The following is a 57,671-nucleotide window of genomic DNA, read 5'->3' as shown; positions in this document are numbered from 1 at the left end:
AAGCGCTTATTGATGAACAGATCGGCGGAAATGGTGCAGAGCCAGGCCATGGCAATGATCGAGAAGATCCCGAGGGTGGCTTCCAACAGCCGGTAGATGCCAAGCTCCATCAACAGCAGCGCTATGCCGACATTGAACACCAGCCAGACCACCCGGCCCGGATGGCTGTGGGTGAGGCGGGAGAAGAAATTCGACCAGGCCAGCGAGCCTGCATAGGCATTCATCACGTTGATCTTCAACTGTGACACCACCACGAAGGCGACCATCAGCAGCATGGCCAGCGTTTCATTGGGCAGGATATAGCCGAAGGCGGCCAGATACATGTGGGCGGGATCAGCGGCCTCGCTCAGACTGACACCGGTCGATAGCGTCAGCACCGCCAGGAAGGACCCGGCCAGCAACTTCGGCACGCCCAGTACCACCCAGCCGGCACCGGCCAGAAACACCATGAAACGGTGGTGCAGCTTGCGCCCGCCTTCCGGCGGCAGGAAGCGCAGGAAATCCACCTGCTCACCAATCTGTGGCATCAACGCCAGGATGACGGCGGAGGCGGCGCCAAAATCGGCGAGGCGAAACGGCGCGATACTTTGCGTTCCGGCATTAGACTGGTGGATGCCTGCAAAGGCCCGCCAAAGGTCGAATTTCTCCCAGTCCTGAAAGGCGATGAACACGAAGGGCGCGATATTCAGCACGATCCAGATCGGCTGGGTCAGAAGCTGGAATTTCGAAATCAGCTGAATGCCGTAGGTGACCAGCGGAATGACCACAACAGCCGAAATAATGTAGCCGATCGACGGTGGAATGCCGAAGGCCAGCGCCAAGGCCCCGGTCATGATCGAGGCCTCGATGGCAAACAGCATGAAGGTGAAGCTGGCATAGATCAGCGAGGTCAGCGTCGAGCCGATATAGCCGAAACCAGCCCCTCTTGTCAGAAGATCGATATCGACGCCTTCGCGGATCGCATAACGGCTGATTGGCAAGCCGACCAGCAGCATCAGCACAGCGGCGACCAGAATGGCGAAAAACGCATTGGTGGTGCCGTAGGACAGCGTGATGGTGCCGCCGATCGCTTCCAAGGCCAGAAAGGAAATCGCGCCGATAGCAGTCTGGGAAATCCGGCTGGAGGAAAACCGGCGCGCACTTTTGGCAGTAAAGCGCAGTGCATAATCTTCCAGCGTCTGGTCGGCCACCCAGCGATTATATTGGCGTCGGACGGGAATGATGCGTTGGCGTGCGGCCATGCCGGTATTCTGGCGCTTTCTGATTGGAAACAGGATGGATGGATACTGTCACGGCAAGCCGGGGGTTTTGCAAGAGTGGTTGGCGATGTTCGCGCCGCTTCCTGCTGTTTTTCCATTGCGTAAGAAACGCAAATTGTGACAGTGATTTCACAAGATGCGGGGTGACAGGGCTTTGGCGGCTGGACGAAATCCGGTTTGCCTCTATTTTTCCATTTTTCGGGCGTTTGGGTTTTTCAACCCCTGCGCTGGTGTGATCGGCACCGCTGTACGGAATTGTTGCATCAGAAAGTGATACCGATGGATATGCCAGCCTCTCAGACTTCGACCGGTGCGGACAAGGAACAAGCCTTCGGCACATCAGGCATTCAGCCTATGGACCGGCCAAGCCGCATTACCCGGTTTTTCATGGGCATCGTCGCCTGGGCGGAAAAGCTGAATTACAAATATGCCAAGCTTGGTAATCCACCGGTCTATGACAATGCCACTTTTCCCTGGGTGGCGGAGGTGGAAAAGGCCTATCCGGCCATTCGCGCCGAGCTGGACCAGATCCTGCTTCGTCAGAGCGAGCTGCCGAGCTTTCAGGATATTTCCACCGATGTGAAGACGATTTCGACGGACAATCGCTGGAAGACCTTCTTCCTGCTTGGCTTCGGGGTGAAGTCCGAGGCCAATATCAAGGCCTGCCCGGAAACCTGGAAGGCCATGCAGGCCATTCCCGGCCTGACCACGGTGATGTTCTCGATTTTCGAACCCGGCAAGCATCTGCCCGCCCATCGCGGTCCCTATAACGGAGTGCTGCGCCTGCATCTGGGCATGATCGTACCGGAGCCGCGCGACCAGATCGCCATTCGCGTCAAGGACCAGATCTGCCACTGGGAAGAGGGCAAGGTTCTGATCTTCGACGACGCCTACGAGCATGAAGCCTGGAACCACACCGACAAGACCCGCGTCGTGCTGTTCGTCGATTTCGCCAAACCGCTGAAATTCCCGGCCCGTCTGGTCAATTGGGCGCTGATGAACATGGCGATCTTCACGCCCTTCATCCGCGAAGGACTCGACAACCACAATGAGTGGGAAAAGAAATTCTACGCCGAGGCGGAAAAGCTGCGCAACAGCACAGCTAACTGACACGTATCGTTTCGACGCGTACGAAAGCCTGTCAGGCTCTGGTTGAACCAGACAGGCCGTCATTTCTCTCTATTTTTAGCCAGTGGTGGCGTCCGGCTGGCGCAACAGGCTCATCACCGCATCTGCCAGTGCTTCGCCATCGTAGGGCTTGTTGATGATCGTGACGTCGCCGAAGGCTTCTGGAATGATCGAGCGCTCCGCATAGCCGGTGGCAAACAGAAAGGGAATGCCGCGCTGGTGCAGTTCTTGAGCCACCGGCACGGAGGTATGATTGCCAAGGTTGATGTCGAGCACGGCCACGGCAGGCGCTGTCACTTTGATTTGCGCCAGGGCTTCCGGCACGGAGCCTGCTGTCATGACGGTGGTAAAGCCAGCATCGCCCAACATCATTTCGGCGTCCATCGCAATCAGCATCTGGTCTTCAACCAGCAGGATCGGCAGGGTTTTGTCGATAATGGCCATGGATCTGGTCTCTGTCTCGGGGGGCGGGGCGTGTGTGGTTTCCGGCTCATGTCCGGAACCGGACAGGAAACGGGCAGGAAGCAAAAGATACGCATTCAGGCCGTGTGGGCTATAATTTACGGTACTCTTACCACCGAGATCATAGGGAATGCTACGGTCTATCAAGGCGGAGCCAAAGCCCCGGCGTGTCGGCGCAGTCACCGTTGGTCCGCCGCTTTCCGTCCACAGAATTTCACAATCTCCCTCTCCCGTCCAGCGCCAAGTCAAGTCAAGCGTACCACCGATGCGCGAAAGCGCTCCGTATTTGGCTGCATTGGTGGCAAGCTCATGGACAACCAGGGCCGTGACGGCATAAGCGCGACTATCGAGCACGACCATCGGGCCACCAAGTGAGATTGTGGTGCCCTCAGTGCGGTAAGGACCAAGCTCGGCCTGTAGCAACTCGCTCAGATGGCCGCTGCCGCTGCCGCGGATCACCTGGTCATGGGCATGGGACAGGGCGTGAACGCGGCCCTTCAGCGAGGTGACATAATCCCTCAACTGGTGCTCCGGCCGGGTCGGAACACCGATTAGCGACTTGATCACCGCCAGGATATTCTTGACCCGGTGGTTCAATTCCTCATTCAACACGCGCTGACGGATGTCGGCCTTGTTGCGCTCTTCCTGCATCAACTCGTTATGCCGGAGCACCACTTTGACGGTGACGGCGCGAATGGCTTCCGCAATTTCCCTGTCGTTTTCGCTCCAATGGTCCGATTGCTTTGTGACGGCTTCCTTCCAGATGGCGAAGCTCTTGCGTGGTGTCAGCCGGTCGCCCAGCGGCCCGATTTCATAGGATTTATCGGGATTGCCGGCCCAATTGAGGGTTTGCAGCCGTTCCTTGCGGAAAAACAACAGGTAGTCGCGGGGAATTTCCGAGAGTGGCACGACCATGGCGCCGGACACCGTCTCATAATAGCTTTCGGCTCTGGGCAGAAATTGGGACAAGGCGTGACTGGCCCAGGTCTGTCCATCGGCAATGCCGTTGACGAAGCGTATCAGCGGTTCGATTTCGGTAGGTGGCGGACAGGTGCCAAGCGCCGTCCAGGTCCCGTTCATCCAAAGGCCAGCACCATCGCAAGGCACGAGGCTGCTGAATTCCGGCAGGCATTCGCCAAACAGTGCCTCGAGATTTTCGTGGTGGGAGGCAAGGTGCAGAAAGCGGTCCAGCGATTGGCGTGTGCCAGTAGCGAGATCAAGCTTGTGCTTCTGCCTCAAGGCAAGCAGTGTCAGGGAGAAAAATTCGCCAAACAATTCAGCGGCGACCCGTTGCGCCATCGACAGGGTCTTTTCGCGGTAATGATGGCAGGCGATCAGGCCCCAAAGCTCGCCATTCAACAGGATTGAGATCGACATCGACGCGCCGACCCCCATATTGCGCAGATATTCCAGGTGGATGGGCGAAACGCTGCGCAAATGCGCAAAGGACAGGTCTAGCGGCTCACCGGAGGCATCCAGCTCCGGCTCGATCGCCACCTTGTGGCCGCTTGCACCCGAAATCACCCGGATGGAATTTTGCACATAGAGCTTGCGGGCCTGCTGGGGAATGTCGGACGCCGGGAAATATTGGCCAAGGAAGCTTTCCAGCTCCATCGACTTGGCCTCGCTTACCACCTTGCCGGAGCCGTCATTGTCGAAGCGGTAGATCATCACCCGGTCATAGCCGAGCACCGCCCGCACCAGCCTTGCGGAGGTGCGGATCAGCTTGTCTATGTCGTCGACATCCTTGATGCGTCCGATCATTTCCCGCGCCAGCTGCAAGGGGTCGCGCCCGTCCTGGGCCGGTTCGAACTCGATGATCACAGTGGCGCGCTGCCGATGCACGCTGACATCGAAAAGCTGGTCTTTTGCAAGACGTAAATTGGGAATGAGGGCCGGCCGCGAGGCCGAAGGCGCCGTCGCCAACGCATTGCGCAGGTCGTGGGTGGCGGCATCGCCCAGAAGCGTGTGAACCTCCAGGCCGTTCAGCGGCCCCTCAAGCCCCAACATGTCACCGACATTGGTGGAATGGCGCAGAACCTTGGCCATTTCCGCATCGCAGGCCAGCAGACAGCCATGCGGCTGGATACTGCCGGGAATATGGATAGGTTCGCGGTCGCAATTGGTAAGATCAACGGTCTGCGGAGGCATTCATAGGGCTTTCGAAGGCAGCGTAGGCATAAGCAAAGGTTGCATTGGCAAAGGCCACGAGCTTCCCTTCATCGAGATCCCGCAGTTCCTCCATAAGATCTAAAAACGCTGGCCAGCTCGAAAAGTTCCCGGCCTGGGCAAAAAGATGCGCCCCGCCATGGGTGGGGCCGTACCCGAGCAAGGCGGCCCGCTTTGCCAGAAGCTTTGCGCCAAGCGCCGAGCCTTCCAGCACATAGAACAGGCCGAGCCAGTCTTCAGCCGCTTCCGGCTGGGGAACCGTTGACTGCCAGCGCTCGTCCTCCAGCTCAAGCGTCTGCAGGTCGGCACGCAGTCCGTGGCCGATCATGACCGGCTTCCAGGTACCCTGCCAACTAATAAAGGGTGCCTGCGGGTCCTGTTGGGCAATCATCTCTTCCAACGGCAGCCGGAAACGGGCCATGCCGAGCAAATAGGCGCGGTAGGCGGCAGGAGAGGAAAAATCGCCGATCACTGCATCGAGTTCGGCGTGAGCGTCGGCGGTCGCTTCCTTCAGAAGCCGCCGCCGGGGTGAAAAAGGCATGGATGACTTTCGAAACAGATTGCCGCCGCTCTATTCTACATCAGCTATATGAGCGGTTTATGAGAATGCTCTCCATGAGAGCCTTATCAGGTAATAAGGTTCGAATTCAGCGGAAATCAAGCACAATAAACCTATGACCGCAGTTTAAGACAATAAATCCCCTATTTTTGTGGGGAGCAACGTTGCCTTGCCCGGCACCTACGTCAATTGACGTATACGATTTTGCAGCGCAGCAGCCGATAGTCCCCTCACTCCAGAATTCAAAAAGAGGGGAACCTGAAATGAACTTCAAGTCCAAACTGGCGAGCGCACTTGTCGGCGCCATGCTGTCCACCACCGCCTTCCACGGTGCGTTTGCCGCTGAAGACACGATCAAGGTCGGCATTCTGCACTCACTCTCCGGCACGATGGCGATTTCGGAAACGACGCTGAAGGACGCCATGCTGATGCTCATCGACGAGCAGAACAAGAAGGGTGGCGTTCTCGGCAAGAAGCTGGAGCCTGTCGTGGTCGATCCGGCCTCCAACTGGCCGCTGTTTGCCGAAAAGGCCCGCGAGCTGATTTCCAAGGACAAGGTTTCGGCGGTATTCGGCTGCTGGACCTCGGTGTCGCGCAAATCGGTTCTGCCGGTCTTCAAGGAACTGGATTCGGTGCTGTTCTACCCCGTGCAGTTCGAGGGTGAAGAAAGCGAGCGCAATGTGTTTTACACCGGTGCTGCTCCCAACCAGCAGGCCATTCCCGCTGTCGATTACCTGATGGAGAACGAAGGCGTGCAGCGCTGGGTGCTTGAGGGCACCGACTATGTCTATCCGCGCACCACCAACAAGATCCTCGAAGCCTATCTTCTGTCCAAGGGCGTGAAGAAGGAAGACATCATGGTCAACTACACGCCCTTCGGCTTCTCCGATTGGCAGACCGAAGTTGCCGCCATCAAGAAATTCGGCTCGGCCGGCAAGAAGGCCGCCGTTATCTCCACCGTCAATGGCGATGCCAACGTGCCGTTCTACAAGGAACTCGGCAACCAGGGCGTCAAGGCTGAAGACATTCCAGTCATGGCCTTCTCTGTTGGCGAAGAAGAGCTGGCCGGTATCGACACCAAGCCGCTGGTTGGCCATCTCGCCGCCTGGAACTACTTCGAATCCGTCGATACGCCCATCAATGCCGAATTCATCAAGACCTGGCATGCCTTTACCAAGAACGACAAGCGTGTGACCAACGACCCGATGGAAGCCGCCTATATCGGCTTCAACATGTGGGTGAAGGCCGTCGAAAAGGCAGGCTCTGCTGAACCCGACAAGGTCATCGACGCGCTGGTCGGTGTTTCCGTGCCGAACCTCACCGGCGGCTACGCCACGATGATGCCAAGCCACTACATCACCAAGCCGGTACTGATTGGCGAAGTCCAGGAAAATGGCCAGTTCGACATCGTCTCCCAGACGCCGGAAGTGGTCGGCGACGAATGGTCGGACTTCCTCCCAGACAGCAAGGACCTGATCGCCGATTGGCGCCTGCCGATGAACTGCGGCAATTTCAACGTCAAGTCCGGCAAATGCGGTGGCAAGGGCTCTTAATCTTCCCAGCCTGAAACTTGCTGCGGGTGCATAAAGCATCCGCAGCTTTTTCTCCCTTGTCGGGAGCAATCGCAAGAGGGGCCGGTATGATACGATCCTGTTTGAACCATCTGTCGCATGTGCTGGCTGCCGGGCTGATGCTGATGGCGGCCTTGACCCTTTCGGCGCGCGCCGAGGAAGACCCCGCCACCCTGATCAAAGCGCTGGGCACGGCTAATTTCTCCGATGCCGAAAAGATCGTCGGCGATCTCGGACGCACCGGTGATCTCAAAGTGGTTCCGGCCCTGGAAGCCCTGAGCGGTGGCGATCTCTATCTGCGCAAGGCCGATGGCAATGTGTTCATCGCCAAGTCCGCCGGCAGCCAATTGACTCTAGTCGATCCCTTGAGCGGTGCCGAGGTCGGCAAGGAAGCCAAGGGCGGATTGGTGAAGATCAAGATCAACAACGGCTTGCGCCGCGCTATCCGCGCTGCACAAGGCGGGCTGACCTTGCTCAGCCCTGATCGCACGGTGCGGCTTGCCGCTGCCGATGCGCTGTTGAAGGCGCCCTCCGAAGACAATCTCGAATTGCTCGATACCGCCCTTGCCAAGGAGCAGGATGGCGCTGTGAAAACCCTGCTGGCTGAGGCCCGCGCCGTCTCGGTCATCACCTCCAATCATACGCTGGAGGAAAAACGTGCCGCCATTGCGCTTATTCGCGCGGTGGGCGGCCAGGATGCGATTTCCATTCTCGGCAATGCCGCTGCGACCGTCGATCCGGCGCTGAAGGGCGATATCGATGCGGCCATCGCCAAGATCCAGAGCGATGTGGCGCTGTGGAATACCGCGCAGAACATCACCTATGGTATCTCGCTCGGCTCGGTGTTGCTGCTGGCGGCCATTGGCCTGGCCATCACCTTCGGCGTCATGGGCATTATCAACATGGCGCATGGCGAAATGGTCATGCTCGGCGCCTATTCCACCTTCATCGTCCAGCAGGCGATAAGGGCGAACGCGCCGGAGCTGTTTGACTGGTCGCTGGCCATTGCCCTGCCGGTCGCCTTCGCCGTCACCGGCATCTTCGGTCTGGTGATCGAGCGCTGCGTTATCCGCTTTCTCTATGGCCGACCGCTGGAAACACTGCTGGCCACCTGGGGCATTTCATTGATGTTGCAGCAATTGGTGCGCACGCTGTTTGGCCCGACCAATCAGGAGGTCGCCAATCCGTCGTGGATGTCCGGGTCGTTCGGGCTTGGCGGCTTGACCATCACCTGGAACCGGCTGTGGATATTGGTGTTTTCGCTCTCGGTGTTCTTCGCGCTGCTGATGCTGTTGAAGCGCTCCGCCTTTGGCTTGCAGATGCGTGCCGTGACGCAAAACCGGCGGATGGCCTCTTCGATGGGCATTCGCACGCCTTGGGTCGATGCCTTCACATTTGCCTTGGGCTCAGGCATTGCCGGAATGGCGGGCGTGGCGCTGTCCCAGATCGACAATGTCTCGCCCAATCTCGGCCAGACCTATATTATCGACAGTTTCATGGTCGTGGTGTTCGGCGGCGTCGGCAATCTCTGGGGTACGCTGGTCGGGGCCTTCTCGCTTGGCATTCTCAATAAATTCCTTGAACCCTATGCCGGTGCGGTATTGGGCAAGATCCTGGTTCTGGTTCTCATCATCCTGTTCATCCAGAAGCGGCCGCGCGGTCTCTTCGCACTCAAGGGAAGGGCGGTGGAAGCATGATCACGGCATTTCTTCTGCGCTCGCTGGACGCCAAGATCCTCGTCGCCATCGCCATTCTCATCGCGCTCGCCATTCTGGTGCCGATCCTCAGCCTTGCCACGTCGCCTGACAGCGCGCTGCACATGCCGACCTATCTGGTGGCGCTGTTCGGCAAATACCTGACCTATGCCATGCTGGCCTTGGCGCTCGATCTGGTCTGGGGATTTTGCGGTATTCTTTCGCTCGGCCACGGGGCGTTCTTCGCGCTCGGCGGCTATGCGATGGGCATGTATCTGATGCGCCAGATCGGCCCACGCGGCACCTATGGCGATCCCATCCTGCCCGACTTCATGGTGTTTTTGAACTGGAAGGAACTCCCCTGGTTCTGGCACGGCTTCGACATGTTCTGGTTTGCAGCCCTGATGGTGCTCGTGGCACCCGGCTTACTCGCCTTCGTATTTGGCTGGTTTGCGTTTCGCTCGCGGGTCAACGGCGTCTATCTGTCGATCATAACCCAGGCGATGACCTATGCGCTGCTGCTGGCGTTTTTCCGCAACGACATGGGCTTTGGCGGTAATAACGGCCTCACCGATTTCAAGGACATCCTCGGTTGCAACATCCAGGCGGATGGCACCCGTGCGGCGTTGTTTTCGCTCTCAGCGCTGTTCTTGGCGGGCTCGCTGCTGCTGGTCTCGGCCATCGTTCGCTCCAAATACGGTAAGGTGTTGGTTGGCATCCGCGATGCCGAAAGCCGCACCCGCTTTCTCGGCTACCGGGTGGAAAACATGAAGCTGTTTGCCTTTGTCGTCTCGGCAATGATGGCGGGCGTGGCAGGTGCGCTCTATGTGCCGCAGGTCGGCATCATCAATCCAGGCGAGTTTTCACCAGCCAATTCCATCGAGGTGGTGATCTGGACCGCCGTCGGCGGGCGCGCCACGCTGATCGGTCCGATCATTGGGGCGGTGCTGGTCAATGGCGGTAAGACGATCTTCACCGGCCTGTTCCCGAATGCCTGGTTGTTCGCGCTGGGTGGCTTGTTTGTGGCCGTCACGCTGTTCCTGCCCAAGGGCATTGTCGGCACAGTCACGCAAAGCCTTCTCCGTCGCAGGCAGGACAAGGCGGTGACGGAGGCCGAGGCATTGAACCGCAAACCTCAGGCGGCGGAGTAACACCATGGCTGATAAAACCACCAATTCGCTTCTCTATCTCAACGGGGTCAGCGTCTCCTTCGACGGATTCCGGGCCTTGAACTCCCTGTCCTTCGTGGTCGAGCCGGGAGAGCTGCGCGCCATTATCGGCCCAAACGGTGCCGGCAAGACGACGATGATGGATATCATCACCGGCAAGACACGGCCTGACAGCGGCGAGGTGTTTTTCGACGGCGGCAAGGTGGACCTCACCAAGCGCGACGAGGCCGAAATCGCCCAGCTCGGCATTGGCCGCAAGTTCCAGAAACCGACGGTGTTTGAAAGCCATACGGTCTGGGACAATCTGGAACTGGCGCTGAACAAGCCGCGCGGCGTGTTTTCCACGCTGTTCTACCGGCTGACGCCCAAGGACCGCGAACGGATCGACACCATTCTCGAAACCGTCCGGCTCACCGCCCGCAAAAACGACCTCGCCGCCAACCTGTCCCACGGCCAGAAGCAATGGCTGGAAATCGGCATGTTGCTGGCGCAGGAGCCCAAACTGCTGTTGGTCGATGAGCCGGTGGCGGGCATGACCGATGCCGAGACCGCCGAGACCGCCATCCTGCTGCGGGAAATTTCCAAGACCCGATCGGTCGTGGTGGTCGAGCACGACATGGGCTTCATCCGCGATCTCGGCGTCAAGGTGACATGCCTGGCCGAAGGCTCGGTGCTGGCCGAAGGGTCGATCGATTTCGTCTCCAACGATCCGCGGGTGATCGAGAATTATCTGGGGCGGTGAAGGACAAAAAGATGCTGACAGTTGAAAATCTCAATCTTCACTATGGTGCTGCGCAGGCTTTGCGTGGGGTCAACATCACCGCGCCGATGGGCAAGATCACCTGCGTGCTGGGTCGAAACGGGGTGGGTAAAAGCTCGCTTTTGCGTGCCGTGACCGGTCAGCATCCGGTATCAGGCGGGACGATTGCGTTTGAAGGCACTGTGTTGAATGGCATGGCGCCGTTCAACCGGGCGCGGCACGGTGTCGGCTATGTGCCGCAGGGGCGTGAGATCTTTCCGCTGCTGTCGGTCAAGGAAAATCTGGAGACCGGTTTTGCGCCGCTGAAGCGAAAGGACCGGACGATCCCGGACGATATTTTCGCGCTGTTTCCGATTTTGCAGACCATGCTGTCGCGGCGCGGCGGCGACCTGTCCGGCGGCCAGCAGCAGCAATTGGCGATTGGCCGGGCCATGGTGACGCGCCCGAAAATCCTGGTGCTGGACGAGCCGACCGAGGGCATCCAGCCATCGATCATCAAGGATATTGGTCGCGCGATCCGCTACTTGCGGGATTCAACCGGCATGGCGATCCTGCTGGTCGAGCAATATCTCGACTTCTGCCGGGAGCTTGCCGACCATGTCTACATCATGGATCGCGGCGAAATCGTCCATGAAGGCGGTGCAGAAACGCTGGATACGGTCGAGGCTCGCCGCCACCTTACGGTATAATGTCGCATTCAGGCATGGGATGCCGTGTCCGGGTTTGAAGCTTAGTCTTCTGTTTTTACTGTGAAATTTCCGTGAATATTCATAGTATATTCACGCTTTGTGTTTGACGCATGTCAGCCTTGATCATTTGCGATCAGGTTTCAGTTGAAGCCTGCGGAACATGTGGTATTTTCCGCCAAGTGCTAATAACAAGGCGACCTCATGACATTCGATGAACTGACTGGCCTGCGGCGGCCGGGTTTTTTCGCGCGCACATCTGCTCAGACTTTGTTGTGCCTGTTCACACTCGGCGTTTCCATGATGGTGCCGGGTGGTCTTGCTTACGCGGCTGGCGGCTGCGGCGTGACCGTCCGGGCCGGTTTGCAGGACCTGACATTCACGTCCGGTGGCATTGAGCGTACGGCGGTGGCCTACATTCCCCAAGGCTATACCGGCAAGGCCAAAGTGCCTGTGGTGTTCGATCTGCACGGGTCCAACAGCTTTCCCCGCGATCAGTTGGGTCGTAGCCAATGGTCCGACGTGGCGCGGGAAAACGGCTTCATCGTCATTGCTCCGCAGGGCGGGCTGAATGGCAAGGCGGAAGGCACCCATGCCTGGAACGTGCCGGGCGTGGTCCCCGTGCCTGGTGTGACCGTACCGAATGCCACAGTTTCGAATGGGACCGTAACAAACGCGAGCCTTGCAAGCTCGGCCGCGCCCAGTACGGTCGCTTCGCCCAATACGGCTGTTTTGCCAAGTGCATCTGTTTCTAATGTAACCGAAGCCAAAGGGCCGGATGATGCCGCTTATCTCAGCGACACCGTGGCGCTGGTCAAGGCCAAGTTCTGCGTCGATCCCGACCGTATCTATGCATCCGGTTATTCGGGTGGCGGGCGGATGCTGTCGCAATATATCTGCAACGGCAATACGGATTTTTCTGCTGCCGGTTTCGTCATGAGCCTGCGGGCTGGCACACCGCGCCAGGGCGTTGGTCCTGATCAGGGCAAATGGCTGCCCGATCCGCAAAGCTGCCGTCCGGGCCGTCCGGTGTCGATCATCGCGTTCTGGGGGCTGAAGGACAATACCAATCCCTATGCAGGCGGCGGTAGGCCCTATTGGCAATATGGCGGCGAAGCGGCACTTAATCGCTGGGCCGAGCTGGATGGCTGCCAGGGCGAACGCAAGATCGTCAAAGGGACGAAAATTTCCTCGGCGGAATTCGAGCGCTGCAAGGGCGGTGCCCGCATCCTGTCCTATACGATTGCCGACCAGACCCATGATTGGCCCGCTCAGACCGTTGGCTTCTCACTGGCTGCCGCAAACTCCAAGGCAAAGGTAGCTGATGGCAAGAGCCAGGAAGATATGTATGCGGCCAAGCGGATGTGGGCTTTCTTCGACAGCGGCGATGGCCGTCTGATCGCCGACAATATCGCCAAAAACGCCTGTGCAGATGGCGCAAAACCGGCTGCTGGCGCAACGGCCTCTGCAAACCCTGCCTGCTCGGTGACGATGAAGGCCAAGGTCAAGCCGCAGGCGGTGGAAAGCCCGATGTCGGCGGACGCGCTTTAGCACATCTATCCAAACAGATGCTCGTCTCCACGTCCTGCACGTGGCAGATTTTTTCGTTTTGCATCCTATCGGTCTTTTGCTACCGTGGCCCCGCTGCGGAGGACTATATGCAAAATATTGAAACTAAATGCGAAAAGCCTGTTCTGCGAAGAATTCGCGCGCTGTCCGTTGTGGCGATTGCGTCATTCGTTTCTCTTCTGTCGCTCTCGACCGGTTCCGCATCGGCTGCCGGTTGCGGTCAGCCCAGGGATGTCGGTCGTTATGATATGACACTCACCTCTGGCGGACATGAGCGGGTGTTTTCCTATTTCATTCCCTCCAGCTATAGCGGTCAGGACAAGGTGCCTGTCGTGTTCGATTTTCACGGGTCCGACAGCAATGCCAATGAGCAACTGGACCGGAGCGAATGGGAGCGGGTGGCTGAGCGCGAAGGCTTTATCGCGGTCGCCCCGCAAGGGTCGATGCCCACCAAGCGGGCGGGCTATTTCGCCTGGAATGTGCCGGGTGTCGCCAAAGGCGAGGCCGATGAAGGGGCCTATATCCGCGATGTGATCAAGGCAGTCGACGATAATTTCTGCGTCGATCCGGCGTCTTTCTATGCCACCGGCTATTCCGGCGGTGGGCGGATGGTGTCGCAATATCTGTGCGATGGAAACACTGATTTTGCCGCTGCCGGTCTGGTGGTCGGCCTGCGGGCCGGAACACCGAAGCGTGAGGGTGATGGTTTCGTGCCGGATGCCGCGACCTGCAAACCGGCAAAACCGATGTCGCTGATCGCCTTTGCCGGGCTGGACGACAAGATCAACCCGATTGCCGGGCCGGGTCTGCCCTATTGGGGTTACGGCGCCGATGCCGCGCTGCATCGCTGGGCGGAGCTGGATGGGTGCAAATCTCCCACCGTCAAAACGGAAGGCCGGGTCGAGACCACCGATTATGCCCAATGCACGGACGGCGTGCGCATCGCCTCCTACCGTTTGGCGGGGGCGGGGCATACATGGCCGGGCAGCACCGCATCGCTGAAGATCCAGAAGGTGATCGGCAAGGTTTCCTTCGACCTGAATGCCACTGATATGATGTGGGATTTCTTCTCGAAATCAAAGCGTTGAAGGCATGACCATACAGCCTGCCATACTGATAAAGCCGCAACGCGCTAAAGGGAGCGGTCGGCTGGACACCAAGCTGTTTCAAGGGCGCAGCCGGCTGGACACCTTCTTCCAAGAGGGCTGCGCCAAGATCCGTATCCCCGAAAGTTTCGATGGCCGGATGGAGGCGGTGCTGATCAATTCCTCCGGCGGGCTGACCGGCGGCGACCAACTTGATTGGCAATTTACCGCCGGTGATGGCACGCATCTGACCCTGACCACACAGGCCTGCGAGAAAATCTACAAGGCTGCCGCCGATACGGCGTCGATCAGCAGTCGCATCACGGTCGGCGAGGGGGCAGCGGTCCATTGGCTGCCGCAGGAATCGATTCTGTTCGATCAGGCCTCCCTGACCCGCAGGCTGGAGGTCGACCTGCATGAAACGGCGGAATTTCTCAGTGTCGAGGCCATTCTGCTGGGCCGCAAGGCGATGGGCGAGGCGATGCGCCAGGGCCTGGTGCGCGACCGCTGGCGCATCCGCCGCTCAGGCCGTGTCATTCATGCCGAAGATCTGGCACTATCTGGCGATATTGCCGATCTCACCGCCGAAAAGGCAGTGCTGGGCGGCAGGGTCGCTTTTGCCACATTGCTGTATGCGGGACGAAACGCGGAGGCGTATATGGCGGCGCTGCAACGGTTGACGGACCGCCCGTCGGGGCTTGGTGACGTCGGCATAAGCCGGTGGAATGACAAGCTGGTTGCCCGTTTTATCAGCAGCGATGGATTTTCCCTTAGAAAATTATTGGTTCCGGTGATTTCGGCCTTGCGCGACGGCGCATCTGTGCCGAAAGTCTGGACCTTGTAACCGGCATCATTTTCGGAGCACCCATGAATCTCAGCCCAAGAGAAAAAGACAAGCTTCTGATTTCCATGGCGGCCATGGTCGCCCGGCGCAGGCTGGAGCGCGGCGTCAAGCTGAACTATCCCGAGGCGATTGCGCTGATTTCCGATTTCGTCGTCGAAGGCGCCCGCGATGGCCGTGCCGTGTCCGAACTGATGGAGGCGGGCGCCCATGTGATCACCCGCGATCAGGTGATGGACGGCATTGCCGAAATGATCCATGACGTGCAGGTCGAAGCGACCTTTCCCGATGGCACCAAGCTGGTGACCGTCCACGAACCGATCCGCTGACGCCATGCTGGAGCTTCGCCCCAACTGTGAATGCTGCGACCGCGACCTGCCGCCTGAAAGCCGCGAGGCGATGATGTGCAGCTTTGAATGCACCTATTGCGCGGACTGTGCTGAGGGCGTGCTGGCCGGCATCTGCCCCAATTGCGGCGGCGAATTGGTGCGCAGGCCGATCCGCCCGGCGAGCAAGCTCGTCAACAACCCGCCATCCACCACGCGAGTTTTGAAGGCGGAAGGCTGCAAGCCCGGCCGAGCGGCTTGATCGGTGATCCATCCGGTCGTTGCGGATGTATTATTTCATGCATGGACAATGTGGTCTTCCGGCCTGCCGGGAACCGATGACGGGAGAGACAGTGATGAAACCGGGTGAAATCATTGCCGCAAGCGGCGAGATCGAGCTGAATGCCGGTCAGCCGACCGTGACGCTTGAAGTGTCCAATACCGGCGACCGTCCGGTGCAGGTGGGCAGTCATTATCATTTCTTCGAGACCAATGCCGGGCTGTCCTTCGACCGGGACAAGGTGCGCGGCATGCGGCTGGACATTCCAGCGGGGACTGCGGTGCGCTTTGAGCCGGGCCAGACCCGGGAAGTGACGCTGATCCCGCTGGCCGGTAAGCGCGAGGTCTATGGCTTTCGCCAGAAGGTGATGGGCAAGCTGTGACCTGTTTTGCAAGGCTGACGGTGCTGGCCGGCTTGGCGCTGCTTTCCCTGAGCGGTAGCGTTCTGGCGCAGGCGCGTGATTGCCGGGACCCTCAGACTCAGAGCGATATGACGGCCTGCGCGGTGCAGGATTTTGACGCGGCGGACAAGGCCATGAATGCCCAGTGGAAAATCACCCGCAAGGTCTTCGTTGAGCAGGATGCAACGCTGGACGATGATCTCAAGGGGGCTGAAAAGGCCTTGCTGAAAGCTCAGCGTGCCTGGATCGATTACCGCGACGGTCAATGTGAGGCCCAGGGGTTTTATGTTCGCGGTGGCACGATGGAGCCCATGGAGGTTGCCGCCTGCAAGGCGGAGATGACGAAGACGCGGACCAAGGAATTGAAATCCTTGGCCGAGTCCCAATAACTGGATCGGACAGGCATGAATCGCAAGATCATGATCATTGGCAATGGTGAGGTTCCCCAGGAGGTTGCGGACGCCATTGATGCTGCCGATATGGTCATTCGCTTTAATGGTGCGCGCAATTTCGGCCTGGCCGGACACCGAACCGACGTGATGGCGGTGTGCAATACCGGCCGTCCCGCCAAGGCCATGCTGGCCGATTGCGCCTGGCGCAACAGCCCGCCGGTTGATACCAGCGGTGCGATCTGGTCGGTGCGTGATCCCGCCAAGTTCGAGGCGATGAAGCCGGAGATTCTGGTGAATTTTCCCGAACTTGACGATCTGTTTGAGGATCAAACCGACAATTTTGCCGAATTTGCCCGCAGCAACGGCAAGGATCACGTCGTTCTGCCCGCCTTGGCACATGAGGCCGCAGTGGCGGCGTTGGACCCCTACGAACCCGGTCTCTATGTCACGCCGAGCAGCGGCCTGGTGGTGATGAGCCATGTTCTTCGCGATCCGGCTTTTGCCGGAGATCGGATTTTCGTTGCGGGCTTTTCGCACACGGGTTGGGACGGCCATCCTTTCGCTGCGGAACGGCAAGTGATCGACGCACATATCGAGGCCGGGCGGCTGACGCGCCTTGGGCCTTCACCCCAATCTGTCCTGTCCCAAGGAGCCTGACCATGCCTTTTAAAATGTCCCGCGCCGCCTATGCCAGCATGTTCGGCCCCACGACAGGGGATAAAGTGCGGTTGGCCGATACCGAACTGTTCATCGAGGTGGAGAAGGATTTCACCCATTACGGCGACGAAGTGAAGTTCGGCGGTGGCAAGGTGATCCGCGACGGCATGGGGCAAAGCCAGGCGACGCGCGTGGACGGCGCGGTCGATACCGTCATCACCAATGCGCTGATCATCGATCACTGGGGCATCGTCAAGGCCGATATTGGCTTGAAGGACGGCAGGATTGTTGCAATCGGCAAGGCGGGCAATCCCGATACCCAGCCGGGCGTCAATATCATTGTCGGCCCCGGCACGGAAGCGATTGCCGGTGAGGGCAAGATCGTCACGGCGGGCGGCATGGACAGCCATATCCACTTCATCTGCCCGCAGCAGATCGAGGAAGCGTTGATGAGTGGGCTGACCTGCATGTTGGGCGGCGGCACCGGACCAGCGCATGGCACGCTGGCCACCACCTGCACGCCCGGCCCCTGGCATATTGCCCGGATGATCGAGGCGGCGGATGCTTTCCCGATGAACCTGGCTTTTGCGGGCAAGGGCAATGCCTCGTTGCCCGGCGCGCTGGAAGAAATGGTGCTGGGCGGTGCCTGTGCCCTGAAACTGCATGAGGACTGGGGTACGACGCCCGCTGCCGTCGATTGCTGCCTGTCGGTGGCCGACGACTACGACGTGCAGGTGATGATCCATACCGATACGCTGAACGAAAGTGGTTTCGTCGAGGATTCCATCGGCGCCATCAAGGGCCGTACCATCCATGCCTTCCATACCGAAGGGGCGGGCGGTGGCCATGCGCCTGATATCATCAAGATCTGCGGCCAGCCAAACGTAATCCCGTCTTCCACCAATCCGACGCGGCCCTATACGATCAATACGCTGGCCGAGCATTTGGACATGCTGATGGTCTGCCACCATCTCAGCCCGTCGATCCCGGAAGACATCGCCTTTGCCGAAAGCCGGATCCGCAAGGAAACCATCGCGGCGGAAGACATTCTGCACGATATCGGCGCGTTTTCGATCATTTCGTCGGACAGCCAGGCCATGGGCCGGGTCGGCGAAGTGGCGATCCGCACCTGGCAGACGGCAGACAAGATGAAGCGCCAGCGCGGGCGGTTGCCATCGGAAACCGGCGAGAACGACAATATGCGCGTCAAGCGCTACATCGCCAAATACACCATCAACCCGGCCATTGCCCATGGTCTCTCCCATGAAATCGGCTCGATTGAAGTCGGCAAGCGCGCCGATCTGGTGATCTGGAACCCGGCCTTTTTCGGCGTCAAACCGGATATGGTCCTGCTCGGCGGCTCGATTGCCGCAGCCCCGATGGGTGATCCCAATGCCTCGATCCCGACGCCGCAGCCTGTGCATTACCGGCATATGTTCGGTGCCTATGGCAAGGCCCGCACCAATTCCTCCGTCACCTTCGTGTCTCAGGCCTCGCTGGATGTGGGGCTTGCGGCGCGGCTCGGCGTTTCCAAGCAATTGCTGGCGGTAAAAAACACCCGCGGTGGCATTTCCAAGGCATCGATGATCCACAACAGCCTGACACCGCAGATCGAAGTCGATCCGGAAACCTATGAAGTGCGCGCTGATGGCGAATTGCTGACCTGCGAACCGGCCACTGTTCTGCCGATGGCTCAGCGGTATTTCTTGTTTTGAGGGGTGCTATACGAAGAGTCATTAAAAATGACTCATCGTATTCCTTTTGCAAATATCTTAAGCCGTGCAAGCATTTGAGATATGTGCAATCTCTCCAAGGCGAGGATGCATGAGCATGTCAGAGCCTTGGTATTATTGCGGCCTGTGATGATGTCTGAACGTGACAATCAAGCCTTCTTGCAGGAAAGTCTGCAAGTTCTTGTCGGTCTGCCTTTAAGCATTGCCCGCAATGCGGCAGATACGAAAGTTTTCCATTTTGGCTCCATTCGCCCCCATTATTCAACAGGGGGAAGAACAGGGACGATGGGATCACATGCGCTCCACATTCAATGTTCCTGGCGGATTGTCACTGAGAATGGGATTTTGACGGGGTCCTCAGATCGTTTCATGGAGCCTGAGGAGGGTGCTCCTGTAAACGTCGAGGATCCTCAATTCGGTACGTTACAATTCGTGCGGATTGCGGCCTTGCTGCAAGGTTACGACGCCGCCACAAAGTCCTTTGTAAACGCCACGGATCATCTCATCGTCCAGTCCGTAACATGCGACAGATATTGTGGAGCAGATTTTCAATTGTCAGGTGGTTACCGCCTGCAAATTTTCCCGGATGGTTCGCAGGCAGAGGACTGGCGTTTTATGGAGAATGAAGGACGGCACTTCGTTATCGAAGGCGGAAAAGTGAATGTGGTGGGCTGAAAGCCCCTATCCACTTTCCTTAAATTTATTGGGATTTCAAAAGGCGGCGATGCTTTGAATGTCCATTCCCGCCGCCTTCTTTCAAAGGCAGGTAGCATCGCCACTGACAATGGGCATCACCCCGAAAACGGTTTTTGCATCAGCTCGGATGAATTGCGTCCGGCCCGGTACTCATTCAGGGCCTCAACGTAAAAATCGTCCCAGAATTCATTGGCATCCTTCGCCGAAAACATCGTCTTTGCGGTGCGATAGGCGGCCTGGCGCATGGCTTTGTAAGCATTCTGGTCCGCCATGGCAGCAACGACTTCGTTCAGGCTTTCCTCTGCCAGTCGTTCGATCTCGCGAGCATGAATCTCGGCAAATTCCGGCGTGCTGCGGTCGTCGGCAATGTGTTTCCACTCACCGATGTCAGTGGTTTCCATGTCGAGCAGAATGCCGTTTTGCCGGTGTTTGATGAATTCCGGCAGGGCACCCTGTTTGGTGGCGATCACCGGCACATAATTGGCTTCGGATTCAATCGCGCTGAAGCCGAATGTGTCGCAAAATGTGGTCAGCAGCGAAAAATGCGCGTTGCGCAGGATTTTCAGCACTTCGCTATTGGGAATGTTCTGGACATGGCGAACATTCGGCAGGCTCAGCAACTTTCGATACCGGTCGAAGTAACCGGGTGCCAAAGGATCGGTCCAGGACATCGGTCCGACTTCCACGGTGGAGATGATATCGACTTCCAGCGGAATGCCGCGCTCCATGGCGAGTTCGGCCATGCGCACGCCAACGCAACCGCCCTTGCGGGCAAAATGATTTCCGACGAAGACGACGCGGATCGGCCCCTGGTTTTCATCGTTGAACGTATCCGGTCGCTCTTCGATTTCCATGTTTGGATAGCGCATGAACAGTTTGCGGTTCAGGGTCTCGTAGCCAGGATTGTTTCTATGGGTCTTTTGAAAGATCCGGCGCGCATGTTCGGAAATCGCGCCGATGCCAAGACAGCGGTCGGACATCAGACGCCGGGTCATGAAGGAATACAGCGTGGATGTCTCAATGCCAAAGCCACGCGGCAAATGGGATTCAAAAGAGATCATGAAGGGAGTCGCGCTCATCGGTATCCGGTTGAACGCATGGATGAGGTCAAACCGGCGCGGCGGAAATGGCGACAGCACCGTGATGCCTTCCAGCTTCGGCGATACATAGTTCATCGGCACGAAATTGCGATTTTCGATCATGTGCCGGCTGTGGCGCGGTGAATTGAAGCGCCAGGGGTAACGGGTCGGTGCCAGCACCGACAAACGGGTATTTCTGATGGAGGGGTCCCGGTCACTGGCTCTGCCCACCGGACCATTTGTGTCTTCTGTGACCGGCAAGACGTGCCGGGTCATAGGCTGCTTTTTCGCATTCAACATCGTTTCCGTCTCCAACCCCTACCCAGTACCAAAAAAGATCTTCTGTCGGCGATTGGCATTCGAAAGCCTGTTTCGATGCCTGAATTTTCTGCAAATTCTTAACAAATCGTTAAGGTCGAATATTTCCGGATTAAAATACGCAGCAAAGTTTTTTGCAATGCTTCAAGATCTGTTTTGTCTGTTTTTTTATGTGATAATCGCCCTCTGTATCGACCATTAAAGGTATAGATCTTAAAATAGGGCAATAATGTGCTATTATGAAGCTTTGTTAAAGTTGTTATCGGTTGCATACGTTGCTGTCGAGGCGATGGCCCATGCATCGCGGTTGGCCTTCGACACAGAGCTCTCAATAGCTCGGCTTGCCAGATTTGAGCTTTTGTTGCGTTAAAAGCGAAACTGGCCGTCGTTACGCAATGTCGGGTTACGCAATGCCGGATGGGTCCGCCATGCACTATGCGCATGTCAGGCATGCTACGGCGGCCAGCATGCTGATTTATGCTGCGCCGCACATCGTTATGCGGTAATCCAAGGCTGATCCCGGTGGCCCGGTAAAAGGCTGCTTTTCATCATTTGTATCCTTCCGCATGTCTATCCAAGGAGATCAACGATGCTTATTGGCAGAAAAGTGCCCAGCGTCACGTTTCGTACCCGCGTTCGCGACGAAGAAGTCGGTGGCCCAAACCCCTTCCGGTGGCAAGATATGACCTCGGATGATTACTTCAAGGGCAAGAAAGTCGTGCTTTTTTCGCTTCCAGGCGCCTTTACCCCCACTTGCTCGACCTTCCAGCTGCCGGATTTCGAAAAGCTTTATAGCGAGTTCCAGGCTGTCGGCATTGATGAGATCTACTGCATTTCGGTCAATGACGCCTTTGTGATGAATGCCTGGGGCAAGCAGCAGGGCCTGGCCAATGTCAAACTCATTCCCGATGGCTCCGGTGAATTCACCCGCAAGATGGGCATGCTGGTATCCAAGGACAATCTCGGCTTCGGTATGCGCTCCTGGCGTTATGCGGCTATCATCAACGATGGCGTGGTGGAGCAGTGGTTCGAGGAAGAGGGCTATTCCGACAATTGCGATAGCGACCCTTACGGTGTGTCTTCGCCGCAGAATATCCTGGAAAAATTGAAGGAAAAGCAGGCGGCGTAAGACGAAGGCTCATTTTCAAAGAACCTCCTTACGCGTGGTTAAACACCTCTGTGAGACCAAAAAAACCCGGCTTCGTGCCGGGTTTTTTCATTTCGGTGATGCACAGACGGCTGGTATTTCCAAGACAGCACGCCCACCCGACATGGTGCAAAACGCTTGGCTGTATCGCTTTATGCAGGCGCGCCCCTGTCTTTGCCCGGATGATCTGTTTTGGCTGTTCGTGTATTGAAATGATGCGATGGCCCATACAATCAATCGTTAAAATTCTAGGTAATGATTTAGGAAACGACACACAAAACAGGCCTATCCCAGAGAAAAGCAGAGAAGGGGGCGGCAATTGATTCGAATATTGAACTGGCTTTCGCTGCGCCGAGGATTTGAAGATCTTTCGCAACGGGGAAATGTTTTCAGCTTCGTCATGCACTTGATGTTTTCCTCCGTTTCGCTTGCTCTGGGCTTTCAAATCGTCGCCCTGCCGTTCTGTTGGGTATTGGGTCTGATGCCGATGCCGCTCATCGACGCGGTCAAACTCAGCGTGGCGATGAGCTGGCTGTTGGGCAGTTTCGTGGCGACGTTTACAGGTGTCTTCGTGGCGCGTGAAATCCGCAGTCTTGCCATCGCCAAGGCCAAATACGAGCATTTGAGCCGGATTGACGGTCTGTCCGGCCTGCTGAACCGGCGCGCCTTTTCGGAAGCGCTGGACCAGACGGATGGGAACGCTTCGCTGGCCATCGCCGATCTCGATTGGTTCAAGTCGATCAATGATGCCTACGGCCACAGCGCCGGCGATTTCGTCATTCGGGCCGTGGCAGATATTCTGTGCCATTTCGCCCATGATCCGCATGTCACGGCCCGGCTTGGCGGCGAGGAATTCGGTTTGATCATCCAAGGCGAGACGATCCAGCAGCGGTTTGAGCGGATCGACATGATCCGCCGCAGTATTTCCGACCTTCGGCTGCACTTCGACGGTCGGCTGATTTCGACCTCGATCTCGATCGGGGTTGCGGAAATTTCGCCTGAAAGGCGGCCGGAAGTGGTCTACGCGGCCGCCGACCGCGCGCTTTACCGTGCCAAGGCCAATGGACGCAACTGTATCGTGCATGAAATGACCCATGGCCCGCAACCGTTGAAGCAGTCTATCCAGGCCGTCTCCTGAACGGCCCGATCATTGATTTGATATTTGCGATAACAGGTGACGTAGATCCATTTGCCTGTTGCGCCCGGCCTTATTTTGCGCAAACTTGGCGCTTGCCAAGGACGGAGCCTCGCTAAAAGGCTGTCGGCCAAATCCGGTTTAGGAAATTGATATCTGCGTTGCGGAGCCACTGGCGATCCGCAGGGCCATGGAGTGCCGATGCTGCGTGTTATCTCTTATCTTCCGGCCTCAGATGCCCTCGATCCGGCGGCATCAACGGTTGTTCTGGCCCATGACATGCGCCATTTGCGTCGTAAGCTGCTGCATCTGGCCGATGGCGAGATGGTGATGCTGGACCTGAAAGAAGCGGTGCTGTTTGCCGATGGCGACCGCCTGGTGCTTGAAAACGGCGACCAGATCGCGGTGAAGGCCGCCGATGAGCGGCTCTACGCGATTGAACCGCGCGATGGGCAGCATCTGCTGGAACTGGCCTGGCATCTTGGCAACCGCCATCTCCCTGCTCAGATCGAGCTGGATCGCATCCTGATCGGTCGTGATCCGGTGATCCGCGCCATGCTGGAGGGCTTGGGTGCTGCGGTCAGCGAGGTGGTGGAGCCGTTTCAGCCGGTGCGTGGCGCTTATCATAGCCATGGGTCACATGCCCATCACGCCCATTCCTGATCGACAATGACCATTGTTCTCGACACGCTCGGCCTGATCCGGCTGATGACATGGCTCTCGCCAGCCTTTCCCGTGGGTGGTTTTGCCTATTCCGGCGGGCTGGAGAGGGCGGTCGAGGATGGGTTGATCGATGGTGACGGCACCGCCACCGGACGGCAAGAGGCGTTGCTGGCCTGGCTGACGTCGCTGCTGGATCATGGCGCAGTTTGGAATGATGCTGTGCTTCTGGCTGAGGCCTGGCGGGTTTGGAATGTGCCGCAGTCCCTAACCGAGGTGTCGGATTTGGCGTTGGCGCTGGCCGGCTCTCGGGAGCGCTATCAGGAAACCACGGCACTTGGCGCGGCGTTTCGCGATGCGGCCCGCGCCTGGGCCGACCCGTTCTCGGTCCTGTCGTCCGGTCCGGTTGCCTATCCGGTGGCGGTGGGGGCGGTGGGCGCCTGCCAGGGGATAGGTTGCGAAGCCGTGCTTGCCGCCTATTTGCATGCAGCCCTGTCGCAGCAGGTGTCGGCGGGTATTCGCCTCAGCCTGATCGGCCAGACCGGCGGCCTCGCCATTCTGTCGCGGCTGGAGGCGCCTGTGGAAAGGATGGCTGTCCGGGCCGTTCAGTCGGAGTTGGACGATCTTGGAAGCGCCACGATTGCCGCGGACATCGTTTCGGCGCGCCATGAAGGTCAATCTGTGCGACTGTTCCGGTCGTGATATCGCCAGCTTAAGAAGCTTGGATAATAACAAGGGGAAAAGCATGAAATCGGCAAATGGTCCGTTGCGGGTTGGAATTGGTGGCCCGGTCGGCTCAGGCAAGACGGCGCTGACGGAAAAGCTGTGCAAGGCGATGCGCGACCGCTATTCGGTGGCCGTCGTCACCAATGATATCTATACCCGCGAGGATGCCGACGCTTTGATCCGTATGCAAGCGCTGTCTTCCGACCGGGTGGTGGGGGTGGAGACCGGCGGCTGTCCGCATACGGCGATCCGGGAGGATGCGTCGATCAATCTCCAGGCGATTGCCGGACTGAACGAGCGCATTCCCGATCTCGACGTGATTTTCATCGAATCCGGCGGCGACAATCTGGCCGCGACCTTTTCACCCGATCTGGCCGATGTGACGATCTACGTGATCTCGGTCTGTCAGGGCGAGGAAATTCCCCGCAAGGGTGGACCGGGCATCACCCGCTCGGATTTGCTGGTCATCAACAAGAAAGACTTGGCGCCTTATGTCGAGGTCGATCTCGATGTAATGGATCGAGATGCAGCCCGTATGCGCGAGAGCAAGCCATTTGTTTTCACCGATCTGAAACGCGGAGAGGGTGTCGATCACATCGTTCGCTTCCTTGAAAGCCATGGGGGCCTTTGACATGACGGATATACGTCGTTTCGGACGCTATGATGTAACGATCATGGTCGATGGCGTGTTTCGGGCGCCGATTGAACATCTGGATCACGCCAGCAGTGACGTGGTGCGAAATGCGGCGGTTGCGGCGTGGCCAGCACCTACCATCGACATGGACGTCAATTTCTTCGTGCTGTCGGGCGCTGACGGCATTACGCTGGTCGATGCAGGAACCGGCCCTTATTGGGGGCCTGAACTGGGGCTTGGAAGGGCAGCGCTCGAAGGGGCTGGAATTAGCCGCGCTGATGTGCGCCGGGTTCTCCTCACCCATTTGCATGGCGACCATGCGCTGGGCCTTTTTGACCAGGCCGGACAATATTTCCCGGAGGCGGAAATTGTCGTTCCGGAAGCGGATCTGGCCTATTTTACGAAAGTTGAACTGAAGGAGACTGTCCCCATCTATCGGCGTGGTGGCTTCGACATCGCTGCCCGCCTGCTGGAAACCTACCCGGATCGCGTGCGACCTGTTCTGGAAGGGCCAGTGATTCCCGGGATAGAAATGGTATCCATGCCCGGCCACACCCCTGGTCATTCCGGTTATCTCATTGGCGAGGGCACGGAAAAGCTCGTTCTTTGGGGCGATCTGGTCCACGCTCCCGCGCTTCAGCTTGAAGATCCCGATTTCTGCTTCATCTATGACGCGGATGCACGGCAGGGCGCCGACAGCCGCCGCACCATCTTCTCACAGGCGATCGAAAAGGGCTGGATTGCCTCAGGCGGCCATGTTTCCGGTTTCGTGCGGGTAGAGAGTGCGGACACTGGTTGGCGCTTCGTTACGGCCTGATGTCAGGGGAATGGCTCGTCACGCGACACCTTTGGGTGATGCGATGCCTGTCAAATCTGTCGGAGTGTGTTGACATCGTTGATCTGGACCATCCGACCGCGCACAGTGACGCCGCTATGCCGCAGGGTGGAAAAGGCGCGTGACAGGGCTTCGGGTGCAAGGCCCAGCTTGCCAGCCAGCAGGCTTTTCTGGAAGGGCAGGCGGATCGACACGGCACCGCCGCTATTGGGGCAATTGTCGATCAGATATTGTGCCACGCGTTGCGGAGCGGTTTGCAGTCGGTCATTGGCGATGCAATCCATGGTGCTGCGCAGATAATTGGACAGGCAGCGGATCACTGAACGGGCAATGTCGTTTTCCTGCTCTGCAAGCTGGCGTACTTTGGCAAGGTCAAATCGCGCCACCGTCACATGTTCAGCCGCCTGGGCGTTATAGTGATAGGCATCACCCATGGCCAAAAGGCTTTCGGCAAAAGTGTCGCCACTGCCGCTGATGCGGATATCGGCTTCGCGTCCGTCCTTGTTCAGGCGGTAAAGGCGGACATAGCCGGTCAGCACGCAATAGAAATAATCGGCAGGGTCACCCTCGCGAAACAGAATATCGCGCGCCTCGAAGCTCAACACTGTCGCCAGTTCCAGCATCCGGTTGAGAGAGCCCGGGCCGAGCGTGGCCATCAGGGGTGATTTTACCAGAATATTGCGATCGCGACTGTTCAAATTCAAAACCTTGTTCACGGCCAGACCGTCCTTTTCCTTCAGCCCTTGCGCAGCAGCGCCCGCCTGATAGCGGTATGGTTCATAAGGGGAATGGGTGGTCGCGACGGCTCGGTCTTGCGCGGGACATCATAGCTGTTCCCATTGGTGCAAGACGGCGCCCTCTTTTCCACCATCGGCCCCCCGCCACTGGTCGATGGGGGTAATCTAATGGGAAAATCGGGCCAATGGTTTGATTTCGATCAATAGCCAATTTCAATCACAGGTTTGCGTGATTGCAGCTCCGTTCAACGGATTCAGCAGAGAGCGTCGGGTGGAAAACTGAACACGGCACAAGGCGATACGCTATGGCTGCTGTATCGCCTTGTGGGATCTGTCATTTTCAGTGGATTTTCGTCTCAATCCCGTCCGAACGGTCCCGCTGAGAGGCGTCTTGGTGGATGGGCAGCACCGGCTTCCAGGCCATCCATGCGGGCTTCGAGCGTGGAGATCTGGGCCGAGGTCTGGTCGTGCAAATCGGTGAGTGTGGCGGTATCGAGCGGCTCTCGTTCCTGTTCCTTGGCACCGACCAGTCTGCCGAAGATTGCGCTCAGCAGGCGCGACAGATCGTCCATGACAAGGAAGAAGGAGGGGACGACGACAAGGCTCATCACCGTCGAGACGATGATGCCGCCGATCACGGCGATGGCCATGGGCGAGCGGAAAGAGCCGCCTTCGCCAACGCCCAGCGCCGAAGGCAGCATGCCCGCCGACATGGCAATCGAGGTCATGATGATCGGTCTGGCGCGCTTGCGGCCTGCCTCGACCATCGCTTCGACACGTTCCATGCCATGGCGGCGCATTTCGATGGCAAAATCGATCAGCAGGATGGCGTTCTTGGTGACGATCCCCATCAGCATCAGGATACCGATCAGCACGGGCATTGACAGTGCATTATGGGTGATGATCAGCGCCACGGCCACGCCGCCGACGGCCAGCGGCAGCGACAGCAGAATAGTGAAGGGCTGGATGATGTCCTTGAACAGCAGGATCAGCACGATCAACACCAGCAGCAGGCCAAGGATCATCGCATTGACGAAGCTCGCCAGCATTTCCTTCTGGACCTTGGTGTCGCCAGTTTCCTTCAGATAGACGCTGGCGGGAATCTTGGCGGCGGCAACCGCCTGCTTGAACGCCGCCGTCGCCGTATCGAGAGCCACGCCTTGCGGTAGGTCGGCCCCAATCGAGACGACACGGTCGCGGTGATTGCGTTTGATCGAACTGATGCCTTGGGTGTAATCGATATCAACCACGGTGGAGAGCGGCACCATGGAACCGGACGCACTCTTGATTTTCAACGCCCTTATGGCGCCCAGATCGCGACGCTGGCCAAGCGCCGCCTGAACCCGGATCGGGATCAGCCGGCCATCCAGCGAGATTTTCGGCAATTGCGCATCGATATCGCCGATGGTTGCGACGCGAAGGGTTTCGGAAACCTGCTGGGCGGTAATGCCCAGTCTTGCCATTTCATCGGTTTTCGGACGGATCTGTAATTCCGGGCGCGGCAGTGAGCCATCGGCGCTGACATTGGCCAGCACCGGCACGGTGCGCAATTTCGCCTCCAAGATGCTGACTGCCTCGGTCAGATCCTCTTCGTTCTTGGAGAGGAAGTAGAATGCCATGTCGCGGGCACCGCGATCGTTCATCTTCTGGACGCGAATATCGGGAATGTCACGCAGCTTGGCAAAGACCAGTTTTTCGATCTGCCATTGCGGGATCGTGCGTCCATCAACGGCCATTTTCGGCAGGTACGGGCCGATCAGCGGCAGGCCACCGATCAGTTTGTTGACCACGGTTTTGACCAGCGAATGTTCGATGCGGAACAATTGCAGGGTCACCGACGCTCGCCGCAATTCCAGATCTCCACTGGGCGAGGTGCCGCCCTGGACAAAGACCGATTGCACGCCGGCAAGCGGTTTCAAGGTCTCGGTGATCTGCCGGACGCGGTTTTCGGTCTCATTCAGTGTGGCATTGGGCGGTAATTCCACCGAAAGCGTAATGCGCCCGGCATCTTCTGGAGGCATGAAGCTGGTTGGAACCTGCATCAGCAGGCCGACCGATACCACTAGGAACACCAGCGCTGCCGCCAGCGTCAGATAGCGGCGCTGCCAGGTGCGGGTGGTGGCACTGACAAGCCTTGTGTAGCGCCGCATGAAGCGGCCTTCCTGCCCTTCGTCCTCATCATGGCCGTCTTCCGGCCGCATCAGGTAGGCGGCCATCATCGGAGTGATCAGCCGTGCGACCAGCAGCGAAAACAGCACGGAAAAGGCGACCGTCAGGCCGAACTGGATGAAATACTGACCGGGAATGCCGCCCATGAAGGACACGGGCACGAAGACGGCTACGATGGTGAAGGTCGTAGCGATGACGGCAAGGCCGATTTCGTCGGCTGCCTCGATAGCGGCTCGATAGGGCGTCTTGCCCATCTTGATATGGCGGGCGATGTTTTCGATTTCGACGATGGCGTCGTCCACCAGAATGCCGGTCGCCAGTGTCAGGGCGAGGAAGCTGACGAGATTGAGCGAAAAGCCCATCATCTCGAGAATCCAGAAGGTCGGTATGGCGGAAAGCGGTAGGGCAATGGCCGAAATAAGCGTTGCCCGCCAGTTTTTCAGGAACAGGAACACCACGATGACCGCCAGAATTGCCCCTTCCAGCAGGGTATCGATGGCGGCGGTGTAATTGCCATAGGTGAAGTAGACGAAATCGCTGATCAGGTTGATGCCAACATCAGGATTTTTGGCTCGCACCTCATCGAGGCTCTTGGCCACCAGTTCGGCGACGGCGACGTCGGAGGCGCCTTTGGAGCGGAAGATCGAGAAGGACACCACCGGCTGGTTGTCCAGCAGGGCAAAACTTTTCGGCTCCGTATAGGTGTCGATGATCCGGCCAAGATCGGCAAGCTTGACGAACCGGTCCGAGGAAATGGCAATGGTGGTGTTGGCGAGCGCCGGGACATTACGGGTATCGCCCAGCACGCGGATCGCCTGTTCGGCACCAGCCACCTGACCCCGGCCCGAGCCGATATCGACATTGGTGCCGCGCAATTGCTTGTTGACGTCGGCGGCGGTAATGCCCAGCGCGTTCAGCCGGTCCGGGTCCAGCTCGATCCTGATCTCGCGGTCGGCACCACCGATACGGTCGATGCGGCCAATGCCTTTCTGGCCCTGGAGCGCGCGTTTGATCGTGTCATCGACGAACCACGACAATTCCTCGAGTGTCATGTTCGGGGCGGAGACGGCAAAGGTCTGGATTGCCTGGCCTTCGACATCGACTTTGTTGACGATCGGCTCATCGACGCCGGCGGGCAGATCGTTACGGATCCGATCCACCGCATCTTTGACATCCTGAACGGCCTGCTGGGTGGGAATTTCGATGCGGAACACCACAGAGGTGACCGACACGCCGTCATTGACCTTGGAGGAAATCTCGTCGACGCCGTTGATCGAGGCGACGGCATCCTCGATTTCCTTGGTCACCTGCATTTCCAGTTCCGACGGCGACGCCCCGCTCTGGGTGACGCTGATCGACACGACGGCGACATCGATATTCGGAAAGCGGGTAATGGGCAGGCTGTTGAAGGACTGGATGCCCAGCACCATCAGCAGGAAGAAGCCCAGCAGGGGTGCTATCGGATTGCGGATTGACCAGGCGGAGAAATTCATCGTCTTGCCTCGTCAGTTGGATATTGCGCCGGTCTGGCTCACGGTTTCGAGCACCGGCCTGACCTTGTCGCCATCGCGCACGAAAGCCCCTGCTTTCAGCACCACCAGATCGCCCGGCTTGACGCCTGATGTCACCAGGATAAAGCCGTTTTCGATAATGCCGGTCTCGATTTTCACCTGCCGGACCACGCCATTATCAACGACGCGGGTAAAGCTTCCGGCCTTGCCGCTATCGATTGCGGACAAGGGCAGGGCAATGCCTGAGGCGGAGGTGATGGTGATCAAGGCACTGGCATACATGCCCTGACGGGCGGCATCGCTATCATCGAGCAGAATATGCACCTCGCCGAGCCTGGTGGTCGGGCTGACGGCGGGAGAGATCAGCCGCACATGGCCGCTGATCGGCGTTGCCTGTCCGGCAATGGCGATTTCGGCCGGTTGGCCGATCCGCATTTTTTGCATATCGCTTTCGGACACTTCGGCCACCAACTCGATCTTGCTATCGCGGATAATGGTGAACAGCGGCTGGCCGGAGCCGGCAGCTATGGCGCCGATGCGGGCATTGCGGGCGGTGATCAACCCGCCGAACGGCGCCTTGATATCGGTGCGGGCCAGTTTCAGGTTGAGATCCGCGACCTGGCTGATCACCACTTTCAACTCTGCCTCGGCAATGGCGATGGACTGGCGGGCGCTGTCCACCTTGTTGCGGGCATTGATGGCGGAGGTCTCATATTGCTGGACCTGAGCGGTGGAAATCGTGCCACCCGAGACCAGCGACTGGCCGCGCGCCAATTGCCGTTCCGATTCTGCGGCACTGGCCTGAGCATCAATCAACTGGATCTTGTATTGCGCAAGCGAGGCCTCGGCCTTGGCCTGATTGGCGGCATACTGCGCCTTTTGCAGGATCAGGCTGTCTCCGTCCAGCGTCGCCAGGACCTGACCCGCCTTCACCTTGTCGCCGACATCGGCCAGGAGATTGCGAATGGCTATTCCATCCACTTCAGGCTGGATGTAAATTTCCTCCACCGCCTTGATGCTTCCGGTGCCGATCACCTTGTCGGTCAGGCTCTGGGTGCTGGCTTTGGCAACGACGATGGCCGGGAGCTGGGCATCGGTGCTGGCTGCGGGTGCGGGAGATTGCGCGTTCGCGGCAGATATAAAACCGCCCTGGCTGACCGATAGCAGCAGCGCCAGAACGAGGATGATCGGTCTCACGTGCAAAGTTCCAACCCTGCTGTCCGTCACCTCAGGTATCCTCCCAGTGTCCGATCGATTACGGCGCGACCTGTCACGCTGGCTCGAGGCCTTGCGGACAAAGGCTAGGTGGGCGCGAGCCTTTTTCCCGGGGCGTGTTGCGACCGACGATACGATTTCAAACATGTCTATTCAAATCCCTTGGGATCTATTTGGGATCTATGGAAAACCCACAATACGCTAATATTATCGAAATGGCTTTAAATACAATGTCAGGTTTGCCGATCAACGGAAAACCCGGGTTTTTAATAGGGTTACGTTACGACACGGGCGGTTGCAGCGCAATCCCGCCGCAGATAGAGCCGGTGCAGCAAGAGGGTTGCATTGCAATAATAGTTAAAGGGAAACGAGCGGCTTCGACCTGATTGCGGATCGGCTTGTGTGGTAAACCCGGTTTTGCCCGCACGCGGTGGTCGGGCCTGTGCCAATATGAAAATCCCATGAAATAAGAGGGTTAGAGCAGGCTCAGCTGGGTGGCCCGGTCAGCCTCTGGCAAACCCGCCGCCAGGGAGCGGGATGAGAATCCTGGCGGCGAATACACGATAAAATTGAAAGTTGGATCTGCCTATTTCAGTGCGGCATCGGTGATTTCATGGGTATAAGCACCCACGGGTTCCTTGGATATGACAGGATCGGAACCGCCGCCGAGCAGGGTGGCCACGGTGCGCTTGTAATCGGCCTCATCCAACGCGCCCTTGGAGCCTTCCGTCAGCTTGGCCACTTCACTCATCATCCGCTTCTGATGCTTTTCGGTCTGGGCACCGGAGGCGTCGTTGTCCAGCACGATACCAGCTGCGTCGTCCGGGTTCTTTTCAGCCCATTTCCAGCCCTTCATGGAGGCGCGGACGAACTTGACCATCTTTTCCTTGAAGGCCGGGTCTTTCAGCTTCGGCTCCAGCACGTAGAGACCGTCTTCCAGCGTGGCAACGCCTTCCTTCTCATAGGGGAAGGTGATCAGCTGATCGGGCTTGATGCCGGCATCAATCACCTGCCAATATTCATTATAGGTCATGGTGGAAATGCAGGCGGCCTGCTTTTGCAACAGCGGATCAACGTTGAAGCCCTGTTTCAGCACCTTCACGCCATCGGCGCTGCCATCGGTCTTGATGCCCAGATGCGCCATCCATGACAGGAACGGATATTCATTGCCGAAGAACCACACGCCCAGTGTCTTGCCTTTGAAATCGGCAGGTGTCTTGACGCCGCTTTCCTTCAGACAGGTCAGCATCATGCCCGAATGCTTGAACGGCTGGGCGATATTGACCAGTGGAACGCCCTTTTCGCGGGTGGCCAAGGCGGATGGCAGCCAATCGACGATCACATCCGCACCGCCGCCAGCCAGCACTTGCGCAGGCGCAATGTCCGGGCCGCCGGGCTTGATGTCCACATCAAGGCCTTCTTCTTTGTAATAGCCCTTGTCTTTGGCGACGTAATACCCAGCAAACTGCGCCTGTGTGACCCATTTCAATTGCAGGGTCAGCTTATCTGCGGCATGGGCCTGCATAGCCAGCATGGAAATGCTGGCGGCCATGAGGAGTGTGGTGATTTTGCTTTTCATGATCGTTCCCTCTCTTGTGTTATCAACGATTTATCTTACCTGCCCACCACGGACAGACGGATGCCAGAAGGTGACGGCTTTTTCAGCCAGCGCCACCAAACCATAGAAAACCGAACCCGCCAGCGCCGCTACCGCAATTTCGGCCCAGACCATATCCACATTGCTGCGGCCAACCTCGGTGGAAATGCGAAAGCCCATGCCAACGATGGGTGTGCCGAAAAACTCCGCCACAATCGCGCCGATCAGTGCCAGTGTCGAATTGATTTTCAAGGCGTTGAAAATAAACGGCCACGCGGCGGGAAGCCGGAGCTTGATCAACGTCTGCCACCAACTGGCGGCATAGGTGCGCATCAAGTCGCGCTCCATGGCACTGGCCGCAGACAGGCCCTGCACGGTGTTCACCAGCATGGGGAAGAAGGTCATGATCACCACGACCGCGACTTTGGACGGCCAATCAAACCCGAACCACATCACCATGATCGGGGCCACGCCCACCACGGGAAGGGCGGAGACGAAATTGCCAATCGGCAGCAGGCCCTGTTTCAGGAAGGGGGAGCGATCAATCAGCACGGCCACGATAAAGCCAAGGCCGCAGCCTGCGACATAGCCTGTGATCACTGATTTCAAAAAGGTCTGTTGGAAATCGGCCCAGAGGATGGGCAGGGAGTGGATCAGCCGGGTCCAGATCATGCTGGGGGCGGGCAGCAGAATGGAGGGGATATCAAAGCCGCGCACCATGCATTCCCAAATCACCAGCAGCGTGATGCCAAACAGCAGCGGCACGGCAATATTGGCGGCGCGCTGGGCAGGCAGGGCGGCGAAATGCTGGCGCACCAGCCATTCATTCACGCCCCAGGCGGTGAGCCAGAAGATCAGCGCAAACAGCAGATAGCCACTCATGCCCGCTCTCCCATGCGTTTTAACACTGCCGTGTGGGCAAGCCCGACGATGGCCACCAACAAAGCCGCCAACCCTGCCGCCATAAACAGCGCTGCCCAGATTTGCACCGTCTGACCATAGTAAGAGCCAGAAAGCAGCCGGGCACCAAGGCCCGCGACAGCGCCGGTTGGCAATTCCCCCACAATGGCTCCCACCAGCGAGATGGCAATGGCCACTTTCAGCGAAGTGAACAGATAGGGCATGGCGGCGGGCATGCGCAGTTTCCAAAATGTCTGGGTGTTGCTGGCGTAATAGGTGCGCATCAGATCAATCAAAATAGCATCCGGGCTACGCAGACCTTTGACCATGCCCACCACCACTGGAAAGAAGGAGAGATAGGTGGAAATCAGCGCCTTTGGCATCAGGCCTGAAATGCCAATGGCGTTCAGCACCACAATAATCATCGGGGCCACGGCAATGATGGGAATAGTCTGGCTGGCAATCACCCACGGCATCAGCGATTTATCGACGGCGCGATTATGCACAATGGCAATGGCCAGCAAAATGCCAAGCGCTGTGCCCATGCCAAAGCCCATTAGGGTGGCGGAAAGGGTGATCCATGCGTGGTAGACAAGGCTGCGCTTGGAGGTAATTGGCTTATCAATCACCGTATCCCACAGCTCGGCAATAATCTGGTGCGGAGCAGGTAGCACCGGGCGTTCCTGATTGAAGGTCTGCTCGATCACTTGCGCGGTGGTGATGGTTTCCCCCGCCCGCGCTGCCTGATCGCGCACGAAGGGCGCGTTGAGAATGACCACAAAGACATGCCAGATGATCAGGATGGCAAGGATGACGGTGAGAATGGGGAGAAGTCTATTCCTCATAACTATGCCCCGCCCGCAGACCTTCGCGCACCCGATGGGCAATGGCCAGAAACTCCGGGCTTTCACGAATATCCAGCGGCCGCTCCCGTGGCAGGGTCGATTCGATCACATCGGTGACGCGACCGGGCCGGGGGCTCATCACCACGATTTTGGTGGAGAGATATACTGCCTCTGGAATCGAGTGGGTGACAAAACAGATGGTCTTGTTGGTGCGATCCCAGAGTTTTAGCAATTGCTCGTTCAAGTGGTCGCGGACAATTTCATCCAGCGCCCCAAAGGGTTCATCCATCAACAACAGATCAGCATCAAACGCCAGCGCGCGGGCAATCGAAGCGCGCTGCTGCATGCCGCCGGAGAGCTGCCAGGGGAATTTTTTGCCAAAGCCGGAGAGATTGACCAGCTCTAGCGTCTGCTCAATCCGCTTTTTCTTCTCATCAGGGCTATAGGCCATGATTTCGAGCGGCAGGGCAATGTTCTGCTCAACCGTGCGCCACGGATAGAGCGCTGCCGCCTGAAACACATAACCGTAGGAGCGCTCTTTGCGGGCGTTTTCCGGCGTCATGCCATTGACGGTGATGGTGCCGGATGTGTGCTTTTCCAAGTCAGCAATGACGCGCAAAAACGTGGTTTTGCCACAGCCGGATGGGCCGATGAAGGAAACGAAATCGCCCTTTTTCACCTCCAGATCCACGTTGGACAGCGCATGCACCGGCCCATCATTGGTCTGGAAGGTCAGACAGAGGTCTTTGGCGGAGACGACGGAGTAGGGGTTGTCTGTCATGATGGTCGTCCACGTCTCATCATTGATTTTGAAGAACGGGTTGATTTTGAGGTGCTTTTGGGCGCAGACCCATACGCCAGAAGACCGATCCGGCGACGGCACCGCTTGGGATCAACGGAATACTTAAAGCCAGGGCTGGCAAAATATACTCGTTAAATCTGTATTTTTCAGTGTCGGCCGCGGCTGTCATAGGCATTATAAAAATTATACTGAAAGATGATATTGATGCTATTGGGCAAAGCGCACCTAGAATAATTGAGTTTCTATGAGTTGAATCCCAAGTAATTCCAATAAGAAAGATACATGCCAACGTAAACGGTGCTGCGGTAATTGCAGCTATTGGAAATTCGTATGCAAATATAAGTAACAATAATATAATTAAACCCCAGAATCCGGAAAATATTTCAGATGGTAAAAAGTAGCTTTTTTCTACTAAAATGAAATCAGTCAAAAATAGTGTTAGAATGATGACATCGACAACGAGTATCCCCGCGATAACGGCGATGAAATAAGCCTTCACCATCCTGATTTTGCTCATCCTCACACTCCCGTTGCCGGAATGCCGGTGCGTTCCACTTTACGCGGCGACACCAGTTCTTTCCACGTAGACAGCGCCTTGCTCACCGCCGGATAAGGCTCACGCTTCACAAACTTGCCGTGGCCTTCCTGCGTTTTCACGGTGCTTTCCTCAATCGCCACCACGCCACGGGTGAGCGTGAAGCGCGGCAGTCCGGTGACGGTTTTGCCCTCGAACACATTGTAATCAATGGCCGATTGCTGGTTGCTGGCCGAGATGGTCTTGGAGCGTTTTGGGTCCCACACCACAATATCGGCATCGGCCCCCACAAGGATCGCGCCCTTTTTCGGATAGATATTGAGGATTTTGGCGATATTGGTGGAGGTGACGGCCACGAACTCGTTCATGGTCAAGCGGCCCGTTGCCACGCCATAGGTCCACAGCATGGGCAGGCGATCTTCCAGACCACCCGTGCCGTTGGGGATTTTGGTGAAATTGCCGACACCAAACCGCTTCTGCTCTGATGTAAAGGCGCAATGGTCGGTGGCAACGCAAGACAGCGAGCCGGATTGCAGGCCAGCCCAGAGGCTATCCTGATGCTGCTTGTTGCGGAACGGCGGCGACATCACCCGGCGGGCGGCGTGGTCCCAATCCTTGTCGAAATATTCGCTCTCATCAAGCGTCAGATGCTGAATCAGCGGCTCGCCATAGACGCGCATTCCCTTTTGCCGGGCGCGGCGGATGGCCTCATGGGCCTGCTCGCAAGACGTATGCACCACATAGAGCGGAACGCCCGCCATATCGGCCAGCATAATGGCGCGGTTGGTGGCTTCGCCCTCCACTTCAGCCGGGCGGGAATAGGCGTGCGCCTCTGGCCCATCATTGCCCTCAGCCAGCAGCTTGGCCGACATGGCGGCGACCACATCGCCATTTTCGGCATGCACCAGCGGCAGTGCGCCCAGCTCGGCGCAGCGCGAGAAGGAGGCGAACATCTCGTCATCATTCACCATCAAGGCTCCCTTATAGGCCATGAAGTGTTTGAAGGTGTTGATGCCCTTGTCTTGCACAATGGTCTGCATTTCGTTGAAAATGCGCTCATCCCATGAGGTGATGGCCATGTGGAAGGAATAATCGCAATTGGCGCGGGTGGATTTATTATCCCAGCGGGCGAGCGCTTCCAGCAGTGACTGGCCGGGATCGGGCAGACAGAAATCCACCACCATGGTGGTGCCACCAGCCAGACCCGCACGGGTGCCGCTTTCAAAATCATCGGCGGAATAGGTGCCCATAAACGGCATTTCCAGATGCACATGAGGATCAATGCCACCCGGCATGATATAACAGCCGGAGGCGTCCAGCACGGTATCGGCGGAAAGATCGGGGCCGATTTCGGTGATGATCCCGCCCTCGATCTTCACATCGGCTTTGTAGGTGAGATCGGCTGTGACGACGGTGCCGCCTTTGATGACTGTGCTCATGTGTGTTCACCCGTGTTTGTTTTGGTTATCATTCAAGCATTTCGATTTGCCGCTTACCCCCCCCCCCTCTGGCTTGCCAGCCATCTCCCCCTCAAGGGGGGAGATCGATCTGTGGTTTGCCTCGCACCCCTATTTTATGCTGTGGGGATTAGAGCGCATCGTGTGTCGGAGGATTGGGCGTATCGTCTATCTGATTTCCCGCCTTGAGGGGGAGATGCCCGGCAGGGCAGAGGGGGGTAAGCGGCAGATCGAAACGATCATGCTGTCATCACCCCACAACCTCCGCCGTCTCCAACACCGCATGCAACAACACATCACACCCCGCACTGGCCCAATCCTTGGAAATCTCTTCCGCCTCATTGTGCGAAAGCCCGCCCACGCAAGGGCACATGATCATGGTGGACGGCGCAACTCGTGCTGCCCAGCAGGCATCGTGGCCAGCGCCGGAAATGATGTTCATGTGGCTGTAACCCAAGCGTTCAGCCGCATCGCGGACGCGGCCCACGAGCGCGGGATCAAAGTTGACGGGGTCGAAATGGCCGACGGCTTCCACCGAACAGCCGACGCCGAGCGCTTCGCAGATTGTTGCCGCTTCGGCCTCAATCTTCGCCCGCATCCGGTCCAGCTTCTCTTGGCTCGGCGTGCGAATATCCACCGTGAACACCACTTTACCCGGCAGCACATTGCGCGAGTTGGGTGAGAAAAACACTTGGCCGACGCCGCCGACGGCGCCCGGCTGCTCGCTCATCGCCACGTCCTGCACCATCTCAATAATCCGGCTCATGGCCAGACCAGCGTTGACGCGAAGGTTCATCGGCGTGGAGCCAGTGTGCGCTTCGCGGCCTGTGAGGGTAAATTCCAGCCACCATAGACCCTGACAGTGGGTAACAACGCCGATCTGCTTGTTCTCGGCCTCCAAAATCGGGCCTTGTTCAATGTGATATTCGAAATAGGCGTGCATTTTCCGCGCCCCCACTTCTTCCTCACCCAGCCAGCCAATGCGCTTCAACTCATCGCCGTAGGTTTTGCCGTCGGGGTCCTTGCGCGAATAGGCGTAATCCAGCGTATGCATGCCGGCAAACACGCCGGAGGCCAGCATGGCGGGGGCAAAGCGCGCGCCTTCTTCATTGGCCCAGTTGGTGACAACAATCGGATGCTTGGTCTTGACGCCAAGATCGTTCATGGAACGCACCACTTCCAGCGCCGCCAGCACGCCCAACACGCCATCATATTTGCCGCCGGTGGGCTGGGTGTCGAGGTGGGAGCCGACGTAGACGGGCAGGGCATCGGGGTCGGTGCCGGGGCGGGTGGCAAACATCGTACCCATCTGGTCCACGCCCATGGTCATGCCTGCCGCTTCGCACCAGCGCTGGAACAGGGCGCGGCCTTCAGCATCCTCGTCGGTCAAGGTCTGGCGGTTGTTGCCGCCAGCAATGCCGGGGCCAATCTTGGCCATGTCCATCAGGCTGTCCCACAGCCGGTCAGCATTTACGCGCAGGTTCGCACCGGGGTGAGCCGTCATTTTATCATTCCTAATTTGTGCAGGGATTTCGATGCCCATCGAAAACCGCTGTTCCCATCATTGTTAGCTCTTGTTATTTTTGAGCCTTTGTTTCGGTCTCAACCATTGCCTTTCTGAGGGCAGTGATTGATATTTGACCGATTGGTAAACATTACAACTTCCGGCGTAGCACTCAAGCCGAAAAACGCGAAAAATTCGGTCAAAGCTTTCGCCTATTTTTTTTGAGGCGCGTCTGGTTGCTTCCGGGGCAGGGTTGGAAGCAGCAAGGCGCAGGCAGGCATGGGGAAGACAGGGAGAGAGCATGGCGATTGCCAGGGCATCGAAGACGCAGAGGCGGACCCGGATTCAGGAGGAAAAGGAGGAGGTCATCCTGCAGGCAGCGCTGGACGTGTTTTCCATGCGCGGCTTTCGCGGTTCGACCATCGACCAGATCGCCGAGGTGGCGGGCATGTCGAAACCCAATCTGCTCTATTATTTCCGCACCAAGGAGGCGATGCACCGGCTGTTGATGGACAGGCTGCTGGAAACGTGGCTGGAGCCGCTGCGCGCCTTTGATGCCGAGGGTGATCCGCAGGAGGAGATCCGCAGCTATATCCGCCGTAAGCTGGAAATGGCCCGCGATTTTCCGCGCGAAAGCCGGCTGTTTGCCAATGAAGTGCTCCAGGGCGCGCCAATCATCGAGGATGTGCTGAAAGGACCGTTGAAAGATCTGGTCGATGAGAAAGCCGAGGTGATCCGCAGCTGGATCATGGCGGGCAAGCTTGTCGCCTGCGATCCCTATCACCTGATTTTTTCGATCTGGTCGACCACCCAGCATTACGCCGATTTCGACGTGCAGGTGCGTGCCGTGCTGGGCGCAGGGACGGCGGAAGACGACCGGTTCGAGAATGCCGCACGGTTTCTGGAAGGCCTGTTCCTGCGAGGTCTCCAGCCGGGAATTTGAACGCGAGGCCGGATCAATCCGGCAGCAGGGCCATGGCGAGAAGTCCTGCGGCTGTGATCAGCGCCCCGGCAAACACCGCCAGCGGCGCCCAGCCATGGCCCATGGCGCCTTCCAGCAGAATGATGAAACTCGGCGTCAGGTAGCTATAGGCGAGCACCTTGGGGGCGGGCAGGCGCTGCGAGGCATATTGCAGCAGCAGGAAAGTGATCAGCGTCGTCACGACCGCCAGATAAAGCACCAGACCCCAGCCAAGCCAGGAAATCGAGGTGTAATCAAGGGCGATCAGCCGGGGCAGGCCAGGGACCAGCATGAAGGCGAGCGTCCCCACCGCCGACCAGAGCAGGAAGATCAGCGCTGGTTCGTTCTCGTTGAATTTACGCAGCAGCGGCACATAGATGGCGTGCGCGGTGACGCCGACGAGGTAGATCAGCTCGCCCTTGCCGATGTCGAAATGGATTAACGCCTGCACATCGCCGCGAAAGATCACCCAGATTGCCCCGATGGCGGCAATCACCAGGCTGACCATCACCCGGCCACGGGTTTTCTGGCGCATCAATAGCCAGGCGAAACCTGCGCTCATCAGCGGCATCATTGTGAAGATCGCTCCGGTCGCCACAGGGGCAGTAAATTGCAGGGCGATGAACATGCTGATCATATAGGTGGCCATCAGCGCCCCGATAATCACGAAGCGGACCGGGCGACGCGGCGCTTTGAGCGGATAACGCTTGATGCGGAAGCACAGGAAAGCGGTCAGCGCGATGGTGACGATATAGCGCAGGGCCTGGACCGCAATCGGATCGATCATGTGGGTCGCCATGCCACCAAAGGAAAAGGAGGTGGCGAGCAATACGGCAAACAGCAGAACGGCCAGATGGGCCTTCAGTTTCTCGCGGCCACGGGCATGGCTGTTATGCCTGTCTCTTATATTGTCTTTTTCAGGCAAGGGGGAAATCGTCGATGCTGTCACGGATTGGGTCTTTGTGAATGATAGGCAAAATGGCGGCCACGCATGTCGCGCCAAGCCTCTCTATACGATGCAGGGCAAAGCGAGGCGACCCCTTTTCCGTTCAAAAGTGAGGCATTTCAAAAAAGCATCAGAGCGCGATGGCATCCTGTTTGCGGTCGAGAGATCGGCGCTTCAAAAGCGCGAACAGGTCGTCGCCGTTCATGGGACGGGCGAGGCCATAGCCCTGCAAGGTATGACAGCCGAGATCCCGCAGAATTTCGGCGTGCTGCATGGTTTCCACGCCTTCGGCAATGATTTCAATGCCAAGCGAACGGCCAATTTCGACGATGGAGCCGATCAACCGTCGCTGTTGCTTGCTCTCGATGATCGGCTGGGTCAATTGCCTGTCGATTTTCAGCCGTCGGGGCGAGAGCTTCAAAAGGCTGAGGATCGAGGAATAGCCGGTGCCGAAATCATCGATCTCGATATCGATACCGAGGATCTTGATCTGGCTGATGGCGGTGGCCGCAGCTTCCGCCTTGTCGTCAAAGGAGATTGATTCCAGCAGTTCGAAGGCAAGGCCGCCAGCGGGAAGCGGTGTATCGCGCAGATGGGCGACAAGCCCATCATCGAACAATCTCTGGGCAGAGATATTGACGGAGACATGCGGTGTGTCCAGACCATGCTCCTGCCAGCGCCGGGCCTCGGTAAGGGATTGTTCGAGAATGCTGTTGTCGATGGCGGCCACGACGTTCAGGCTTTCGGCAACCGAAAGAAATGCGATGGGCGGCAACAGGCCAAGCTGCGGATGTTGCCAGCGCGCCAGCGCCTCGACACCGGTGATCTGCATGGTGTGCGCGTTAAATTGCGGCTGGAAATAGGGGATAAAATCGTGATCGGCCAGTGAGCGCAGAATAGCATCGGCGGTGCGCTTGGTGGAAAGCGTCGCTTCCTTCAACGTGTCGGAAAAGAATTCCAGCCGGTTCTTGCCGCGCCGTTTCGCCTCGTAAAGCGCGATATCGGCATTGATCAATGCCTGTTCCAGATGGGGGTGGCTGTTGTAGGATTGGGCGATACCGATGCTGGCGCTAACACGGCATTCCTGGCCCTCCCAATGGATCGGCTGGTTGATGGCATCGATCAGGGCTTCGCCAAGAATGCGAGCTGTGGTTTGGTTGCTCTTATCGTGCTTGACCACCACGAATTCGTCGCCACCGATGCGTGCCGCAAAATCGCCCGGTGAAATATGGGCGTTGATCTGGCTTGCGGCATGGCGCAGCATCGCATCACCCGCCGCATGGCCCAGCGTGTCGTTGATCTCCTTGAACCTGTCGAGATCGATGTGCAGCAGAGCCACAGATTTACCGCTACCGCTGATGGCTTCGATGTCTGCCAGGTGCCGGTCGAGGAAGCGTCGGTTGGCAAGTCCGGTCAGCGGATCGTGCAGGGAGGTATGTTCCATGATCCGCCGGGCGTTTTCCAGCTCGTGGTTCTGGGCCTCCAGCGCGGTTTTGGCGTCATGCAGGGCTTCGTGCAGTTTGACATCGGCGGTGATGTTCCAGTTCACCCCGACGATTTTCTTGCGAAAATCCGCATCGCGATAGATCGAGCCGAAAGAGCGGATATGGCGTATCTGGCCGCTGCGATCCAGAATACGGAACTCGGTCGAGTAATTGGCTCCGGTGCGGATGGCTGTGGCCAGGGCATGGCTGGCACTTTCCCGGTCCTCCGGATGGAGACAATTGCTCCAGTCTTCACGGGTTTCGATCGGCCGTGACGGATCACAGTCGTAGAGCTGGCGCATGCGGTTGTCCCAGGTCAGGGCCAGGCTGCCGATATCCATTTCCCACACGCCGATTTGCGAGGCATCGAGCGCGATCTGCAATCGTTGTGAGAGGGTACGCAGTTCCCGTTCCTGCTCGTTCAGTTCGGCAATATTGGCCTGTCGTTCCATCAGCAGATGCGCGACCCACAGGAACGGCGTGATGATCGTCAGTGCCAGGATGAACATCACCAATTGGCGGAACCAGACTTCGTTGGCGGGTTGTTGCCAGCCGCCCTTGGGGGCTGCCGCCAGCACCCAGGACTGGGCGCCAATGCTGACCTCCATGCGCACCGCACTGGCGCCGATCAATGCGGGATCGCCAAAAAACGCCGTGTTTGTTGCGTTTTGCGTATCGGAGTCGGCGTAAAGTGCAACATTCATATCGAGGTCATAGAGGCCACTTTCGCGAAACAGCCGCTCCACATCGACGGTGCCGCGCAGCAGGCCATGGCTGAAGGGCTTATCCTGAAGGGACGTCTGGTCATCGGGCAAGTCCGCAGACGCGCCGACCGGTTCGTTCAGGCTCGATGATGCGATGGGGTAAAAGATAACGAGACTATTGCCGGTGTTCGGCAGGTTCATCGGCTCGGTGATGACATAGATATTGCTGCGCATGGCCTGCAAGGCGGCTTTTTGCTCCTGGGGGTTGGCGGTAAAGTCATATCCAATCTGGTTGAGAATGAACGGATAGGTCAGCCGTGTCTGCATGTCGAAGGAAAGGCTGATTGAGCGCAACCGCACGGGTCTGGAGAAAAATCGCCGGCCAATGGCGGAAAACCGCGCCTGGCTCATATCCGGCTCGGTTTCGAGCACGGCAAGCAGGCCCTGGAGCATCTTGATGTCAGCCTTGATATTGCCTTCCAGCCGGGCGCGCACAGGGCTGAGCTTGTCGGTAATCGCGGCCTTCCTGTCTTCCAGATAGGCTTTGCGATTTTGGTTTTCGATTGCAAAAATGGTGACGAAAACCGCAGCGCACACAATAAAAGCGGGCCAGTAGAAGCTGGCAAGCTTCCTGACACTTCCCGCAATGTTACCGGCCCAGGCAGAAATGCTCATCATCAAACTCTTCAACGTGCAGATATATCGATGTTTTGGTCCTGCGCTTTAGAGTCTGTCTGGCTCATATGTCATCTGACAGACTTTCGATCTTATTGTTTTCGTGTCGGATTTTTGCGAAAATCGATCCCAATTCTCTGCCTGCTTTTGTCGCGCTCGGTAGAGCGTAAGATGCACTGTTCATTTCGAAGATTGAACCTGGTCGCTTCGCCCATTTTGGATGATCTGGATAGATCTCTCTTCTTATTCAAATATACTTATGCAGGCTTGGCCATTTCATTGCAAAGTAATTCTCTGAAATTCCTCACTTTGGGTAAAAATATCGCATTCCGAAATTTTATCGAATTTTCAATTGGTGCTATCGATATTTTTTGTAAAAAATGAAAGTGCCGAAGAATTTAAAGTTATGATTTTGTTGAATTTAATCTAAGATATTCTGAAATATTTGGGGGAATTGCTCCAATGATCAATAGATAAAAACGGGCTTTCATGCAGTATATTCCACGCATATTGTATCATGTTATCTGGATGAAGTGCGATCCGCGATAAAGATGCAATGCGCTGTATGGATATTGTTGTCAATCACGGGATACAATAACGACTGCATCAGTTCATGAAAAAATTGAGAATTCCTGAATTTTCCGACCGAGTTTCGCAGGTTTTCTTTTGTTTTTATATTTCTAATATTTAAAAATACCGGATGCAATTCACACCCATCTTCATCATTTTTGTTCTGACATGCGTGGAAACTCGAAAAGACAAATGAAAAAAGCGAATGAGAGCCTGGCTGGTTAATCTGAACCTGACAGACTCTCATTCGCTGCCAATTAAGGCTTTGAGATATTCACAAAGGGAAGGCCAACGTCACTGCAATGACGGTTTGACTTATTCCGCTGCCTGCACCGCCATCGGATTGTTGGGATGCGTCGTCCAATTGGCATAGTTCGGATCGACTGGCTTGCCGGTGCGCTGGTCCAGCGTGCCGGGCTCCAGCCCGACCATGGTGATGCAGTTTTCGACCGGGCAGACATTGACGCAGAGATTGCAGCCGACGCATTCGTCTTCCATCACCTCGAACTTGCGCGCACCGTCGACAATGCTGGTGATCGCCTGGTGAGATGTGTCCTCGCAGGCGATGTGACAGCGTCCGCATTTGATGCAGGCATCCTGGTCGATCTGCGCCTTGGCGATATAGTTGAGGTTGAGATATTGCCAGTCGGTAACATTCGGCACCGCGCGACCACAGATGTCGTCCAGGCTCTGATGGCCCTTGGCATCCATCCAGTCGCTGAGGCCGGATATCATTTCCTGAACGATCTTGAAGCCATAGGTCATGGCGGCGGTGCAGACCTGCACATTGCCAGCGCCGAGTGCCAAAAACTCTGCCGCATCCCGCCAGGTGGTGATGCCGCCGATGCCTGAGATTGGCAGGCCGTAGGTTTCCGGGTCGCGGGCGATTTCCGCCACCATGTTCAGCGCAATCGGCTTGACCGCCGGGCCGCAATAGCCGCCATGGCTGCCCTTGCCGCCAACACTGGGGTTGGGTGCGAAACTGTCGAGATCGACCGAGACGATGGAATTGATGGTGTTGATCAGCGAGACCGCATCGGTGCCGCCTGCCTTTGCAGCGCGGGCTGGTTTGCGGATGTCGGTGATATTGGGTGTCAGCTTGGTGATGACGGGCATGCGGCTATATTGCTTGCACCAGCGCACCACCATTTCGATATATTCCGGCACCTGACCGACGGCGGCCCCCATGCCGCGTTCCGACATGCCGTGCGGACAGCCGAAATTCAGCTCAATGCCATCAGCCCCGGTTTCTTCCACCAGCGGCAGGATTGCTTTCCACTCTTCTTCCTCGCAAGGCACCATGATCGAGGCGATCAGGGCGCGGTCCGGCCAGTTCATCTTGACCATCTTCATTTCCTGAAGATTGACCTGCAAGGGCCGGTCGGTGATCAACTCGATATTGTTGAGACCCAGCAGGCGGCGGTCCGCCCCCCAGATGGCCCCGTAGCGCGGACCATTGACATTGACGACTGGCGGGCCTTCCGAGCCGAGGGTTTTCCACACTACGCCGCCCCAGCCCGCCTTGAAGGCGCGCTCGACATTATAGGCCTTGTCGGTCGGTGGCGCAGAGGCCAGCCAGAAGGGGTTGGGGGATTTGATGCCAACGAAATTATTTCTGATATCAGCCATGGTTCAATCCCTCCGGCTCAGGCGACGGCGCTGACGCCGGAGGCGTTCGCAGCAAGCGTCAGGTTGATGCTTTCAGCCGCGTCGCGGCCCATGGCAACGGCGGAAACCGTCAGGTCCTGGCCGCCGAAGGCGCAATCCCCGCCCGCCCAGACGCCGGGAAGTGATGTGCGACCCTCTGTATCCACGGCGATCTTGCCGCCTTGCATGGCAAGGCTGTCCTGGCCTTCCGCGTCGAGCTTCTGGCCGATGGCGACGAGGATCTGGTCGGCCTTGATCTCGGTGGTATGGCCGGTGCCCTTCATCAACCCGTTTTCCAGATGGGTATATTCAAAGCTGATCGAGGCGACATGGCCGCCGTGATGCGCAACCTCTTTCGGCTGGAGCCAATGGCGGATTTGCACGCCCTTGGAGGCGGCAAGATCCTGCTCATAATCCGAGGCGTTCATATGCTCCTTGCCCCGGCGGTAGCAGATGGTAACGTTTTCCGCGCCGAGCAGCTTGGCCTGCACGCCTGCGTCGATGGCGGTCATGCCGCCGCCGATGACAACGACATCGCGTCCGACAGGCACATCGCTTTTGGCGTCCGCCTGGCGCAGATGGGCGATGAACTCCACCGCATCCATCACGCCATTGGTATCGGCGCCGGGAATGGTCAACATGTTGACATTGCCTAGGCCGGTGCCGAGAAACACCGCATCGAACTTTGCCTGCAACTCGGCGAGGGTAAAGTCACGACCCAGCATCTGGCCATGCAGCACGTCGATATTGCCGATGGAGAGAATGTAATCCACTTCCGCCTGGGCATAGTCATCCGTGGTCTTGTAGGCGGCAATGCCATATTCGTTCAGCCCGCCCGCCTTGGGGCGGGTGTCATAGATGGTGACGGAATGGCCATGCATGGCCAGCCGATGCGCGCAAGCCAGACCGGCTGGACCCGCGCCGACAACGGCAATACTCTTTCCGGTCGAGGCGGCGGCTGTGTAGAATTGGTGGCCATGTTCAATGGCCAGATCGGTGGCATAGCGCTGCAAGCGGCCGATTTCCACCGGGCGTTCTTCGGCTGTGTTGCGCACGCAGGCCTCTTCGCAGAGCTGTTCGGTGGGACAGACGCGGGCGCACATGCCGCCCAGGATGTTCTGATCGAAAATCGTCTTGGCCGAGCCGGTCGGATTGCCCGTCGAAATCTGCCGGATGAACAGCGGAATGTCGATTGAGGTCGGACAGGCCGTCATACAGGGCGCGTCATAACAGAAATAGCAGCGGTCAGAGGCAACCAGCGCTTCATGGTCGCCCAGGCGCGGATGCAGGTCGGAGAAGTTTTTCACATAATCGGCAGCGTCAAGCCGCCCGGCCTTGAGGCCCGGTTCCAGTTTTCGCATCGCAGTTCCCTCTTTTTTGTTCGAAGCGATTGGGAAAATCGTAACGCAGGATAAAAAATTTATCAAACGGTAAAAATTGGAATATGCCGCAATGCCGCAAATCGTTCAAATCACTGATATTAAACGATTTTAATCGAATTTTGATGCCGTGCCTTGGCCCGCACGTCCTTCGGTAAAACATGATGAAAATCCTCCACTATATACTTTACTCTTTTACTCATGTTTTGTAGGGTGGTTGCACACACACGAGGATGGCAAGACGCCGCCGCCATACACAGGAGACGGTCCATGGCAAAACACAATGCGCCGAAAAAGAAGAAGCAGACGGATAAGCGGGCTGTCACCGCTGCCCCGGTTGATGACAAAGGCGGCCAGGCGGATATCAAGAGCTTCCTCTATGTCGGTGGGCGCGATTGCCAGGTGGCGCATCTGCGCCAGATCGCCACGAATTTCGGCGCTGAGCTGATCCACCACGATGGCGGATTGCGGGAAGCCGTTTCGCGCATCGACACCGTTTTGCCTTCGGTGGACTGCGTGTTCTGCCCGATCGACTGTATCAGCCATGATGCGTGTCTGCGGGTGAAGAGCGGCTGCAAGAAATTCGGCAAGACCTTCATTCCGCTGCGCAATGGCTCGAAATCCAGCCTGGAACGGGCGCTTCAGACGTTGAACGACCGCTCTGACAGCAATTGAGGAACATATTTCATGCATGACGGCAATGACGGCACCCTGATGATCGAGCTGCACAAGCTTGGCGACCAGGCGGGGGAAGGGCTGATCGGCGCTCTCTATGAGCGGCAGCAGGATGGCCGGGAGCGACACGTGGCGATGGCAGAGATTATCCGGCTGCCGGGCCTGCATGAACGCCCCGTTTCGCGCACCCAGCATTTGGCGCAGGGGTTGCGGCGCGACGCGGTGTCAGCCGAGGTGATCGATTTTCCACCGCCGCAATGGCACCGCAATGCGGCACGCCGCAACAACTGATCAGCTGCGCAGCAAAAACGCGCCGAGCGCCAACAGCGCCCAACCCACCATCATCGCAATACCGCCTGTCGGGGCTGCCATGGGAAACAGGCTCTGGCCAGTCCATTGCTTGACCGCGAGATCACCGGCAAACAGCAGCACGCCAAGGCCGATCACCAGGCCGGATAGCGTGGCAGTGCGAATCCGGTCACCGGCCAGATAAAGCCCCAGCAAGGCGGGGGCATGGGTGAGCGCAATTGAGGAGGCGGGGCCGAGCAGATTGCTGGCCCCTGTCACATGCGCCGCCGCTGCCGCCAGCCCAACGCCGCAGGCGCCGAACAGGCCGGACAAGATCAGCAGGAGAGGTCTCAATGCGCGCAGGCTCATGGCGCTATTCCTTGTTCTGCATATGATGGGCAAGCTTTTCAATCGGTGTCCAGATGATCTCGCGCAGCTTCTCATGGGCAATGGTCTCGTCCATGGCGCGGCGAAAACACAATAGCCACTCATCCCGCTCTTGGTGCCCGATCTCAGCCACAAAATGGCGACGCCGCAGCATGGGATGACCACGCTTTTGCATATAAACCGGCGGCCCGCCGAGATAGCCGGTGATATAATCGTAAAACTTCTCTTCGCTCTCGGTGAGATCAGCCGGATGGATCGCCCGGCAATGCGCCGCCTCCGGCAGCGTGTCCATCAACTGATAAAAGCGATGCACCAGCGCCTTCACGGTCGCATCGCCGCCGATCGCTTCATAAAGCGTGATGGTGTTCTCGTCACTCACATCCTGCCCTCGACTGTCATCACCTCTTTTGCCGGGTTTGACGGCGGGAGGCAACGGGCGAGGGCAGGATGTGGCGATGAGGCGCAGGGATTGGCCGTTATCTGCTCCGGTGATAGAATGGTGGCGTGGGTGCGTGGGTGATCGACGTTTGCAGAAAGCCGCCGTAAATATGGAGCGTCAGCACGGCGTTGGTCATAAAAAGGCATTTTCAGATTGGCATGATCCAATCTTCCTTCCGCATACCGGTGGTGGATGGCAAACGGTCGTTCTGTTACAGGCGGGGTTGTGTGGTTCGGCGGCTATTACCGCCGAACCTTGCTCGGCCGGCACATCTACGAATGAGCGACTGGTTCGTCCGTACGCCTGTGGATCAGGCGCGGGCTGGTCCTCCTCGGCTATCCGACGATTGGGACATTAGTGATTTCCAAGTCGGCCCCATTAGCCGAAACGACATACAAGATATTGTCCTGCGGGTTTTGGATGGTGGTCGACCTGAAGCCATTGGCCGTGATCGTGACGGATGCGGGAGAGATACCCGTTGCGTCAGGCTCGAGGGCAACGGCTGCCGGTGGCGCGGCAGTTGCAACGGCATTGACGATGACATTGGCGAGACTGTCGTCTCTTTGGACATGGATCATAATGACTCCTGAGGAATGAGTGGCGGAGTGCGGACGCTTGCGTCCGGCGGCTTCCGGCATGCGTTGAAGCAGGGTAGTGAATATTGTGATCAACAGGCGGCCAGCACTCAAGCGTGTGAATGCTGACCGCCGACGCTCAGCCGCAAAGGAGAGCCTTGGTGGCTTGGTGGGAAGGCGGCCTTTGCGGCTCAGCGTGTCGGGGATCACACCTGGCCGAAGATGCCGTGGATCGGATCGTATTTCAGGGCGATGTCGGTGACGCTGCCGCCGAACTTGGCGACGCTTGGGGTGCCAGCGATTTCCGTGATGATCGTCTGGCTTTGGAATTCGGCCTGCAGCCAGACATAGACATAGGTGAAGGGCGTCATACGGATCGACTGCGTGGCGAGCACCGTTTGGGCCGAGATCGGCTTGCGCTCATGCAGCTTCTTGTTAACCAGGGCGTCCTGAGCCAGACCGAAGGTCAGGGACGAATAGCGGTCGTAGTCCATGCTGTTGATCGCCGCAAAAGTGCCGGTGTTGACAGCAAGTGCGCTGTTGTTTTTCCGGAACGGGCCGAAGATGTTGTTGTTGGTGAGTTCGTAATAGCCGCCATCCAGCGCCGGGCCTGGCGATACTTCGCTCAGTTTATTGATAGAAACGCCATGTTCAACGCTGTCGGTCGAAGCATAGATCCAGTAGTTTTCTTCCCATTCGATGGTTGTGACTTGAAAGGGGTCGATATCGACCCAGATCACGTTTGGAGCGCCATTGCCGACCGGCTTGGCAATCGCCACACGCTGCCCTGCGTCCTTGATCAGGCTCAAAACATCGGTATCGAATTCGAGAGACAGAGAATATTGCATATTTTCTAAATCCTTGGTTGGTGGTCATGTGATGCTCTCGGACGTTTTCTCCGTCTCGAAAGCGTTCCCATTTGCAATCCGATACATAAAAAATGCAACCCCAGGATACTTTAATATTATATACAACTAAATAGAAAATTGTTTGCGTTCTACTTTTAATGCTCAATTCTCCGCTGTTGCTTGCCAGAAAAAAAACACCAAAAATGAGCACCTTAAGGTCGTTTTTTGTATTGAATGCGCCCATTAGTTGTGCTTAAAAGGGAACCGTTATGATACACTTATTGTTGATCTGAACTTTGAGACTTTAAAAATCATCTTTTATGAGTGTTTTTGCCTGATGCGTATTGGTTATGCTCGCGTCTCCACCAGTGATCAAAATCTTGATCTTCAACTCCAGGCGTTGGCGCAGGCGGGATGTGAGAGGATTTTTTCGGATCAGGGGCTCTCCGGTGCCACGCGGCAAAGGCCGGGTTTGATGGAGGCGCTTGCTGCGCTCAAACCAGGCGATACGCTGGTGATCTGGCGCCTTGACCGATTGGGGCGCTCTTTGTCGCATCTGATCGAGATGGTCACGGAACTTGGAGAGCGGAAAATCGGCCTCTATTCCGTCAACGAATGTATCGATACGGCTTCGGCTGGCGGCGTTCTGATTTTCCACATCATGGGTGCCCTCGCACAGTTCGAGCGCAGTTTGATTTCCGAGCGAACGCGGGCGGGCATGTCAGCCGCACGGCAGCGCGGCAGCGCCATAGGGCGGCCCGTCAAGCTGACGACGCAGGATGTGGAGGTGGCGCGTGGTGCCATTCACGGTGGATCTGTCACCGTCCAGGGAGCGGCACGCGATATGGGTATTAGTCGTGCCACGCTTTATCGCGCACTTAGACGCAAGAGCGCCTTTCAGTGAAGGCTGTGTCGCGGTTTGAAGCCGCTGCGCAATTTCCTATTAGATCGCTTCCGATCTATGGACTTGCGCAACAGGCGTCACGCTGCGACCTGATGGAAAAACCGCATGCTGGCTTCCACCGCATGGGGGATTTCGCTGGTGTGATTGCCTTCCACCTGTTCCGACGAGATGATGGCGTTGGCGGCCCGGGCGCGCTTTATAAGCAGGGCCGCATTGTCCTCAAAACTGGTTTCGGTTTCGGCGTGCAGCAGTTTTATCGGGCATTTGAAGCTGTGGGCGTAGCAGACCGCGCTGCGCACCTCAAATTCATGTGGGCGGCTGTCGTCGAAGCGAATATCCTCGGGGTAGCGCTTGAAAAACCGGAAAGCGTTGGGATTGCCGGAAATCGGCACGGCGGCGCGGAAGCGGTGGGTGCTCATTGAGGCCAGCATGGCCAGCGTGCCACCGATGCTGTGACCGGCCAGAAACACCCGTTCTCGGTCGACACCGGGCAGGTGGGAAAGCCGATCGGCTGCCGCCAGCACGTCATCCACTTCGTCGTAGAAACCGGAGAAAATCCCCATCTGGCCGTTTTCACCGCGCATGGAGGGCATCATCACCACATAGCCAGCGTCCGCATAGCCTTTCAGCGGTTCCCACTGGCCAGCCCCCATGGCATTGCCGCCATGCAGGAACAACACGGCAGGCTTCAGCTTGCGCTCGCGCTTATAGGTGGACACCCAGGCGGCCAGGGTCAGTTCACCGCCACGCCCTGAACGGTAGAAAATCCGGTTGGCGCCCGCAGGCGCGGTCAAGGGCTCATATTTGTCGGGGGCAGGGCCTTTTTGCAGCAACCGGGTGCGAAACCGCTCGCGCATTTTCATATAGTCATGGTGCAGCAGGCGTGGCTCAACGGGAACGTCAAAAGCATGTGCAAAAGACGGTGCCGCCAGTGTGGCCGCCATGCCGCCAAGCAATCCGCGCCGCGTCAGTATTGCTTGTTTGCCTGACGCGTCGTCATATCCCATGCCGAATTCCTTCATACCATTTATGCCCCTGCCGTTTTCATCCATGCAATGCGCACCTGTCTTTTATGTGTCGGACCCGTTACGCAAACTCTTCAAATTCCGCAGTCGTTATGACCTTCACAACCGTTTCTGAATGCATCCTGTCTGCGACATGCGCGGGATAGCTTATCGATGTTTCTGCAACGCGATTGGTCGTGATTCGAATATTCCTGACGCTAGCGCATAAACCGTCAAACCGGAATCGGTTCAACACGACAATTATGTGCATCTACAATGGCAAATCGGCAGCCCGGTTGTCTGGTATGGTGGCGATGGTTTATCGTGTCTGTATACAGCTTTTCCGCCAAGACAAGTTTTGTTGACTTGAATATAGAGCAGCCACTAGCCTGGAAAAGGGGCGGCATCACGGCTTCATCAGTTCTGATGTGAGGCGAGGACAGCGCGCCAGTTCCTCTATCGTTTTCCCTTTTGCTGATGGTTTCAACATTCAGACATGGTGGTGGGGAAACCCGAAGGGGCTGCTTATAAATCTTGCAGTTGCATCGAATTTATGCGCGCTGTCGCCGGCGCCTGAAGCGAGGTTGGTCACAGCGCTGGCGAACGCCCAGTTTTTTGGCTTTTTTCGCAGGATTTTGGCGGATCGAAATATTTCATTCAAATTGAGCACGCTTCTTGCATTGTAAAAGGCACTGTATTCATATGGCTAAAACAAACGGGGATAGCGCCATTGGCATTTGATGAAATGATTACGGCGGACGGCAGCCCGCGCGGACCGTACCAGAAATATTTTGACTGGTATTCGAGTCAGGACCCCAAGCATCTGATCGCAAAATCGCGGGATGCGGAAACCATCTTCAGAAAGACCGGCATTACATTCGCCGTTTACGGTCACGAGGATTCCTCGGAAAAATTGATTCCCTTCGATCTCATTCCCCGGATCATTTCCGGCCAGGAATGGCGAAAGCTTGCCCAGGGTATCGAGCAGCGCGTTCTGGCGCTGAATGCCTTTCTGGACGACATCTATCATAAGCAGGAAATCATCAAGGCTGGCCGCATCCCCCGCGAGCTGATCGAGAACAATGTCGCCTTCCTGCCGGAAATGATCGGTTTCCGTCCGCCGGGCGGCGTCTATACCCATATCGTCGGCACCGACATCGTGCGGACCGGCGAGGGCGAGTTCTATGTGCTGGAGGATAATGCCCGCACGCCGTCCGGTGTCAGCTATATGCTGGAAAACCGCGAAACCATGATGCAGATGTTTCCCGAACTGTTCCAGCTGAACAAGGTGCAACGGGTCGAGGACTATCCCTATCTGCTGCGCCAGTCGCTGGCGTCGCTGGCGCCTCCCGGCTGCAAGGGTAAGCCGCGCGTTGCGGTGCTGACGCCGGGCATCTACAATTCCGCCTATTACGAACATTCTTTCCTGGCCGACATGATGGGTGTCGAACTGGTGGAAGGCTCCGACCTGCGCGTCATCGACGGCAAGGTGAAGATGCGCACCACCCGTGGCTATGAGGCCATTGATGTGCTCTATCGCCGCGTCGATGATGATTTCCTCGATCCGCTGACCTTCCGCCCGGATTCGGCGCTGGGCGTGCCTGGCATCATGGACGTTTACCGCGCCGGTAATATCACCATTGCCAATGCGCCCGGCACCGGCATTTCCGACGACAAGGCGATCTATTCCTACATGCCTGAAATCGTCGAGTTCTATACCGGCCGCAAGGCGATTCTGGAAAACGTGCCGACCTGGCGCTGTTCGGAAGCCGATAGCCTGGCCTATGTGCTGGAGCATCTGGAAGAACTGGTTGTCAAGGAAGTGCATGGTTCCGGTGGCTACGGCATGCTGGTCGGCCCTACCGCCAGCAAGAAGGAGCGGGCGCTGTTTGCCGAAAAGCTGAAGACCCGCCCCAGCAATTACATTGCCCAGCCGACCCTGTCGCTCTCGACCGTACCGATCCTGGTCAACAAGGGCATTGCGCCCCGGCATGTCGATCTTCGTCCCTATGTGCTCGTCTCCGACAAGGTGCAGATCATTCCTGGCGGCTTGACCCGCGTGGCCCTGAAGCAGGGTTCGCTGGTGGTCAATTCCAGCCAGGGCGGCGGCACCAAGGATACATGGGTATTGGAGGACTGATGGTCATGCTGGGAAGAACTGCAAATGGCCTCTACTGGATGTTTCGCTATATCGAGCGGGCTGAAAACATTGCGCGTCTGGTGGATGCGGGGCTGCGCGTCTCGCTGACCCGGTCCGGCGCCACTGACGATGATTGGGCCGGCGTGCTGCAAAGCGCCGACGTACTGGATATTTTCCTGGAAGCCCATCCGAAAGTGACGGCGGCCGACGCCATCGATTTTCTGTTGCGCGATACGGCCAATCCGTCCAGCGTGATGTCCTGCATCGACAGCGCCCGCAACAATGCCCGCATGGTGCGCACCGCGCTGACCCGGGAAACCTGGGAAGCCACGAACGAATGCTGGATCGAGCTGAAGCAGCTTCTGTCGCGTAAGCTGAAATCCGCCGACCTGCCGGAAACCATCGATACGGTGAAGCGGCGGGCGGGCCTGATCCGGGGTGCATTTCATGGCTCGATGCTGCGCAACGAGATCTATAATTTTGCCCGGATCGGCACATTTATTGAGCGGGCGGATAATACCAGCCGTATTCTCGATGTGAAATATTACGTGCTGCTGCCATCGATAAACCAGGTTGGTTCCTCGCTGGACAATATCCAGTGGGAATCGATCCTGCGCTCGGTTTCGGCGCATCGATCGTACCGCTGGGTCTATGACGGCGACTATCTTGCCGCCAATATTGCCGATTTCCTGATCATCAACGGTCAGATGCCGCGGTCTCTGGCCTATTGCTATGAGAAGATCGTCAGTAATCTCGGCTATATCGGCAAGGAATATGGCGAGCGGCTGCCTGCCCATGAAACAGCCGATAGCATTCGTGCGTCGCTGCGCTCCAGTAATATCACCCGGATCATGGATCAGGGCCTGCACGAGTTTCTCGATAGTTTCATTTCCCAAAACAACCGGCTGGGGCATGAGATTAACGAGGGCTACCGATTCTACAGTTGAGCGGGGCACAAGCGATGCGTCTGAAAATCAATCATGTGACGGAATACAGCTATGACGAGCCGGTGCAGTTCTCGCTCCAGCGGCTCAGGCTGACCCCGATCGAAAACCCTGGCCTGCATGTGCTGTCCTGGACGATCGTGGTGGACGGCGCCAATGTCGAAGCCGGGTTCAACGACCAGTTCGGCAATCACACCCATCTGGTGTCCTTTGAAGGGGATGCCAAGTCCGTGCGGATCGTTGCCTCGGGAGAGGTGAAGACCGAGGATCGCGCTGGCGTGTTCGGTGCCCATACCGGCTATGTGCCCCTTTGGCTCTATCTGCGCGATACGCCGCGCACCAAGGCCGGAAAGCTGGTGCGCGATCTGGTCAAAAGCCTTGCGGGCGACAACGAACTGGCCAGGATGCACGACCTGATGGCGCGCGTGCATAGCCAAGTGCGCTATGAGACAGGCGCGACCACGACGGAAACCACCGCCGAGCAGGCATTGGAGGCGGGGACGGGCGTTTGCCAGGACCACGCCCATGTGATGATTTCCGCAGCACGGCTGATGAACCTGCCCGCCCGCTATATTTCCGGCTATCTGATGATGGATGGTGTCGAACAGCAGACGGCAACCCATGCCTGGGCGGAAATACATCTGCCGTCGCTCGGCTGGGTCGGCTTCGATGCCGCCAACAATGTCTGCCCGGACGCGCGCTATGTGCGGCTTGCCTCTGGTCTGTCTTACGCCGACGCAGCACCAGTTTCCGGCATGCGCATTGGCCTGGCGGGCGAAGACATGTCCGTGACTGTCAGCGTTGCGGAAACCGGTCAAAGTCAGTCGCAGAGCCAGGGGTGAAGGCTGGAACTGCCGTTGCTTGCGGTCGGAGACTTTCTATACAGCGCCGTGCGTTTTATAAACGTGCGGCGCTGTAATGCTTTAAGTTTGCTGGATAATTTTCTCCTTAAAACCATTCCGCTTTCGAATGTCTCAGGCCTCTGATGCATGTGGTAATTCGAGATTGGGCGTGACGGCGAGCATGCCAATCAGGAAATCCAGCACGACCCGCACCCGTGGTGCGTGGCGAATATCGTCATGCACCACCATCCATAATTCGCGCCGTGGCGGCGTGAGCTGGCTGGGACATTTCCTGAGACGCACATCAGTATATCCAAGATAATCCGGCAACAGCGCCACGCCGAGGCCGGCGGCGGCAGCCTGCACCTGGCTCGCGGCATCACTGCATCGCAACGCGATGGTTCTCGATCCGATATGCTGCATCAACCAGCTCTGTTGCGGCAAAATATCATCCGCCTGAAGGTAGGTGATAAATTCCCAGTCATCCTCCGCGATGTCATAGGTGTGGCTTGCGAAAAAGAAGAAAGGGATATCGCGGAGTTTGCGGGTGACAAGTCCGTTCGAAAGCGGGCGCGACAACCGCAGTGCAATATCCGCTTCGCGCCGATTGAGATTTGCAAAATCCTTGTCACTCGACATCGTGATTTCGATTTCAGGATACTGACGATGCAGGGAAACCAGTTTCGGTGCCAGCAAGAGCGATGCGAGCCCGGGTGGCGCGGAAATATGCACAGGTCCCGCCAATGCTGCACCGCCGCCTGCCGCCGCCCGTTCGACGCTGGCCATTGCTTCTTCGAAAGGTAGTCCCAAGGTCGCCAGCTCATGACCCTCTGCCGTCAGACGGACTTCTCTTGCCAGCCGCTCCACCAGCTTTATACCGAGATCCACCTCCAATGCGGCAACCCTCCGGCCAACAGTGGTGTGATCGACGTGAAGCAGGCGTGCTGCCCGTGAGAAGCTACCCGTTTTGGCGAGGGTCAGGAAGCATCGATAATCATCCCAGTTCACTTGTGCGTT

The 57,671-nt window shown here is 57.6% G+C and carries 54 protein-coding genes (1 of these 54 only partly in view); 29 read left to right on the top strand and 25 right to left on the bottom strand.

The window, feature by feature from the left end; genetic code table 11:
* Nucleotides 1-1,241, bottom strand: partial view of a hybrid sensor histidine kinase/response regulator gene (locus ASB66_RS15295; RefSeq protein WP_114386704.1) — the 5' portion only. Its footprint begins 2,137 nt before the window's first position; 1,241 of the gene's 3,378 nt are visible here — the first part of the coding sequence; its start codon is at nt 1,239-1,241; the stop codon falls past the left edge of the window.
* Nucleotides 1,242-1,538: 297 nt separating this feature from the next.
* Between ASB66_RS15295 and olsC the strand changes: the two genes are divergently transcribed.
* Entirely contained in the window at nt 1,539-2,369 is an 831-nt protein-coding gene (gene olsC, locus ASB66_RS15290) for an ornithine lipid ester-linked acyl 2-hydroxylase OlsC (protein WP_081089043.1), read from the top strand.
* Between the two features lie 75 nt (nt 2,370-2,444).
* On the opposite strand, the gene ASB66_RS15285 is transcribed toward olsC, so the two are convergent.
* Both ASB66_RS15285 and ASB66_RS15280 read right to left on the bottom strand, forming a co-directional pair.
* Nucleotides 2,445-5,000, bottom strand: coding sequence for an HWE histidine kinase domain-containing protein (locus ASB66_RS15285; RefSeq protein WP_060718137.1), 2,556 nt, complete (start codon nt 4,998-5,000; stop codon nt 2,445-2,447).
* Nucleotides 4,981-5,559: a biliverdin-producing heme oxygenase gene (locus tag ASB66_RS15280; RefSeq protein WP_060718136.1), complete on the bottom strand. Its 579-nt coding sequence runs from the start codon at nt 5,557-5,559 to the stop codon at nt 4,981-4,983. Before ASB66_RS15280 ends, ASB66_RS15285 begins: the two co-directional genes overlap by 20 nt.
* Before the next feature lie 281 nt (nt 5,560-5,840).
* On the opposite strand from ASB66_RS15280, the gene urtA reads away from it, so the two are divergent.
* From urtA to ASB66_RS15205, 15 genes are all read left to right on the top strand, one after another.
* The gene (gene urtA / locus ASB66_RS15275; RefSeq protein WP_060718135.1) at nt 5,841-7,130 is read left to right on the top strand and encodes an urea ABC transporter substrate-binding protein; all 1,290 of its coding nucleotides are present in this window, start codon (nt 5,841-5,843) and stop codon (nt 7,128-7,130) included.
* Nucleotides 7,131-7,216: 86 nt separating this feature from the next.
* Complete coding sequence (urtB, locus tag ASB66_RS15270; protein WP_114386702.1) at nt 7,217-8,845, top strand: urea ABC transporter permease subunit UrtB; 1,629 nt, start codon at nt 7,217-7,219, stop codon at nt 8,843-8,845.
* Nucleotides 8,842-9,993 carry an urea ABC transporter permease subunit UrtC gene (gene urtC / locus ASB66_RS15265; protein ID WP_060718134.1) on the top strand — a complete coding sequence of 384 codons (1,152 nt, stop codon included), beginning with the start codon at nt 8,842-8,844 and terminating at the stop codon, nt 9,991-9,993. Before urtB ends, urtC begins: the two co-directional genes overlap by 4 nt.
* Nucleotides 9,994-9,997: 4 nt before the next feature.
* Nucleotides 9,998-10,753 (top strand): urea ABC transporter ATP-binding protein UrtD, encoded by a 756-nt coding sequence (urtD, locus tag ASB66_RS15260; RefSeq protein ID WP_060718133.1) that lies wholly within the window; start codon nt 9,998-10,000, stop codon nt 10,751-10,753.
* A gap of 11 nt (nt 10,754-10,764) precedes the next feature.
* Nucleotides 10,765-11,460: an urea ABC transporter ATP-binding subunit UrtE gene (gene urtE / locus ASB66_RS15255; protein WP_015916914.1), complete on the top strand. Its 696-nt coding sequence runs from the start codon at nt 10,765-10,767 to the stop codon at nt 11,458-11,460.
* Between the two features lie 201 nt (nt 11,461-11,661).
* Nucleotides 11,662-13,008, top strand: coding sequence for a CE1 family esterase (locus ASB66_RS15250; protein WP_060718132.1), 1,347 nt, complete (start codon nt 11,662-11,664; stop codon nt 13,006-13,008).
* 107 nt (nt 13,009-13,115) lie between these two features.
* The gene (locus tag ASB66_RS15245; RefSeq protein WP_060718131.1) at nt 13,116-14,114 is read left to right on the top strand and encodes a CE1 family esterase; all 999 of its coding nucleotides are present in this window, start codon (nt 13,116-13,118) and stop codon (nt 14,112-14,114) included.
* Between the two features lie 4 nt (nt 14,115-14,118).
* Nucleotides 14,119-14,955, top strand: coding sequence for an urease accessory protein UreD (locus ASB66_RS15240; protein ID WP_060718130.1), 837 nt, complete (start codon nt 14,119-14,121; stop codon nt 14,953-14,955).
* A gap of 23 nt (nt 14,956-14,978) precedes the next feature.
* Nucleotides 14,979-15,281 (top strand): urease subunit gamma, encoded by a 303-nt coding sequence (locus ASB66_RS15235; protein WP_015916910.1) that lies wholly within the window; start codon nt 14,979-14,981, stop codon nt 15,279-15,281.
* 4 nt (nt 15,282-15,285) lie between these two features.
* On the top strand, nt 15,286-15,540 hold the full coding sequence (locus ASB66_RS15230; protein WP_060718129.1) for a DUF1272 domain-containing protein: 255 nt from the start codon (nt 15,286-15,288) through the stop codon (nt 15,538-15,540).
* 94 nt (nt 15,541-15,634) lie between these two features.
* Nucleotides 15,635-15,940: an urease subunit beta gene (locus ASB66_RS15225; RefSeq protein ID WP_060718128.1), complete on the top strand. Its 306-nt coding sequence runs from the start codon at nt 15,635-15,637 to the stop codon at nt 15,938-15,940.
* Nucleotides 15,937-16,347 carry a lysozyme inhibitor LprI family protein gene (locus ASB66_RS15220; protein ID WP_060718127.1) on the top strand — a complete coding sequence of 137 codons (411 nt, stop codon included), beginning with the start codon at nt 15,937-15,939 and terminating at the stop codon, nt 16,345-16,347. Before ASB66_RS15225 ends, ASB66_RS15220 begins: the two co-directional genes overlap by 4 nt.
* 15 nt (nt 16,348-16,362) lie before the next feature.
* Nucleotides 16,363-17,007 (top strand): hypothetical protein, encoded by a 645-nt coding sequence (locus ASB66_RS15215; RefSeq protein WP_060718126.1) that lies wholly within the window; start codon nt 16,363-16,365, stop codon nt 17,005-17,007.
* A 2-nt stretch (nt 17,008-17,009) separates the two neighbouring features.
* Nucleotides 17,010-18,722, top strand: a complete 1,713-nt coding sequence (ureC, locus tag ASB66_RS15210; RefSeq protein ID WP_060718125.1) for an urease subunit alpha — start codon at nt 17,010-17,012, stop codon at nt 18,720-18,722.
* Nucleotides 18,723-18,869: 147 nt separating this feature from the next.
* The gene (locus ASB66_RS15205) at nt 18,870-19,415 is read left to right on the top strand and encodes a hypothetical protein (protein WP_234613065.1); all 546 of its coding nucleotides are present in this window, start codon (nt 18,870-18,872) and stop codon (nt 19,413-19,415) included.
* Between the two features lie 116 nt (nt 19,416-19,531).
* On the opposite strand, the gene ASB66_RS15200 is transcribed toward ASB66_RS15205, so the two are convergent.
* Nucleotides 19,532-20,815: a glycosyltransferase family 4 protein gene (locus ASB66_RS15200; RefSeq protein ID WP_060718124.1), complete on the bottom strand. Its 1,284-nt coding sequence runs from the start codon at nt 20,813-20,815 to the stop codon at nt 19,532-19,534.
* A 607-nt stretch (nt 20,816-21,422) separates the two neighbouring features.
* Here ASB66_RS15200 and ASB66_RS15195 point away from each other — a divergent pair.
* On the top strand, nt 21,423-21,962 hold the full coding sequence (locus ASB66_RS15195; RefSeq protein ID WP_060718123.1) for a peroxiredoxin: 540 nt from the start codon (nt 21,423-21,425) through the stop codon (nt 21,960-21,962).
* Nucleotides 21,963-21,990: 28 nt separating this feature from the next.
* On the opposite strand, the gene ASB66_RS26085 is transcribed toward ASB66_RS15195, so the two are convergent.
* Nucleotides 21,991-22,386, bottom strand: coding sequence for a hypothetical protein (locus ASB66_RS26085; protein ID WP_147274048.1), 396 nt, complete (start codon nt 22,384-22,386; stop codon nt 21,991-21,993).
* Between the two features lie 75 nt (nt 22,387-22,461).
* Between ASB66_RS26085 and ASB66_RS15185 the strand changes: the two genes are divergently transcribed.
* The 5 genes from ASB66_RS15185 to aidB all read left to right on the top strand — a co-directional run bounded on the left by ASB66_RS15185 (nt 22,462) and on the right by aidB (nt 25,952).
* The gene (locus ASB66_RS15185) at nt 22,462-23,118 is read left to right on the top strand and encodes a GGDEF domain-containing protein (RefSeq protein ID WP_158544220.1); all 657 of its coding nucleotides are present in this window, start codon (nt 22,462-22,464) and stop codon (nt 23,116-23,118) included.
* 198 nt (nt 23,119-23,316) lie between these two features.
* Nucleotides 23,317-23,778, top strand: coding sequence for an urease accessory protein UreE (gene ureE, locus ASB66_RS15180; protein WP_060718120.1), 462 nt, complete (start codon nt 23,317-23,319; stop codon nt 23,776-23,778).
* Nucleotides 23,779-23,784: 6 nt separating this feature from the next.
* Nucleotides 23,785-24,477: an urease accessory protein UreF gene (locus ASB66_RS15175; RefSeq protein WP_060718119.1), complete on the top strand. Its 693-nt coding sequence runs from the start codon at nt 23,785-23,787 to the stop codon at nt 24,475-24,477.
* 43 nt (nt 24,478-24,520) lie between these two features.
* Nucleotides 24,521-25,132 carry an urease accessory protein UreG gene (gene ureG, locus ASB66_RS15170; protein WP_060718118.1) on the top strand — a complete coding sequence of 204 codons (612 nt, stop codon included), beginning with the start codon at nt 24,521-24,523 and terminating at the stop codon, nt 25,130-25,132.
* 1 nt (nt 25,133) lies between these two features.
* A complete protein-coding gene (gene aidB, locus ASB66_RS15165; RefSeq protein ID WP_060718466.1) occupies nt 25,134-25,952 on the top strand; it encodes an AidB family quorum-quenching N-acyl homoserine lactonase in 819 nt (272 codons plus the stop codon).
* A gap of 50 nt (nt 25,953-26,002) precedes the next feature.
* On the opposite strand, the gene ASB66_RS15160 is transcribed toward aidB, so the two are convergent.
* From ASB66_RS15160 to ASB66_RS15110, 10 genes are all read right to left on the bottom strand, one after another.
* Nucleotides 26,003-26,692: a Crp/Fnr family transcriptional regulator gene (locus tag ASB66_RS15160; RefSeq protein ID WP_060718117.1), complete on the bottom strand. Its 690-nt coding sequence runs from the start codon at nt 26,690-26,692 to the stop codon at nt 26,003-26,005.
* Nucleotides 26,693-27,063: 371 nt separating this feature from the next.
* Entirely contained in the window at nt 27,064-30,369 is a 3,306-nt protein-coding gene (locus ASB66_RS15155; RefSeq protein ID WP_060718116.1) for an efflux RND transporter permease subunit, read from the bottom strand.
* 12 nt (nt 30,370-30,381) lie between these two features.
* Complete coding sequence (locus tag ASB66_RS15150; RefSeq protein WP_411910077.1) at nt 30,382-31,584, bottom strand: efflux RND transporter periplasmic adaptor subunit; 1,203 nt, start codon at nt 31,582-31,584, stop codon at nt 30,382-30,384.
* Nucleotides 31,585-32,188: 604 nt separating this feature from the next.
* Nucleotides 32,189-33,181 carry an ABC transporter substrate-binding protein gene (locus ASB66_RS15145; RefSeq protein WP_060718114.1) on the bottom strand — a complete coding sequence of 331 codons (993 nt, stop codon included), beginning with the start codon at nt 33,179-33,181 and terminating at the stop codon, nt 32,189-32,191.
* 30 nt (nt 33,182-33,211) lie between these two features.
* Nucleotides 33,212-34,081, bottom strand: a complete 870-nt coding sequence (locus ASB66_RS15140; RefSeq protein ID WP_060718113.1) for an ABC transporter permease — start codon at nt 34,079-34,081, stop codon at nt 33,212-33,214.
* Nucleotides 34,078-34,944: an ABC transporter permease gene (locus tag ASB66_RS15135; protein ID WP_060718112.1), complete on the bottom strand. Its 867-nt coding sequence runs from the start codon at nt 34,942-34,944 to the stop codon at nt 34,078-34,080. The genes ASB66_RS15140 and ASB66_RS15135 overlap by 4 nt, the downstream gene beginning before the upstream one ends.
* Nucleotides 34,934-35,725 carry an ABC transporter ATP-binding protein gene (locus ASB66_RS15130; protein ID WP_060718111.1) on the bottom strand — a complete coding sequence of 264 codons (792 nt, stop codon included), beginning with the start codon at nt 35,723-35,725 and terminating at the stop codon, nt 34,934-34,936. Before ASB66_RS15130 ends, ASB66_RS15135 begins: the two co-directional genes overlap by 11 nt.
* A gap of 19 nt (nt 35,726-35,744) precedes the next feature.
* Nucleotides 35,745-36,263 (bottom strand): hypothetical protein, encoded by a 519-nt coding sequence (locus ASB66_RS15125; protein WP_060718110.1) that lies wholly within the window; start codon nt 36,261-36,263, stop codon nt 35,745-35,747.
* A gap of 2 nt (nt 36,264-36,265) precedes the next feature.
* Complete coding sequence (gene hydA, locus ASB66_RS15120; RefSeq protein WP_060718109.1) at nt 36,266-37,720, bottom strand: dihydropyrimidinase; 1,455 nt, start codon at nt 37,718-37,720, stop codon at nt 36,266-36,268.
* 268 nt (nt 37,721-37,988) lie between these two features.
* On the bottom strand, nt 37,989-39,242 hold the full coding sequence (locus ASB66_RS15110) for a Zn-dependent hydrolase (protein ID WP_060718465.1): 1,254 nt from the start codon (nt 39,240-39,242) through the stop codon (nt 37,989-37,991).
* Between the two features lie 301 nt (nt 39,243-39,543).
* Between ASB66_RS15110 and ASB66_RS15105 the strand changes: the two genes are divergently transcribed.
* Nucleotides 39,544-40,185 (top strand): TetR family transcriptional regulator C-terminal domain-containing protein, encoded by a 642-nt coding sequence (locus tag ASB66_RS15105; protein WP_060718108.1) that lies wholly within the window; start codon nt 39,544-39,546, stop codon nt 40,183-40,185.
* Nucleotides 40,186-40,198: 13 nt separating this feature from the next.
* Here ASB66_RS15105 and ASB66_RS15100 read toward each other — a convergent pair whose 3' ends face one another.
* The 4 genes from ASB66_RS15100 to ASB66_RS15085 all read right to left on the bottom strand — a co-directional run bounded on the left by ASB66_RS15100 (nt 40,199) and on the right by ASB66_RS15085 (nt 47,590).
* Entirely contained in the window at nt 40,199-41,152 is a 954-nt protein-coding gene (locus ASB66_RS15100; protein WP_060718107.1) for a DMT family transporter, read from the bottom strand.
* A gap of 127 nt (nt 41,153-41,279) precedes the next feature.
* On the bottom strand, nt 41,280-44,015 hold the full coding sequence (locus tag ASB66_RS15095; protein WP_114386696.1) for a bifunctional diguanylate cyclase/phosphodiesterase: 2,736 nt from the start codon (nt 44,013-44,015) through the stop codon (nt 41,280-41,282).
* Nucleotides 44,016-44,897: 882 nt separating this feature from the next.
* Complete coding sequence (gene preA, locus ASB66_RS15090; protein ID WP_060718106.1) at nt 44,898-46,211, bottom strand: NAD-dependent dihydropyrimidine dehydrogenase subunit PreA; 1,314 nt, start codon at nt 46,209-46,211, stop codon at nt 44,898-44,900.
* A 17-nt stretch (nt 46,212-46,228) separates the two neighbouring features.
* Complete coding sequence (locus ASB66_RS15085) at nt 46,229-47,590, bottom strand: NAD(P)-dependent oxidoreductase (RefSeq protein WP_060718105.1); 1,362 nt, start codon at nt 47,588-47,590, stop codon at nt 46,229-46,231.
* Between the two features lie 288 nt (nt 47,591-47,878).
* Between ASB66_RS15085 and ASB66_RS15080 the strand changes: the two genes are divergently transcribed.
* Nucleotides 47,879-48,283, top strand: a complete 405-nt coding sequence (locus tag ASB66_RS15080) for a DUF2325 domain-containing protein (protein WP_015916881.1) — start codon at nt 47,879-47,881, stop codon at nt 48,281-48,283.
* Nucleotides 48,284-48,295: 12 nt separating this feature from the next.
* Nucleotides 48,296-48,574: a hypothetical protein gene (locus tag ASB66_RS15075; protein ID WP_060718104.1), complete on the top strand. Its 279-nt coding sequence runs from the start codon at nt 48,296-48,298 to the stop codon at nt 48,572-48,574.
* On the opposite strand, the gene ASB66_RS15070 is transcribed toward ASB66_RS15075, so the two are convergent.
* The 4 genes from ASB66_RS15070 to ASB66_RS15055 form a co-directional block, all read right to left on the bottom strand.
* Nucleotides 48,575-48,940, bottom strand: a complete 366-nt coding sequence (locus ASB66_RS15070; RefSeq protein ID WP_060718103.1) for a DUF423 domain-containing protein — start codon at nt 48,938-48,940, stop codon at nt 48,575-48,577.
* 4 nt (nt 48,941-48,944) lie between these two features.
* The gene (locus tag ASB66_RS15065) at nt 48,945-49,337 is read right to left on the bottom strand and encodes a group II truncated hemoglobin (protein WP_060718102.1); all 393 of its coding nucleotides are present in this window, start codon (nt 49,335-49,337) and stop codon (nt 48,945-48,947) included.
* A 395-nt stretch (nt 49,338-49,732) separates the two neighbouring features.
* Nucleotides 49,733-49,975, bottom strand: coding sequence for a hypothetical protein (locus ASB66_RS26080; protein ID WP_147274047.1), 243 nt, complete (start codon nt 49,973-49,975; stop codon nt 49,733-49,735).
* Between the two features lie 203 nt (nt 49,976-50,178).
* Nucleotides 50,179-50,820, bottom strand: a complete 642-nt coding sequence (locus ASB66_RS15055; protein ID WP_060718100.1) for a hypothetical protein — start codon at nt 50,818-50,820, stop codon at nt 50,179-50,181.
* Between the two features lie 337 nt (nt 50,821-51,157).
* Here ASB66_RS15055 and ASB66_RS15050 point away from each other — a divergent pair, with 337 nt between their 5' ends.
* Nucleotides 51,158-51,724, top strand: coding sequence for a recombinase family protein (locus tag ASB66_RS15050; protein WP_060718099.1), 567 nt, complete (start codon nt 51,158-51,160; stop codon nt 51,722-51,724).
* Between the two features lie 77 nt (nt 51,725-51,801).
* Here the strand turns inward: ASB66_RS15050 and ASB66_RS15045 are convergent, their stop codons facing one another.
* Nucleotides 51,802-52,731: an alpha/beta hydrolase family protein gene (locus ASB66_RS15045; RefSeq protein ID WP_060718463.1), complete on the bottom strand. Its 930-nt coding sequence runs from the start codon at nt 52,729-52,731 to the stop codon at nt 51,802-51,804.
* 727 nt (nt 52,732-53,458) lie between these two features.
* Between ASB66_RS15045 and ASB66_RS15040 the strand changes: the two genes are divergently transcribed.
* Genes ASB66_RS15040 through ASB66_RS15030 form a run of 3 tightly spaced genes read left to right on the top strand, consistent with a single transcriptional unit; the run spans nt 53,459 to nt 56,654 of the window.
* A complete protein-coding gene (locus ASB66_RS15040) occupies nt 53,459-54,868 on the top strand; it encodes a circularly permuted type 2 ATP-grasp protein (protein WP_060718098.1) in 1,410 nt (469 codons plus the stop codon).
* Nucleotides 54,869-54,873: 5 nt separating this feature from the next.
* Nucleotides 54,874-55,815 carry an alpha-E domain-containing protein gene (locus ASB66_RS15035; protein ID WP_060718462.1) on the top strand — a complete coding sequence of 314 codons (942 nt, stop codon included), beginning with the start codon at nt 54,874-54,876 and terminating at the stop codon, nt 55,813-55,815.
* A gap of 14 nt (nt 55,816-55,829) precedes the next feature.
* Nucleotides 55,830-56,654 (top strand): transglutaminase family protein, encoded by an 825-nt coding sequence (locus ASB66_RS15030; RefSeq protein ID WP_060718097.1) that lies wholly within the window; start codon nt 55,830-55,832, stop codon nt 56,652-56,654.
* 132 nt (nt 56,655-56,786) lie between these two features.
* Here the strand turns inward: ASB66_RS15030 and ASB66_RS15025 are convergent, their stop codons facing one another.
* A complete protein-coding gene (locus ASB66_RS15025; RefSeq protein WP_060718096.1) occupies nt 56,787-57,662 on the bottom strand; it encodes a LysR family transcriptional regulator in 876 nt (291 codons plus the stop codon).
* Between the last annotated feature and the right edge of the window lie 9 nt (nt 57,663-57,671).

Origin of the sequence: Gillisella vitis (assembly GCF_001541345.2) — a bacterium.
GTDB lineage: Bacteria > Pseudomonadota > Alphaproteobacteria > Rhizobiales > Rhizobiaceae > Allorhizobium > Allorhizobium vitis.
The sequence above is the reverse complement of the archived record's forward strand: the minus strand, read 5'-3'. Positions and strand labels throughout refer to the sequence as shown.

Bases quoted from the DNA above. Each gene is read 5' to 3' on its own strand.
- olsC (WP_081089043.1), top strand. From the start codon at position 1,539: ATGGATATGCCAGCCTCTCAGACTTCGACCGGTGCGGACAAGGAACAA.
- ASB66_RS15285 (WP_060718137.1), bottom strand. From the start codon at position 5,000: ATGCCTCCGCAGACCGTTGATCTTACCAATTGCGACCGCGAACCTATC.
- ASB66_RS15280 (WP_060718136.1), bottom strand. From the start codon at position 5,559: ATGCCTTTTTCACCCCGGCGGCGGCTTCTGAAGGAAGCGACCGCCGAC.
- urtA (WP_060718135.1), top strand. From the start codon at position 5,841: ATGAACTTCAAGTCCAAACTGGCGAGCGCACTTGTCGGCGCCATGCTG.
- urtB (WP_114386702.1), top strand. From the start codon at position 7,217: ATGATACGATCCTGTTTGAACCATCTGTCGCATGTGCTGGCTGCCGGG.
- urtC (WP_060718134.1), top strand. From the start codon at position 8,842: ATGATCACGGCATTTCTTCTGCGCTCGCTGGACGCCAAGATCCTCGTC.
- urtD (WP_060718133.1), top strand. From the start codon at position 9,998: ATGGCTGATAAAACCACCAATTCGCTTCTCTATCTCAACGGGGTCAGC.
- urtE (WP_015916914.1), top strand. From the start codon at position 10,765: ATGCTGACAGTTGAAAATCTCAATCTTCACTATGGTGCTGCGCAGGCT.
- ASB66_RS15250 (WP_060718132.1), top strand. From the start codon at position 11,662: ATGACATTCGATGAACTGACTGGCCTGCGGCGGCCGGGTTTTTTCGCG.
- ASB66_RS15245 (WP_060718131.1), top strand. From the start codon at position 13,116: ATGCAAAATATTGAAACTAAATGCGAAAAGCCTGTTCTGCGAAGAATT.
- ASB66_RS15240 (WP_060718130.1), top strand. From the start codon at position 14,119: ATGACCATACAGCCTGCCATACTGATAAAGCCGCAACGCGCTAAAGGG.
- ASB66_RS15235 (WP_015916910.1), top strand. From the start codon at position 14,979: ATGAATCTCAGCCCAAGAGAAAAAGACAAGCTTCTGATTTCCATGGCG.
- ASB66_RS15230 (WP_060718129.1), top strand. From the start codon at position 15,286: ATGCTGGAGCTTCGCCCCAACTGTGAATGCTGCGACCGCGACCTGCCG.
- ASB66_RS15225 (WP_060718128.1), top strand. From the start codon at position 15,635: ATGAAACCGGGTGAAATCATTGCCGCAAGCGGCGAGATCGAGCTGAAT.
- ASB66_RS15215 (WP_060718126.1), top strand. From the start codon at position 16,363: ATGAATCGCAAGATCATGATCATTGGCAATGGTGAGGTTCCCCAGGAG.
- ureC (WP_060718125.1), top strand. From the start codon at position 17,010: ATGCCTTTTAAAATGTCCCGCGCCGCCTATGCCAGCATGTTCGGCCCC.
- ASB66_RS15205 (WP_234613065.1), top strand. From the start codon at position 18,870: ATGATGTCTGAACGTGACAATCAAGCCTTCTTGCAGGAAAGTCTGCAA.
- ASB66_RS15200 (WP_060718124.1), bottom strand. From the start codon at position 20,815: ATGTTGAATGCGAAAAAGCAGCCTATGACCCGGCACGTCTTGCCGGTC.
- ASB66_RS15195 (WP_060718123.1), top strand. From the start codon at position 21,423: ATGCTTATTGGCAGAAAAGTGCCCAGCGTCACGTTTCGTACCCGCGTT.
- ASB66_RS15185 (WP_158544220.1), top strand. From the start codon at position 22,462: ATGCCGATGCCGCTCATCGACGCGGTCAAACTCAGCGTGGCGATGAGC.
- ureE (WP_060718120.1), top strand. From the start codon at position 23,317: ATGCTGCGTGTTATCTCTTATCTTCCGGCCTCAGATGCCCTCGATCCG.
- ASB66_RS15175 (WP_060718119.1), top strand. From the start codon at position 23,785: ATGACCATTGTTCTCGACACGCTCGGCCTGATCCGGCTGATGACATGG.
- ureG (WP_060718118.1), top strand. From the start codon at position 24,521: ATGAAATCGGCAAATGGTCCGTTGCGGGTTGGAATTGGTGGCCCGGTC.
- aidB (WP_060718466.1), top strand. From the start codon at position 25,134: ATGACGGATATACGTCGTTTCGGACGCTATGATGTAACGATCATGGTC.
- ASB66_RS15155 (WP_060718116.1), bottom strand. From the start codon at position 30,369: ATGAATTTCTCCGCCTGGTCAATCCGCAATCCGATAGCACCCCTGCTG.
- ASB66_RS15145 (WP_060718114.1), bottom strand. From the start codon at position 33,181: ATGAAAAGCAAAATCACCACACTCCTCATGGCCGCCAGCATTTCCATG.
- ASB66_RS15140 (WP_060718113.1), bottom strand. From the start codon at position 34,081: ATGAGTGGCTATCTGCTGTTTGCGCTGATCTTCTGGCTCACCGCCTGG.
- ASB66_RS15135 (WP_060718112.1), bottom strand. From the start codon at position 34,944: ATGAGGAATAGACTTCTCCCCATTCTCACCGTCATCCTTGCCATCCTG.
- ASB66_RS15130 (WP_060718111.1), bottom strand. From the start codon at position 35,725: ATGACAGACAACCCCTACTCCGTCGTCTCCGCCAAAGACCTCTGTCTG.
- ASB66_RS15125 (WP_060718110.1), bottom strand. From the start codon at position 36,263: ATGAGCAAAATCAGGATGGTGAAGGCTTATTTCATCGCCGTTATCGCG.
- hydA (WP_060718109.1), bottom strand. From the start codon at position 37,720: ATGAGCACAGTCATCAAAGGCGGCACCGTCGTCACAGCCGATCTCACC.
- ASB66_RS15110 (WP_060718465.1), bottom strand. From the start codon at position 39,242: ATGACGGCTCACCCCGGTGCGAACCTGCGCGTAAATGCTGACCGGCTG.
- ASB66_RS15105 (WP_060718108.1), top strand. From the start codon at position 39,544: ATGGCGATTGCCAGGGCATCGAAGACGCAGAGGCGGACCCGGATTCAG.
- ASB66_RS15095 (WP_114386696.1), bottom strand. From the start codon at position 44,015: ATGATGAGCATTTCTGCCTGGGCCGGTAACATTGCGGGAAGTGTCAGG.
- preA (WP_060718106.1), bottom strand. From the start codon at position 46,211: ATGGCTGATATCAGAAATAATTTCGTTGGCATCAAATCCCCCAACCCC.
- ASB66_RS15085 (WP_060718105.1), bottom strand. From the start codon at position 47,590: ATGCGAAAACTGGAACCGGGCCTCAAGGCCGGGCGGCTTGACGCTGCC.
- ASB66_RS15080 (WP_015916881.1), top strand. From the start codon at position 47,879: ATGGCAAAACACAATGCGCCGAAAAAGAAGAAGCAGACGGATAAGCGG.
- ASB66_RS15075 (WP_060718104.1), top strand. From the start codon at position 48,296: ATGCATGACGGCAATGACGGCACCCTGATGATCGAGCTGCACAAGCTT.
- ASB66_RS15070 (WP_060718103.1), bottom strand. From the start codon at position 48,940: ATGAGCCTGCGCGCATTGAGACCTCTCCTGCTGATCTTGTCCGGCCTG.
- ASB66_RS26080 (WP_147274047.1), bottom strand. From the start codon at position 49,975: ATGATCCATGTCCAAAGAGACGACAGTCTCGCCAATGTCATCGTCAAT.
- ASB66_RS15055 (WP_060718100.1), bottom strand. From the start codon at position 50,820: ATGCAATATTCTCTGTCTCTCGAATTCGATACCGATGTTTTGAGCCTG.
- ASB66_RS15050 (WP_060718099.1), top strand. From the start codon at position 51,158: ATGCGTATTGGTTATGCTCGCGTCTCCACCAGTGATCAAAATCTTGAT.
- ASB66_RS15045 (WP_060718463.1), bottom strand. From the start codon at position 52,731: ATGGGATATGACGACGCGTCAGGCAAACAAGCAATACTGACGCGGCGC.
- ASB66_RS15035 (WP_060718462.1), top strand. From the start codon at position 54,874: ATGCTGGGAAGAACTGCAAATGGCCTCTACTGGATGTTTCGCTATATC.
- ASB66_RS15030 (WP_060718097.1), top strand. From the start codon at position 55,830: ATGCGTCTGAAAATCAATCATGTGACGGAATACAGCTATGACGAGCCG.